Origin of the sequence: Sphingomonas crocodyli (assembly GCF_004005865.1) — a bacterium.
GTDB classification, from domain to species: Bacteria; Pseudomonadota; Alphaproteobacteria; order Sphingomonadales; family Sphingomonadaceae; genus Rhizorhabdus; species Rhizorhabdus crocodyli.
This window is the reverse complement of the sequence record NZ_SACN01000001.1, coordinates 671,517-729,187: the sequence shown is the minus strand read 5'-3', so window position 1 is coordinate 729,187 and position 57,671 is coordinate 671,517. Positions and strand designations below refer to the sequence as shown.

36 protein-coding genes (1 of these 36 only partly in view) are annotated in these 57,671 nt (G+C 59.3%); 16 read left to right on the top strand and 20 right to left on the bottom strand.

Going from position 1 to position 57,671, the window contains the following annotated elements:
• Positions 1–147: 147 nt before the first annotated feature.
• Complete coding sequence (locus tag EOD43_RS03515) at positions 148–6,042, top strand: DUF3320 domain-containing protein (protein WP_164857072.1); 5,895 nt, start codon at positions 148–150, stop codon at positions 6,040–6,042.
• 233 nt (positions 6,043–6,275) lie between these two features.
• Here EOD43_RS03515 and EOD43_RS03510 read toward each other — a convergent pair whose 3' ends face one another.
• Entirely contained in the window at positions 6,276–6,902 is a 627-nt protein-coding gene (locus tag EOD43_RS03510; protein ID WP_127741135.1) for a TetR/AcrR family transcriptional regulator, read from the bottom strand.
• Positions 6,903–6,979: 77 nt separating this feature from the next.
• Here EOD43_RS03510 and EOD43_RS03505 point away from each other — a divergent pair, with 77 nt between their 5' ends.
• Positions 6,980–7,894, top strand: coding sequence for an SDR family oxidoreductase (locus EOD43_RS03505; RefSeq protein WP_240653063.1), 915 nt, complete (start codon positions 6,980–6,982; stop codon positions 7,892–7,894).
• Between the two features lie 22 nt (positions 7,895–7,916).
• Positions 7,917–8,288, top strand: coding sequence for a hypothetical protein (locus tag EOD43_RS03500; RefSeq protein ID WP_127741133.1), 372 nt, complete (start codon positions 7,917–7,919; stop codon positions 8,286–8,288).
• A 330-nt stretch (positions 8,289–8,618) separates the two neighbouring features.
• Here the strand turns inward: EOD43_RS03500 and EOD43_RS03495 are convergent, their stop codons facing one another.
• The 9 genes from EOD43_RS03495 to EOD43_RS23520 all read right to left on the bottom strand — a co-directional run bounded on the left by EOD43_RS03495 (position 8,619) and on the right by EOD43_RS23520 (position 21,031).
• Positions 8,619–8,831, bottom strand: a complete 213-nt coding sequence (locus EOD43_RS03495; RefSeq protein ID WP_164857071.1) for a hypothetical protein — start codon at positions 8,829–8,831, stop codon at positions 8,619–8,621.
• Between the two features lie 165 nt (positions 8,832–8,996).
• Complete coding sequence (locus tag EOD43_RS03490) at positions 8,997–9,779, bottom strand: aspartate/glutamate racemase family protein (RefSeq protein ID WP_127741129.1); 783 nt, start codon at positions 9,777–9,779, stop codon at positions 8,997–8,999.
• 56 nt (positions 9,780–9,835) lie between these two features.
• Positions 9,836–10,927: a DUF917 domain-containing protein gene (locus tag EOD43_RS03485; protein ID WP_127741127.1), complete on the bottom strand. Its 1,092-nt coding sequence runs from the start codon at positions 10,925–10,927 to the stop codon at positions 9,836–9,838.
• A gap of 39 nt (positions 10,928–10,966) precedes the next feature.
• The gene (locus EOD43_RS03480) at positions 10,967–11,836 is read right to left on the bottom strand and encodes an aspartate/glutamate racemase family protein (protein ID WP_127741125.1); all 870 of its coding nucleotides are present in this window, start codon (positions 11,834–11,836) and stop codon (positions 10,967–10,969) included.
• A gap of 51 nt (positions 11,837–11,887) precedes the next feature.
• Positions 11,888–13,186 carry a cytosine permease gene (locus tag EOD43_RS03475; RefSeq protein WP_127741123.1) on the bottom strand — a complete coding sequence of 433 codons (1,299 nt, stop codon included), beginning with the start codon at positions 13,184–13,186 and terminating at the stop codon, positions 11,888–11,890.
• Positions 13,187–13,281: 95 nt separating this feature from the next.
• Complete coding sequence (locus EOD43_RS03470; protein WP_127741121.1) at positions 13,282–15,423, bottom strand: TonB-dependent receptor; 2,142 nt, start codon at positions 15,421–15,423, stop codon at positions 13,282–13,284.
• Between the two features lie 65 nt (positions 15,424–15,488).
• A complete protein-coding gene (locus EOD43_RS03465; protein WP_127741119.1) occupies positions 15,489–17,081 on the bottom strand; it encodes a hydantoinase/oxoprolinase N-terminal domain-containing protein in 1,593 nt (530 codons plus the stop codon).
• 265 nt (positions 17,082–17,346) lie between these two features.
• A complete protein-coding gene (locus EOD43_RS03460; RefSeq protein WP_127741117.1) occupies positions 17,347–20,112 on the bottom strand; it encodes a helix-turn-helix transcriptional regulator in 2,766 nt (921 codons plus the stop codon).
• A 751-nt stretch (positions 20,113–20,863) separates the two neighbouring features.
• The gene (locus EOD43_RS23520; RefSeq protein ID WP_164857070.1) at positions 20,864–21,031 is read right to left on the bottom strand and encodes a hypothetical protein; all 168 of its coding nucleotides are present in this window, start codon (positions 21,029–21,031) and stop codon (positions 20,864–20,866) included.
• Between the two features lie 340 nt (positions 21,032–21,371).
• On the opposite strand from EOD43_RS23520, the gene EOD43_RS03450 reads away from it, so the two are divergent.
• From EOD43_RS03450 to EOD43_RS03440, 3 genes are all read left to right on the top strand, one after another.
• Positions 21,372–22,292: a M14 family metallopeptidase gene (locus EOD43_RS03450; RefSeq protein WP_127741115.1), complete on the top strand. Its 921-nt coding sequence runs from the start codon at positions 21,372–21,374 to the stop codon at positions 22,290–22,292.
• Between the two features lie 779 nt (positions 22,293–23,071).
• Positions 23,072–23,344 (top strand): hypothetical protein, encoded by a 273-nt coding sequence (locus EOD43_RS03445; protein WP_127741113.1) that lies wholly within the window; start codon positions 23,072–23,074, stop codon positions 23,342–23,344.
• Positions 23,345–23,367: 23 nt separating this feature from the next.
• Complete coding sequence (locus tag EOD43_RS03440; protein WP_164857069.1) at positions 23,368–24,951, top strand: hypothetical protein; 1,584 nt, start codon at positions 23,368–23,370, stop codon at positions 24,949–24,951.
• A gap of 33 nt (positions 24,952–24,984) precedes the next feature.
• On the opposite strand, the gene EOD43_RS03435 is transcribed toward EOD43_RS03440, so the two are convergent.
• The 3 genes from EOD43_RS03435 to EOD43_RS03425 are packed head-to-tail and all read right to left on the bottom strand — an operon-like array spanning position 24,985 to position 27,579.
• Positions 24,985–25,539 carry a peptidylprolyl isomerase gene (locus tag EOD43_RS03435; protein ID WP_127741109.1) on the bottom strand — a complete coding sequence of 185 codons (555 nt, stop codon included), beginning with the start codon at positions 25,537–25,539 and terminating at the stop codon, positions 24,985–24,987.
• Complete coding sequence (locus EOD43_RS03430) at positions 25,539–26,963, bottom strand: spinster family MFS transporter (RefSeq protein WP_206363484.1); 1,425 nt, start codon at positions 26,961–26,963, stop codon at positions 25,539–25,541. The genes EOD43_RS03435 and EOD43_RS03430 overlap by 1 nt, the downstream gene beginning before the upstream one ends.
• Positions 26,956–27,579 (bottom strand): helix-turn-helix domain-containing protein, encoded by a 624-nt coding sequence (locus EOD43_RS03425; protein ID WP_127741107.1) that lies wholly within the window; start codon positions 27,577–27,579, stop codon positions 26,956–26,958. The genes EOD43_RS03430 and EOD43_RS03425 overlap by 8 nt, the downstream gene beginning before the upstream one ends.
• Before the next feature lie 196 nt (positions 27,580–27,775).
• On the opposite strand from EOD43_RS03425, the gene EOD43_RS03420 reads away from it, so the two are divergent.
• From EOD43_RS03420 to EOD43_RS03375, 10 genes are all read left to right on the top strand, one after another.
• The gene (locus tag EOD43_RS03420) at positions 27,776–28,522 is read left to right on the top strand and encodes an aspartate/glutamate racemase family protein (protein ID WP_240653062.1); all 747 of its coding nucleotides are present in this window, start codon (positions 27,776–27,778) and stop codon (positions 28,520–28,522) included.
• A 57-nt stretch (positions 28,523–28,579) separates the two neighbouring features.
• The gene (locus EOD43_RS03415) at positions 28,580–30,820 is read left to right on the top strand and encodes a TonB-dependent receptor (protein ID WP_127741105.1); all 2,241 of its coding nucleotides are present in this window, start codon (positions 28,580–28,582) and stop codon (positions 30,818–30,820) included.
• Positions 30,821–31,009: 189 nt separating this feature from the next.
• Positions 31,010–33,091, top strand: a complete 2,082-nt coding sequence (locus EOD43_RS03410; protein ID WP_127741103.1) for a hydantoinase/oxoprolinase family protein — start codon at positions 31,010–31,012, stop codon at positions 33,089–33,091.
• A gap of 3 nt (positions 33,092–33,094) precedes the next feature.
• Positions 33,095–34,768: a hydantoinase B/oxoprolinase family protein gene (locus EOD43_RS03405; RefSeq protein ID WP_127741101.1), complete on the top strand. Its 1,674-nt coding sequence runs from the start codon at positions 33,095–33,097 to the stop codon at positions 34,766–34,768.
• Positions 34,769–34,926: 158 nt separating this feature from the next.
• A complete protein-coding gene (locus tag EOD43_RS03400) occupies positions 34,927–35,808 on the top strand; it encodes a DMT family transporter (RefSeq protein ID WP_240653061.1) in 882 nt (293 codons plus the stop codon).
• A gap of 106 nt (positions 35,809–35,914) precedes the next feature.
• Positions 35,915–37,102, top strand: coding sequence for a M24 family metallopeptidase (locus tag EOD43_RS03395; protein ID WP_127741099.1), 1,188 nt, complete (start codon positions 35,915–35,917; stop codon positions 37,100–37,102).
• A gap of 102 nt (positions 37,103–37,204) precedes the next feature.
• A complete protein-coding gene (locus tag EOD43_RS03390) occupies positions 37,205–37,657 on the top strand; it encodes an Lrp/AsnC family transcriptional regulator (protein WP_127741097.1) in 453 nt (150 codons plus the stop codon).
• A gap of 183 nt (positions 37,658–37,840) precedes the next feature.
• Entirely contained in the window at positions 37,841–41,479 is a 3,639-nt protein-coding gene (putA, locus tag EOD43_RS03385; protein WP_127744599.1) for a trifunctional transcriptional regulator/proline dehydrogenase/L-glutamate gamma-semialdehyde dehydrogenase, read from the top strand.
• 263 nt (positions 41,480–41,742) lie between these two features.
• The gene (locus tag EOD43_RS03380; RefSeq protein ID WP_127741095.1) at positions 41,743–42,960 is read left to right on the top strand and encodes a DUF3422 family protein; all 1,218 of its coding nucleotides are present in this window, start codon (positions 41,743–41,745) and stop codon (positions 42,958–42,960) included.
• A 58-nt stretch (positions 42,961–43,018) separates the two neighbouring features.
• A complete protein-coding gene (locus EOD43_RS03375; RefSeq protein WP_127741093.1) occupies positions 43,019–47,701 on the top strand; it encodes an NAD-glutamate dehydrogenase domain-containing protein in 4,683 nt (1,560 codons plus the stop codon).
• 371 nt (positions 47,702–48,072) lie between these two features.
• Here EOD43_RS03375 and EOD43_RS03370 read toward each other — a convergent pair whose 3' ends face one another.
• The 7 genes from EOD43_RS03370 to EOD43_RS03340 form a co-directional block, all read right to left on the bottom strand.
• Positions 48,073–49,185 (bottom strand): alpha/beta hydrolase family protein, encoded by a 1,113-nt coding sequence (locus tag EOD43_RS03370; RefSeq protein WP_127741091.1) that lies wholly within the window; start codon positions 49,183–49,185, stop codon positions 48,073–48,075.
• 74 nt (positions 49,186–49,259) lie between these two features.
• A complete protein-coding gene (locus EOD43_RS03365) occupies positions 49,260–49,949 on the bottom strand; it encodes a fumarylacetoacetate hydrolase family protein (RefSeq protein ID WP_127741089.1) in 690 nt (229 codons plus the stop codon).
• Positions 49,950–49,994: 45 nt separating this feature from the next.
• Positions 49,995–51,026, bottom strand: coding sequence for a quinone oxidoreductase family protein (locus tag EOD43_RS03360; RefSeq protein WP_127741087.1), 1,032 nt, complete (start codon positions 51,024–51,026; stop codon positions 49,995–49,997).
• Positions 51,027–51,028: 2 nt separating this feature from the next.
• The gene (locus tag EOD43_RS03355) at positions 51,029–52,966 is read right to left on the bottom strand and encodes a pyrroloquinoline quinone-dependent dehydrogenase (RefSeq protein ID WP_164857068.1); all 1,938 of its coding nucleotides are present in this window, start codon (positions 52,964–52,966) and stop codon (positions 51,029–51,031) included.
• A gap of 112 nt (positions 52,967–53,078) precedes the next feature.
• Positions 53,079–55,340: a TonB-dependent receptor gene (locus EOD43_RS03350; RefSeq protein ID WP_127741083.1), complete on the bottom strand. Its 2,262-nt coding sequence runs from the start codon at positions 55,338–55,340 to the stop codon at positions 53,079–53,081.
• A 57-nt stretch (positions 55,341–55,397) separates the two neighbouring features.
• The gene (locus EOD43_RS03345) at positions 55,398–55,778 is read right to left on the bottom strand and encodes a hypothetical protein (protein ID WP_127741081.1); all 381 of its coding nucleotides are present in this window, start codon (positions 55,776–55,778) and stop codon (positions 55,398–55,400) included.
• A 294-nt stretch (positions 55,779–56,072) separates the two neighbouring features.
• On the bottom strand, positions 56,073–57,671 hold the 3' portion of the coding sequence (locus EOD43_RS03340; protein ID WP_127741079.1) for a thiamine pyrophosphate-binding protein. Its footprint extends 27 nt past the window's final position; only the last 1,599 of its 1,626 coding nucleotides appear in the window; its start codon lies beyond the right edge, outside the window; it ends in the stop codon at positions 56,073–56,075.

Genomic DNA, 57,671 nt, shown 5'->3' with positions numbered 1-57,671 from the left:
CCGGCGAACGGCGACTATGAGGGCGTTAGAAGCCTAGCATTAGCTATCAGCTTCATACCGAGACGTGATCTCACCGTTCCGGATGCTATCAAATATTGAACGACAAAGACCGTTGAGTCATCTCTTGCCTCAAGAGGGGCTTTTAACATGACTTGGCAAATCAATTGCGCGATCGCTGCAAAGATCGGCTTTGCTACCCATCAGAACGCTATTCCCGTCATTCGCGAGCTGAGCGTGATCGCCCTCGTCGGCAGCGGGGCACACGATCTGACCCTGTCGTTGGTCGCGGATCCGCCCTTCGTGCAGAGCAAGAGCTGGCGGATGGATGCGTTGCTACCTGGCGACGAGGTGCACGTTGCTGATCGCGACGTCGCGCTGAATGCGACCCTGCTGCACGAGCTGACCGAGAGTATGGTCGGATCGCTGACTCTCAACTTGACCGATGCGTCCGGCGGCATCCTCGCCGAGCATCTGCACCCGGTGGAGCTCTTGGCTCACAACCAGTGGGGTGGCATCGGTTCGATGGCCGAATTGCTGCCGGCCTTCGTGATGCCGAACGATCCGGCGGTGGATCGGGTGCTGAAAGGCGCGTCGGACGTTCTGCGCCGGGCGGGCAAGCCAGATGCGATCGATGGCTATGGATCGGGCCAGCGGGAGCGCGTGTGGGAACTCGTGTCCGCGATCTGGTCGGCTGTTGCGGGGCTGCGCATCACTTATGCGCTGCCGCCGGCAAGCTTCGAGCGGACAGGGCAGAAGGTCCGCACCCCGTCGCAGATCCTCGACGGTCGGTTGGCGACATGTCTCGACACCACATTGCTGTTCTCAGCCGCGTTGGAACAGGCCAACCTCAATCCGCTGCTGATCCTGACCGAAGGTCATGCCTTTATCGGCGTTTGGCTCCAGCCGGTCGAGTTCGCCACGCTGGTGACCGATGAGGCGGCGGCGCTGCGCCGTCGGTTTGATCTGGACGATCTGGTCGTGTTCGAAACGACTTTGGCGACGCAGAGTTCGCCGGCGGGGTTCGGGCAGGCAATGGCGACCGCACGGCGGCAAATCGCCGAAGAGGCCGATGCGCAGTTCGAGATGGCGATCGACGTCCGCCGCGCCCGTATGCAGAAGATCCGACCGCTCGGCGTTGCCGCGACCGGGCGCACCGCCGGTCCTGACATGCCCGAGGTCGCCGAGGGGCTGGAGGCGGCTCCGGCGCTGCCGGCTTTTGATGTCGAGGTGGTGGAAGACGTGCCAACAGCAGCGGGGCGGATCCTGCAGTGGCAGCGCAAACTGTTAAACCTGACGACCAGCAACAGTCTGCTCAATCTGCGGGACGGCAAGACCGTCATCAGGCTGCTGTGCCCCGATCCTGGCGCGCTGGAAGACCTGCTCGCCGGCGGTCGCAAGGTGCGGATCGTACCAATGCCCGATCTCGATGTCGGCGGGCGCGACGAGAAACTCTACCAGCAGCAGACCCAGACAAGCCTGCGCGAAGAGGTGGCGGTGCAGGCGATGAACCGGGGCGAGGCGCTGTCGCTGCTGCCCAAGGACAAGCTCGATGCGTCGCTGATCGAACTGTACCGCAAGGCGCGTACCGATCTGGAGGAAGGGGGAGCCAACACGCTCTATCTCGCGCTGGGCTTTCTCAAATGGAAGAAGTCCGCGTCGGAGGAGAAGACGTATCGCGCGCCTCTGATCCTGTTGCCGGTACGGCTGGAGCGCAAGAGTGCGCTGTCCGGTGTGACGATGATCGCGCATGAGGACGAGCCGCGCTTCAACCTGACCCTGCTCGAACTGCTGCGACAGGATTTCGAACTGACCATTCCTGGTTTGGACGGTGAATTGCCGCAGGATCATAGCGGGGTCGACGTCGCTGGGGTGTGGCGCACGGTGCGCACCGCCGTTCGCGATATTGTGGGTTTCGAGGTGGTGCCCGAAGTTGCGCTGGGCACCTTCTCCTTTGCAAAATATCTGATGTGGAAGGATTTGGTCGACCGCGCCGACCGGCTAAAGGAAAGCCCGCTGGTACGGCACTTGATCGATCGGGATGGATCAGTGCAGGTCGATAAGGGCGGTTTCCCCCGCGCCGAGGAAATGGACACCCGGATCGATCCTGCCAGCCTGTTCACGCCGCTGCCGGCGGACAGTTCGCAGCTGGCAGCGGTTGTCGCCTCTGCGGAGCAGCGTGACTTTGTGCTCGACGGTCCGCCGGGAACGGGCAAGTCGCAGACGATCGCGAACATGATTGCGCATAATCTCGCACTCGGGCGGCGCGTACTGTTCGTGGCGGAGAAGCGCGCGGCGCTGGAGGTCGTGCAGCGGCGATTGGCCGACAAGGGCCTCGCACCTTTCTGTCTCGAACTTCATTCGGCCAAGGCGACCAAGACTGCAGTCCTCAAACAACTCGATAGCGCCTGGACGGCGCGTGACACGCTGACCCAGGAGGAATGGGATCGCGAGGCTAACGAGACACATCGTCTGCGTGATGAATTGAACGATGTGGTGGCGTTGCTCCATCGCCGCGACGCCAATGGCTGGACAATCCATAATGCGATCGGACGCACCGTGCGCGATGCCGACGAAGCGACCCCACAGTTCACTTTTCCGGCCGCCACCTGCCATTCGGCCGATCATATGGCGCAATTTCGAGACATCGCCCGGCGGATGGGAATTGCGCGCAAGACGGTTGCCGATCTGCCCGCTGAGCTGGACGGGATCGCGCGGACCGACTGGTCGAACGGGTGGCAGGAGGCAATCGTCGCCAGCGCGGGCGAAGTCCCCGATGCGATCGACGCCGTGGTAGACGCGCGTGAGGCGGTCGCAACCGCGGGTAGGCTCCCGCTACCCGGACAGGATCGCACACAGCTGGGAGCGTTGCTTGGCTTCGTTGATCTGTGCCTGTCGATGCATGGCCATGATCTGCGCTTTGCCTTCGCTCCCGATATGACCGATCGGGTGATGGCCGTGCGTGACGCGCTGGCATTGATCGCGCGCTATAGGCTGGAAGAAGCCACGTTAAGCGCACCTTATGCGCCCGAAGCCGCGCGCCGTCTTGATATCGAGGCGATGCGCGCGGATTGGAAAGTCGCGTCGGGCAAGTTCTGGTTCCTGGCCACTCTGGCGCAGCGCAAGGTGGCGCGGGCGCTTATGCAGGCGGGTGGTGCATCGGCTATGGTCGACCCGCAAGCCGATCTGCCTCGGCTTGCGGCGATGCGCGATCTGCTGGCGCAGATTGACGGGCTGGCGAACCAGGCATCGGGGTTGCCGGGATGGGCCGGGCTTGCAAGCGATGGCGACCGGATCGAACAGGCGATCGGACGCGCCGACCGATTGCGCGCGGCGATTGCGGCCGAAGCGGATGGCCCCGACATGCTGGTGACGCTGCGTGGTGCGACCGCGACGCTTGTGGTCGACGCCAATGAGATGCTGGCAAACGATGGTGCGGTGGCGGGCGCTATCGAACGGCTGCGGCGTGCGCTCGACCGTTTCGACGCAGTGATTGGTCGTTTCGAGACGCTGTCTGGCGCGAAACTGGGAAGCGATTTTGCCGAACTCCGTCTGCGCGCCAGCGCGGTGGTGGCGCATGGCCGTCGACTTCGGGATTGGGCGCATTGGCGCGGTGTACGTGACGAGGCGATGCAGGCACATCTTGCCCCGCTGGTTGCGGCGCTCGAGCGCGGGGCGATTGCTCCCGAAGCATCGTTGCCCGTGTTCGAGACCGCTTATGCCCGCTGGTTCGCCTTCACCCGGATCGACCAGGAGCCGATGCTGACCCACTTCATGGTGGGCGAGCAGGAGGATCGGATCGCGCGCTTCCGCGCGCTCGACGACCGAATGGGCCTGTTGTCTTCGCGTTATGTCCGCGCGCGGCTGTGCGGGTTGATCCCGGACAAGAATGCGGTCGGCAAAAAAGACGGTTACGGCACGCTCAAGCACCAGCTTCAGTTGCAGCGCCCGAGCATGCCGATCCGCAAGCTCGCGGCGGAAATGGGCGATGCATTCACCCGACTTGCGCCGTGTATGTTGATGAGCCCACTGTCGATCGCGCAATATCTTCCCCCCGATCAGGCGTTATTCGATCTCGTCATCTTCGACGAAGCGTCACAGATCACGCCATGGGACGCGATTGGGGCGATGGCGCGCGGCAAACAGGTCGTCATCGCCGGCGATCCGCGACAGATGCCGCCTAGCAACGATTTCGGGCGCGGATCAGGCACTGCCACGATCGACGACGATACCGTGCCCGACATGGAGAGCATCCTCGACGAATGCCTTGCTGCCGGTGTGCCGCAGCACAGCCTCGACTGGCATTATCGCAGCCGGCACGAAAGCCTGATCACCTTTTCCAACACGCGCTATTACGACAGCAAGCTCGTCACCTTCCCGCCCCCAGAAACCCGTCCTAGTGCTGTCACCTGGCAACGTGTTCCGGGCGTCTATACCAGCGGAATCAAGACCAACCCGATCGAGGCGCAAGCGATCGTCGACGGAGCCGTGCGGCGGCTGCGCGATCCGGGCTTCGTGGATGAAAAGGGCAATCCGCTGACGCTCGGCATTATCACGATGAATGCCGAGCAGATGAAGCTGGTCGAGGATCTGCTTGACAAGGCGCAGCGTGCGCATCCTGAAATCGTGCCGCATTTCGATCAGGAGAACCGGACCGAGCCGGTTTGCGTGCGCAACCTAGAAACGGTGCAGGGCGACGAACGCGACGTCATCCTGCTCGGCGTGAATTTCGGGCCGACCGAACCCGGCGGCAAGACAATGTCGATGTCCTTTGGCAAGCTGAACAATTCGGGCGGTTGGCGGCGCCTAAACGTCGCGGCGACACGGGCACGTCGCGAGATGAGGATCTTCACCTCGTTCGAACCGGGCATGATCGATCTTACCCGCACGGCATCCGAAGGCGTGCGCGACCTCAAGGCGTTCATCGAATTTGCTGAACGCGGGCCGCGCGCGCTCGCCGAAGCGAACAAGGGTTCGTTGGGCGGTGCGGATTCGCCGTTCGAAGAGGCCGTCGCGGCGGCACTTCGTCGTCGCGGCTGGACGATCGTGCCACAGGTCGGCGTGTCGAAGTTCCGCATCGACCTGGGCGTCGTACATCCGGATCGGCCGGGCGACTATCTGGTCGGCGTCGAATGCGATGGCGCCTCTTATCACAGCGCGGCGACCGCGCGGGATCGCGACAAGGTGCGTGCCGCGATCCTCGAAGGGCTCGGCTGGACCCTGCTTCGCATCTGGTCGACCGACTGGTGGATCGACAAGGAGCGAGCGACCGATCGGCTGCACGAGCAGATTGAGGCCCTGTTAGCGGCGGATCGCGCGGCCGTCGCCGATCGTGAAGCTGCGATGGAAGACGCTGCTGCGTTGGGATCGCCGGCGCCTGATGTCGATCCGATCGCCCCGCCCGTTGTCGAACAAAACTGGCCCGTGCCGGAGGCTGAGGCCGTCGCCGACACGATTGATATCGTGCGCCACGAACCGCCGTCACGCGCTTTCGCTTATGCGCGTTTCGTCGAATCCGAGCAGGCAGCATCTCCAACATCCGGAGAGAGAGACCTCTACCGTGCCACCGATTTTGCAGCGCTAGCGCCGATGATCGATCCAGACAGTTTTTACGAACCGTCCTACGACGCGGTACTGATCTCGCTCGTCCGGCATGTGTTGGTATCGGAGGCGCCGATCGCGGAGACGTTGATGGTGCAGCGGATCGCGCGGGCGCATGGGTTTCAACGCGCAGGCCGGATCATCCGGGATCGCGTGATGACGATCGTCGACAAGTTACATTTCGTTGAGCAGGAAGAGCGCGGTGACCGGTTCATCTGGACCGATGTAGACGCGCGGAATCTCTGGGATCGGGTGCGCATTCCCGCGAGCGCAGAGGACGTCAGACAGATCGAGGATATCGCTCTTGCCGAACTGCGCGCCGCTCGCACGGGTGGCGATGCCGTGGAACTCTCTCGCAATCTTGGTGTGCGGCGGCTGTCAAGCAGCGCAAGGGCGCGGATCGAATTAGCTTGGAAAAGCGAACTGCCTGAAGGCGAGGGATGATCAAGGAAACCTTATGACCGCTTTCGGGAAATAGTTCTGGGCTTCCGAACGACCGAGTTTAGGGCGCTTTGCCGCTAGAAGGCTCCCCAACTCATAGTCGACCGCTCCGGCTGCAAACGACAAGCTCTTCAAAGATGGCTCTATGGACCGCAGGCAGGTTGGAGCGGAATGACGCCGAGGCCATCGAGCTATCGTCTCGCAAGCTATGACGCTTCAGGAAAGCTCGCGCGCAATTAAGCTGTTCGACCGTTAGTCCCCGCCTCTAACAGCTCGTCGCTCAGCGCATCGAACGCGGTTTCCATAAGCTCGATCAGCGTGCGCCGTTCGCCTTCGACGCCAAGCGCCTCCGTGGCGAGGCGGATCGCGCCAATCGCGAGCATGGCGATAAGCCGAAGCGCCATCTCACGCGCGGGGTTGGGCCATCGCTCCCGCAGCGCGTCGAACAGCGTGCGTTCATGCTCGACATAGCTCGCTTGTTTGCGCGCCTGCACGGCCGGACTTGACCGCATAAGCCGGTCGATCGCGACCATGTCGTCGGCGGGCACCTCGACGCAGGCCGCGATCACCGCGGTGCGGATGGCGTCGATCGGCGAGACGCGATCGCCCGCTCGCCGGACCCGAACCGCTATCATCTCGCCCATGCCCTGCTGGAGGGAAAGGAGGATGTCGTCCTTCGACTTGAAGTAGTGAAAGAAGGTGCGGCGCGAGATGCCCGCCTTCGCCGCGATCTCATCCAACGTCGTCGCGTCGATGCCCTTGTCTATGAACAGGCTGATGCCAGCATCGGTGATCTTTCGCAGCGTCTCCTGCCGCTTCCGCTCGCGAAGTCCTGGCGACGGCGCGGCAACCTTCTCAATCATTTCTCGTCACTTCACGCTTGATTATTGCACTGAGTGCAAGTTAATATCTGCACCCAGTGCAAATAGCAGGATTGGTGATGATGCGGAAGTGGACAACCAGCCACATGCCTAGTCAGGCCGGGCGAGCGGCGGTGGTGACCGGTACGGGCGGACTCGGCTTCGAGGTGGCGCTGGCGCTGAGCCGTGCCGGCGCCGAGGTTGTGATCGCCGGCCGCGATCCGCGCAAAGGTGCGGAGGCGGTTTCCCGCATCGAATCGTGCGTGCCGGCCGCGAAGGCTCGCTTCGAGGTACTGGACCTCGCCTCGCTCAACTCGATCGCGCTCTTCATCGAGCGACTGCGGGCCGACCGGCAGCGGGTCGACCTGCTCGTCAACAATGCGGGCGTGATGGTGCCGCCCAAGCGCCGCGAGACGGAGGACGGGTTCGAGTTGCAGTTCGGCACCAATCATCTCGGGCATTTTGCTCTCACCGGGCAGTTGATGCCGTTGCTGCGCGCGTCGACCGGTGCCCGCGTGGTGTCCGTGTCGAGCGTCGCGGCGCGATCGGGATCGGTCGACTGGAACGAGTGGAACGCGAGTGCCGGCTATACGGCAATGCCGGTCTATGCCCGATCCAAGATCGCGTGTCTTATGTTCGCCTTCGAGCTTGAGCGGCGCAGCGTGGCGGCGGGCTGGAACATCACCAGCATCGCCGCACATCCAGGGGTCTCACGCACCGAGCTCCTTCACAAAGGGCCGGGACGTGGCAGCGTGCAGAGCCGCGTGCGGTCGCTGCTGCCGTTCCTCTTCCAGCCCGCGGCGCAGGGTGCGCTTCCGTTGCTATTTGCAGCGGCGGCGCCCGAGGCGCGCGCGGGGGGCTATTACGGCCCCGACCGGCTTGGCGAGACGCGCGGCTACCCTGCGGAGGCCCAGATCCCCCCACAAGCGCTGGACCGCGCGGCTGGCGAGCGCCTGTGGGCATTGTCGGAAAACGCGACGGGTGTGCGGTTCTAACCGGTCTAGCAAGGAGCCAATCATGACCAAGTATCTGACCCTTGCCGCATTCGGTTGGCTGACGCTCACCGGCACGCTGCATTTCGCGGTCGATGTCGTGAGCCACCACCTGCGCGGCAAGCACGTGCCGGGGCCGCAGACCACGCTTTACTACGGACTACACTCCGCCTTCGCGCTCGGGCAGGTACTGTTTGGGATGATGTGCCTATGGACGGTGCGGCGACACCCCGACATGTTGCGCGACCCGGCCATTGTGATGTTTTCGGTGGCAGGTGCCGGTGCGTGGCTCGCGCTAACCGTGCTCGTGATGGACTATTGGGAGCCAAAGCTGAACGCGGGCATCTTCGCCGTGTTGCTGGCCGTCGCGATCGCGGCGGAGCACGTACGGGCCTGATCGCGACCGAACTCGCCGGTGGCGTCGCAATGCTGGCAGGCCAGGAGGCAACGGCAAGCCGTCCCGACGTGACCGCAATCCTGCGGGCGCAAGGACGCAGCGTATTTTCTCCGCGACCGAGCAGTCGTCCGAGGTTGATTGCCCGGCGCTATAATCGAACGGCGGATTTCAGGAACGCACCCGATCTCGCGGAACGGCCGATTACAAGGCGCAAAGCAGCTGGATCGCGCAATCAGATCGGATGCCTCCGATCAGAGCCCACGCTCGAAGCGATAACGGGAATGAAAGTTGTGAAGGGGCCCGCTGGCAAGGCGCCCTAGAAGCCGCCGATCAGATACCGCCAGGCGTCTCATTAAGGAAATGATCGACTGGAGCATCCCAGAAGATCGACAACGCGATAGCCATGTCGAGGTCGAGGGGCCGGCTTCCACAGATCACTGCTGTCCAACGCTCAACCGGTATTTTGGTGAGATGTGCAAACTCTCCCATCGTCGGCCAGCCAAGGGCGGGAGCGAACCAGTCCGATCGACGCAGCAGCTTCATTTCATGCAACGTACTGCGATGGTGTTGAAGCTCCGTGGGTTCCGCAATGAATTGGGACCGATCGTGTTTGGTCACGTTGATTGCACCGCCAAGACGCCAGAGACTCTACAGCCTCCCAAGGAGACGCTCCTACGCGCCGCCTCTCCCATCACTTTCGTCGCTTGATCACCTGGCGCTGACACCGGGTATTGGGCTCCCGTCTTTGAACGGATAACCCGTGCGCGGCCGAATGGGCGGGGCTGGGTAAGCCTTCTTGCTATGCGAAAGCCCAAGGTCGAGTAGGCTGGCTGCGTAGGCAACCGTCGTTCGGATGGGATTGATCACGGGGATGGACAGTCCGTGCTGCTCCAGCGCTTGTCCGACAATAACCTCGCACCCAAAAAACGCCGTGCACCCTATCAACAAAACATCGGCGCGATCATTCTGGGCCGCGATCAGCGATTCCTCGATGATCCGCTCATGCAGCCTATGTTGCCCTGTCGGCCCAGTAACCTCGACAACGTCGAGATCGACCGCGCGCACCGACGCCAGGTGATCGAGAACACCATAAGTTGCGGCAGCGCGTTCGATCCGGGCGCGATTGCGGTTCTTGATACCGATATAGCTAAATCGATGTCCTAGCATGGTCGCGACATGCATGCAGGTTTCACGCGGGCCGAAGACAGGAATGTCCAAAAGCTCACGCGCGGCTCGCAATCCGGGGTCACTCATACAATCGATCACGACTGCATCGACCCCTTCGTCCCGCGCCTCCTGCGCCCGAGCGACGATATAAGGTGCCGCTAAAGCTTCGTCATATTCGCATTCCACGGACGGCGGACCAAAGGCGATGCCGGTCCGCGATATTTCGAGTTCGCCAGGGTGCTGTAGGGATTCCAGATCCACCATTCGCTCAGAAACATCCTGGGTGACAGGAGTTATCAGGCGGATTCTTTTGAGCTTCGGCATTGGCGATCACCTCGTTCCAAAGTCGATCATGCTGGGCGATTTCGCCACAGGACGTGTCAGAAGTTCTCGATGGGCACGTATTCTTCGTCGATGCCGAAGGCGGCCGGGCCAAACAGCCGGAGAGCCTGCGGCGTTCGCAACTGATCGGGCGCGCTCATGGCGACAACTTTGACACGCTGGCCATATTTCAAGGACTGCGTCGGAATGGGTTCGCCCGTCTCACGGTCGATGATGCAAATGAGATCAGGTACCATCGCCACGAGCCTGCCGCCGATGCGCGCCGCCAGATTTTCGTTCTGGAAAATGACGGTGCAGTCGAGTTCGGAGCGAGATAGATCCGTGAGATGGCAGGTGCCGACCGAAAACCCTCGAGTGGTCTCGCGCACCAAATCTACGATCTTGCCGTCAAAGAGCACTCTCGCATTCTTATAAAGCCCGCCCTTGTTCAGGCATTCTACGAGGCTCTGGGAAACGTCCTTCCCGGCGCGGCCTTCACGGATGGCCACCCCGATTTCATAGGCCGCGGTCAGCGTGCTTCGCACGGCGCTCTGCTTTGCCTGGCGCCCCGACATCGGAAAGCAGCCGACAAAGACGCGCAAGCCCATGCTGATTGCGAGAGCCCGGGTCATCGCCTCGGCCTTTTTGTCGCTGTCGGCGGAGACGATCGCGAAATTGCCATGCTCGTCGACCACGGACAATGGAGTGGCCCGGATACCGTTGGCGCTGAACGTATTCATCTGCAGCTCGGGAAACGCCCGCCCCATACCGTCTGCATTGATGAGCGGAAGTCCCCGCATGGCCGCCAGCAAAATCGGGATCATCGAATTGCTGCCACCGATTTCGGCAGGCATGATCGCGGAGGCCTTGACGCCGAGATGATGTTCGAGCGTCGCCAGCGCCAACTCCACCTCGCCACCGCCGATCAGCTTTTCGATCTGAACCGTCGGCGCTCCGAAACCCGCAATCGACATGACAACGGCATCGTCTGCCAAATCCTCGACGTCGATCACGTCGGGTGCACCATATTGGGCGATCGCCTCACGCGCGATCAGATGGCCGATATAGGGATCACCGCCTCCGCCTGTGCCCAAAAATGCTGCGCCTCGCGCGAGATCCGCGAGAATTTCCGTTCTAATCTGAAACGTCATTATTGATGAACCTTGTGGACTATATTTTGCGCAGCACGATCAATGCTGATGGTAGCGGGTCGGCATAAGGTAGCCGCTGCGCGCTTTGATCGGCGGCGGCGGATATGTCGCGAGGCTGTGAGTGAGGCCGACATCAAGGAGGCTGCGAGCCATGCCAATTGCCGAGGGCAAAGGATCGATGATCGGAATGCCGCTCTGGCCGTGCTGCTCGAGAAATTGGGTGATATACTCTGACGCGCCGAAGAAGGCCGTGCAGCCGAGCACGATCAGGTCGGCTGCGTCCTGTTCCACCGCCGCCAAACATTCCCGCGCCAGCATGTCGTAGATGACATGGGCGTCATGACCCGAGTGCACGCCTGAAATCTCAATAGCGCGAATTGAGCAACATTGTCCGGCAACACCATAAGTCGTCATATGATGATCAAGGATGGGTCGCAGGCGATCAGCGATCGTCACAATGCTGAAGCGGTGCCCTAAGGTCGCCGCGATGTGCAACGCAGCTTCGCCAGCACCGATTACGGGAATGCGCACAGCTTCGCGTGCCGCATGCAGTGCAGGATCACCGACGCAGTCGATGATTACGGCGCTGCAACCCTCGTCCTCGGCCTCCATCGCTGCCCCGATGATATAAGGGGTGGAGAGAAGATCATCGAACTCGCTCTCAATCGATGATGCTCCGTAGCGGAGCCGGGTTTGGCTCAATCGAACTCGATCCAGATCCAGCACGTCATCAATTGTGTCGGCGGTCAGGTCTCCTGCCGCGATGAGCGCATCGATATTGTCTTCTGTGACCCGAACTCCTGCAATCACCGATTCCGGTTTGATGCTGCAAAAGATCCGCTTCAGCGGGAGCAGCTTGTGCGACATGTCTGTCGTATGGACTGTCAGGAGGCGAATATGGTGGGCCATGATAGCTCCGCTAAAGATACTTGAGAGTTGAACATCCCATCGTGGCGCGGCTCACGTCGCCAGACGGCTGCGCCCCTGGGTGCAAAAATGCAGAGCAGCATAAAGTGCTGCTGCAACGATGATTGAGTCGCATGACGGAATGCTGGTCAGGGTCAGGACAGAATTGCTGCTGCTCAATCCCGCGATCGCGATGCCCCCACCCCATGCACAGAAGGCCGGAATGCCGATCTTCGGATTGCTTGCCAGCACAGCGATGTCGAGCCTCCGGCCGCGCAGCTGATAGTCCGTCACATAAATGCCGGCGATCGGCGGAATGGTGATGCCCAGAACAAGCAGGAACGGGACGAAATGCTGCGTAAGCCCGAGAGTTGCGCTCGCTATCCCCAGTGCACCGACGCCCAGTACGACAAAGCGGAAGCGAAACCGCGGTAGCAATGTCGAGAAGAATAACGACGACGAATAGAGATTGGCCACATTGGTGGTCCACGCTTTGAACACGAGAAATGCGAGCGTGATTCCACCAAGCCCAAGCGCCAGCATGAGCACCATGATGTTACGCTCTCCCGTCGCGACGCTTGCGACTGCCACCATGACAAACATCAAAGGCAGGCACAGCCCGTAGGTGAAAACGGCAGCGCCGCGGCCGTGATTGGCCGAACGCGCAAAGCGCGCAATGTCAGGGAAGATAATGGTTCCAACCGAGGCGCCCCCCACCACGGCCGATATGCTGACGCCAATCGACGTTTGCCCGGTGCCGCGATAGGCGAGCAGAGTTGCCAGCGAATGGTCACGTATCGCGAGCCAGGTTATGACGAGGAGCAGGATAAGCAGTAATGGGACTGCTAAATCGGCCAGGCGCGATATCGCTTTGAAGCCAAACATCGTGGTGCCGACCATGAGCAGCCCGCCGATCACGGTGCCCACCTTCTCAGGAATGTGAATCGTGAGAATGCTCGTGGCCATCTGAGCGAGCGTGCTGCCGAAAATCTCTGCAGTCACAGCGAACCACCCAATGAGCGTGATACCGAGAATGAGATTGATGACGCGAGCGCCTACGCGCCCGAACGGAAATTGGGTGATGACCGATGTTGCCAGATGCGTTTGTGCAGCAACCGTGGCCGTCAGCATTGCAATGATCGCCAGGATCGCAGCGCCACCGAAGAAGGCGATCATGCCATTCCGAAGGCCCATGCTGTGGCCGATCTGAGCGCCGATTAGAAAACCCGGAAGCGCTAGCACGACTCCGATCTTGATCAGCGCGATCGTCCACCAGCTGATGCGATTGTTGATAGGAACTGGCGCATTGGTGAATTCGGTCGATGACAGTGCGAGGTCTGGCACATGGCCCATAATGGTGATCCTAAAGCACGACCCTCGCGGCCGTCAGCAACTCGGGTTTCTGTGAGCAGCCATCCCCTCGCGATGAGAAGATGGCTGCCACGCAGTTAGAAATTATAGCTAGCTTCGACGCCGTAGCTCCTAGGCGAGTTCGGTGTCCGCAAGCGGTTACCGGTTTCTGAGACACGGGTTGCGCGCCGCGTGTCGGTCAGATTTTTGCCCCACAGCGCCAGCGTCCAATTGGCTGTGCGCAGTGCGATCCGACCATTGACGTAATCGCCCGTCCTGGTCTTCAGCGTGTTCTGGAGGTCAAAGTAGAAGCCCCCCTGACGGCGGAAGTCCCCGTTGAACACCAGGTCCATGTCGTCCGAGATCGGCGCGGTGTAGTTTGCGCCCAGATTGAACGTGAAGTTCGAGACCAACGGCGAATGGTTGCCGACCGCGCCGGACACGTCGCCAAGCGCCGGATCGAGCGCCGCCACTTCGCGAACATCAGTATCGGACAGACCCAGCGCAGCGGTAATGCTCAGCTGCCGCGTCGGACGCGCCTGCACTTCAAGTTCGAATCCGTTGATGTTGGTCTTGGGAATGTTGACCGCACCGCGACGGAAAGCCGTGGGCGTCGCGATCACGAAAGACAGCTGCTGGTTGCGGTAATCGATATAGAATGCGCTGGCATTCACGAACAACATGTTGTCGAGAAAGCTGCCTTTGAAACCAAGCTCGTAATTTCGACTGGTTTCGTTCTTGAATTGGGTCGTCTGCGTGAATCCACCCGAGCGAAACCCGGTCGAGTAGGTAGCATAGGTCATGAACCCATCTGCCCACTTGTACGACAATTGAGCCTTGGGCTGGAGCGAATGAAATTTCGCCTTGGCGAGGGTGTTCACGGTGGCAAGCGTGTTCTGATTATTCTGGCGATCTTCGTCGTAGCGAAGACCGACCAGCGCAGTGAGCTTCTCCGTCAGGTCGTAGGTCGCCTGCCCGAATAGCGCCCAAGCATGCCGGTTAGTGACGTTGTTCTGGTTGAGCACCGAACCACTCGGCACGCCGCCCTGGGGGCGGGTCACATTTTCGGCGCCAACGATCAGACGCTGGCGATCCTGGCGATCTTGATAAAAGCCGCCGGCGATCCACTGAAACGGCGCCTTACCGTTCGACGTCAGGCGGATCTCCTGATTGAACACGTCAGAATCGAAGCGCAGGTCCTGCGCAACTACCGCAGCGGGAGTGTAATCGCCGTCACCAAAGTCGTGCTGACGCACTTCAGCATAGCCGGTGATCGACGCCAGGCTGACCGGGCCAAAATCATAGTCGATTTTAAGCGAACCATCCCGGAATATCGTCTTTTCGGTACCCACCAGATCGCCGCGGAAACCGGGATTTTTCACATCGTCGATCAACGACGCATTGATTTGCCCAGCCGCGTTAAGCGGCACGATATCTAAGAAGCAGCAAGACCCGTCACCATCGGTGTAAGAGCCGCGCAGGCTGACTTTGAGCGCGTCGCCGCGATATTCGAGCTGACCACGAACGTTGGCCTGCTTGTCAGGATTAATCCGGTCGCCAGGCTTGTAGACCTGATAGGCCGGCACCGCGCGGCCATCGGCGGCGCTGCGGATCAGACCGTCAGTGTGGCGATAGAAGCCCGAGACGCGGGCGTAGAGCGCGTCTTTAACGAGCGGAGCGGAAACGGCACCGGCGATGCGGTAGGAATTGGCATTCCCGTAGGTGCCTTTGATCATGCCTTCGAGCTCGTCGCCCGGCGCCTTGGTCGTGACGACAATAGCACCGGCAATTGCACCCTGACCGTAGAGAGTACCCTGCGGACCACGAAGGACTTCGATCTGCTGGATATCCATCAGATCCTGGTTGATGAAATCGTTCGATCCCAGCTGCACACCGTCAACGATGAAGGCGACCGGCGGCAACGCGCCCTGTGCGCTCGAAATACCGCGCATCGTGAGGAAGGTTTCGTTGCTGCGGAAAGTCTCGCGCACGATGAGATTGGGCGTCAGGTCAACGAATCCGCGAAGATTCGTGATATTAGCATTCTCGATCTTGTCTGCGGTGAACACCGTGACCTGCTCAGGCACCTTTTGCAGGTTTTCCGAACGCTTGCGGGCCGTGACGATGATTTCGCCAGCGGTGGCATCCTGCGCCCAGGCAGCGCTAGGCAAGAGAAGTGGCACGGCACCCGCCGCAAGCATGGTTCGCGTCAGCAACCGTCGAATGCTTTTCCTTGTCATATTCAAATCCCCCTTTTGATACTTCCCTGCTGATTTTTTCAATATTTGGTGGGTCGTTCCGGCACCTATGGCCGCGCGGCTTGTAGGTCGGCGGTCAGACGCAATCGGCCGGCGGCATTGACGCGCAGCCTCACAGCGCCGCCCGGCACGTAGGCGAGCGGCACTTCATCAATGTCGAGGATCTCAACGCTGTCAGGATCGGCGCCCGCCGCGATCGCGGACTTTACCGCGTCCTGCTTGGCCAGAGCGATTGCTGCATCGCGGCCCGTGACAGCGTAGGAATATACGCCTTCGGATTCGCCACCGATCTGTGCGATCGACGCTCCGACGGCATTGGCTACCGCCGCGTGATCTGGAACGATCAACCGCGATATGCCCGCTAGCTCTTGCGACACGAGGATCGAACCCCCGCCGACGAGTACGAGTGGCACTGGCTCAGCGCTCGTTTTCATGCGGTCGATGCCCTCGGCAATCCGACCGTGCATGAGCGCCACTGCATCGCGCACGACATCAGCGGAAAGACCCACCACGCGTGACCGGTCGCCTATGTCAGCATAGCCCGCGGCGACTGCGATGTCGGTCGCTGTCAGCGTGTCGCCGCCGAATATCAGCGCCTTTTCCGTGATCCGGTACCCCACAGACTGGGGACCGATTTGCAGCGGCTCTTTGCCATCTGCTCGGATTATGCTGCCGCCACCCAGAGCAAGTGCCAAGATGTCGGGCATGCGGAAATTGGTCCGGACACCGCCAATGTCGGACGTCATCGAGGATTCGCGAGGAAAGCCTCCGGTCAGAACGCCGAGATCGGTGGTCGTTCCCCCAATATCAGCGACGAGGGCGTCCTGTTCGCCAGACAGGTAGACCGCGCCACGCATGCTGTTCGTAGGGCCCGAGGCGAAGGTTAGAACGGGATATTTTTCGACATGCGCGGCACTCATCAGCGTGCCGTCATTCTGGCTAATATAGAATGGTGCGTTGATCTTGAGCTTGATCAGCGCATCGCGAAAAGCCTGAACCACGCGCTTAGCGAGGTCCGCCAGGCTTGCGTTCATGATCGCAGCATTTTCGCGCTCAAGCAGCCCGAGACGGCCGATCTTGTGCGACAATGTCACGGCCGCATCGGGTATCTCGTTCCTGACGATCTCTTCGGCTCGCAGCTCCATGTCGCCATTGACGGGCGAGAACATCGAAGTGATGGCGACCGAGCGCAGTCCCGCAGCCTTGAAATTGCGCGCAGCATTAGCGATCGCGCGCTCATCAAGGGCGCTGTTCGACGTTCCGTCATATTGGTAGCCGCCTGGCACCATCGCCACATGGCCGCCGACGGCGGCTTTGATGTCCGCAGGCCAGTCGAGTAGTGGCGGCAAACCCTTAGTGGCCGGCAGCGCAGTGCGGATGATCCCGACCCGTTGGAGATGGGTCCGTTCGACGAAGGCATTGGTGAACTGCGTCGTGCCGATCATGACGCATTGCACTGCCGAGACATCTTCCCCGGCCTGTGCAAGAATAGTCTCGATAGCGCGAATAATGCCGTCACTGACATTATACGATGTCGCCGCCTTATAAGTAGCCCTTACGACGCGCCTTTGCATAAGAACAGCGTCAGTATTGGTGCCACCAACATCTATTCCGATCCGAAGGCCGGATTGCCAATTCATAAAAAAATTTGCCCCGCACGAGATTCATGACCAGATTGCTGGTCACACCATCAAGTATCGGAGTGTTTCAGCTTATGAAGTTGCCGACAATTGGTGTCGCCGAGTGGGGGAGCTAGTTTTGATGGGTGAGGCGACTAGCGGATGTCTTTGACCGCGCCCCACTCGTATGAGTGGGGAATCCGCACCAAGCGCAGGACTGACGTCGGCGATGCCCTCCGCCACACGACACCTGCCGTGCGCTGTTGGTTCGATATCGTGAGCGAGCTTATAGCGCCTTTCGTTGCGCTTCTCTGACGGCTTCGGTCCGTGAGGTGACCTGAAATTTCCTGAAGATGCTCTTCAGATGGTATTTGACCGTATTCTCAGTGAGGCTGAGGTTTCGTGCGATGACCTTATCCTGATAGCCCTCTTTGAGCTGCTGTAGGACGTCAAGCTCACGGACGGTCAGCTTACCCGCGTTGGACGATGGCATACCCTCAAGCTCTTTGAGCAAGGCTTTCCCATAGACCATGCTCGCTTTGTAGGCCTTCTTCGCCGGAGCGTGCGCAACAAAGTCTTGGAGGAGATCGGCAAGCAAGCCATGTTCCTCGTGGAAGATGCGAACATAGCCGGTCTCGCGACAATGTTCGAGAATGTCTGCCAGTAGCGCAAAGGCAGCCGATGGTTCGTCAAGCTGCTGCAGGGCGCGCGCTTGAAGCGCCCCAATCCGAATGTAAGAGCGGATATTCTTAGATCGAAGGAAATGGCTCGTAGCGTCCGCGAGCTCGTTTCTTACCGCCTGCGCCTCGCCCGCGCGCAATGCAAAAGCGGCGCGCGCGAGGTAGATGATTTCCTGTTCCCGCCAGGTCGTGGCGTCCTCCGACGCTTTTCGTTTGTCCAGGCACAGCTCTCCCAGCGCTTCGAAATGCCCTCTCGCTCGATCCATTAAGTCGGCACGCGCAAGGAACAGCAGATCGGCAGCGTGCAAGAAGATTGAAAGCCCAGAAACACCGCGATTCTCGGCATCCTGCCGAACCTTCGATACAATTTCGAGTGCCCCCTCAACGCCCTTATCATCAAAGGTGAGTGAGGCTGCTGTCAGGCAGGCGGCTGCATAGATTTCCATCCAAGCTTCAGTCGTGTTTAGTCGACCAAGCACGTTTGCCATATGGCGGCGCGCTACCGTCAGCTGATTACGCTCATAATGATGCTCGGCCAGCAGCGGATCGATCAGCAGGGACTTGCTGCGATCGGATGCGAAATATTGCAGCACAACCGCTCTCGCGTCGAGATAATGCCCAGTCGCTTCCGGTCTGCCTTGCGCGAAGGCAATTACCCCAAGGTGCAGATGGAGGAAGATGACGCCATGCCATACCCGCTCATGGCTGTAATGCTGCAGTGCCTCGCGCGCATAAACATGCGCCGTGTCAAAGCGACCTCGCTGGTGATGTGAGAGCGCGAGGAACGTCTTGACGTGGCCAGCATAGAACTCGCTTTCCCGATAGACCTCCCCCACCAGCCGCTCATAATTTTCAAGATAGACGTCCGTCGCCGCTCGGCAGTCATTCACCAACAGAGTGGATTCGACCATCAGGCCATCGCGCTTCAAAGCCGCCGGATCTACGCCTGGCCGGTCATGGGCGAAGTTGTCGCTCTTTTCTCGAGTACGCTGGAACAGCACTCGCGCATCAGCAACCCGGCCTTCTTTCGCGAGTACGAGAGCCCGCAGGAGCGCCAGACGCGGACAACGATCGAGCAGCTCTTGGGAGAGCATGTGGCTTATCGACTTGGTGATTGTAAGGCCGTGGCGTAGCCAGATCTGAACCCCGCCTGCACTCTCGATTACCTGTGCCTCAAGCTCCAAATCGCCCGATTGGTCGGCCTGCCGGATCGCCGGCAAAAGTCGGTCGGTTCTCGCATAAAGCCATGTGGCTTTCTCGTGCAGCTCCTGCTTGCGGGCAGGCGCCCGCTCCGCAAGATTTCGCAAAAGATACTCCTTCACGATGGGGTGAAGGCGATAGGTGCGGTCACGATCCTCATGCGGCAGCAAAAAGGGTCGAAGTGGTTCGCAAGTCACGACCGCTTGCCAGTCGATGTCGTCACCGCAGACATCACGCAGATCTTCTTCGGAGAAATGCTGCAAGACCGCAGCCTCCATCAGCAGCGTGTGCACCGACGGAGGGAAAGAGCCCACAATCTGGTCTGAAACATACTCGACGATGTCATCCGTCAGCCCCGACATCGCGGCGATATCGCCAGCGCGGCGCGGGTCTTGCTGGATCCAGCTACGCAGCAATTGAAGTGCAACGGGCCAACCTTGCGTCAACTCTTCAACTTGCAGGATTTCAGCCCTGCTCAGCTGGCCTCGGAATACTTCCTCGATCTCAGGGAGGGTGAAGCGCAACTGCGCCGGCCCTACTTTTTGCAGCCGGCCTTGTGCCGCCAGCTGCGGCGCGCCGAAGCGCACGTGGCCCCGCGCGGCTATCATCAAGTGGAAATTGTCGGGCGCCAGACGGATCAGCGGAGCTATGACTGCCTCGACCACGGCTTCATCGAGAGCTTCGAAATCATCGAGCACGAGGAAGATTTCAGTCGCGGTCTCGGCGACGATATTGAGCAACATCCCAAGCACGGCCTTTGGCTGCTGGTGAGGCAGCGCTTCGACTAATTGCGTGAGAGCATCGGTGGTCGGGAGACCGCCCTTGCTAAGGGCAAATATGATATAAGACAGCAGAATCGATGGATTATTGTCATCTTCATCGAGGAACAGCCAACCAATGATATTGTGCTGAGCTATGAGCCGGTCTCGCCATTGGCTGAGCAAAGTGCTTTTGCCGTAGCCGCCCGGCGCCTCTAGCAGCGTGACGGTTTTCGAGGCTGAAGCCGTCTGCAAGATACCCAAACCTTGCCTCGATATGAGGAAGGTTGGCTGACTGACTGGCGCGGTCTTTGATGCGATGAGCCAACTGGCAAATGTCAGCGGATTCGACGCACTGGTCCGCACCTCGTTGGCTGAAGAAGCTAATCCATTCTCGTTTAGGCTGTTATCCAAATCTACGCCTCAACCTTCGAGTGCTGATCGGCTTTTGTTGAAAGAGATCGGTTGATTGAGAGTGTAGTGGACGCCGAAACGCTCGACAACGGGCTGAGACATAAGCTCGTTTGGATCTTTGCACTCCTGGGCTCGGCGCGATCATGGGCGCCGAACAGGTGGTGTGCCTCGATGAGATAGAAGCCTACGGTTCGGGCGGATCGCAAGGGCTCTCGCAATCTCTTTGTCGGAGTATCCGCGTTCGACACGAAGACGCAGACACGCGGCCGAGGGCGTTGTTACGGTGAACGCGGCACCGGTCTGGCAGCCCTGACCATTCGCTTCGCAGCCTCGAAGGCGAAGAACCTTTATGCGTGATGTGGCCGGTACTTTCAGCGACCGGCCACACTCATTGAGCGAGATGTTTCGGCATACTCAGTCGAGATCGAAACGGACACCTTGAGCGAGCGGCAATACGCGCCTGTAATTAACGGCATTTGTTTGCCGACGCATATAGGCCTTCCAGCTATCGGTGCCGCTTTCCCGGCCACCGCCTGTCTCCTTTCGCCACCGAAGGCGCCTCCGATCTCGGCACCGAACGTACCCATATTCACGTTCGCGATGCCGCAGTGCGAACCCTCGGCAGATAGGAACCGCTCGACCTCGCGCATCCCGCCGCTCAAATAGATCGCACTGCTTGAGCTATGCGGGATTGCCGCGTTGGGCCTTCCGGTGGTGCTTCGAACGCCAAGATTGAGTGGCCTACTCTTCGTCATAAGACGTCGTGAAACATCAGATAGGCCGCTCCGAAGAATGCGGCCACCGCTACGGGAAGAATGACGAAGGCCGAATAATAGGACCACCACTCCAGCACGCGCGCTACATGTCGGTTCGACACCAGCCTGGCTTTGAGGCTGTCCTCATTATGCGTGTACGACATTGCACATGCCCTCCATCCCGAGCGCTAACGCCCATCCCCTAAGCCCGTCACTCCACATGCGTCGTTCTTCCGCATGTCGCTAGGGGGCTAACAAGATAGCTTAGCGGGTCTCGCGCCACATCCCGCGACCATTCACCGGTAGGCGCGTTGCCGAGTTATCGGCCAGCGTAAAGCGCGGCTTGTCGCGTCGACGTATCGATCAGGTCGACAGGGGTTCATTCGGGCACCTATGCGAGCAGATGGTGTGATAACGCCCGTCGAGCAAAGTGCGTATGGCGTGACGTAGCTTAGCAGCCTCACAAGCTGCCACGGCAGCCCACAACGCAGCGTTGAGATGGTTATGACTGACAGTATCCCCTATCCCATTGGCACGGCCGGCCAGCCCTGGGGCGCATCTGAGCGGGACCAATGGCGCGCGCGCCAAACCCGCCAGCGCCGCTATGACCAAGATGTTGTTCCGCGCATCGACGCGCTCGCCGCCCGTTACGACAAGGTCACTTATGGCCAGCTCGATTACGCTGGTGAGGCCTATGATCTGCTTGCGCTACGCAATCGTCACTTCGATCCGACGCTCCCCACCGCGCTCATTACGGGGGGCGTGCACGGCTATGAGACGAGCGGCGTGATGGGAGCTCTGGCTTTCCTCGAGCGCGAAGCTGCCGCTTATGCGGAGCGGATCAATCTGCTGGTGGCGCCCTGCGTTAGCCCTTGGGCCTATGAGAGGATCCATCGCTGGAACTATGATGCGATCGACCCCAACCGGAATTTTCGGATCGACGGACCGGCGCGTGAAGCGGTTGCGCTGATGGAGCTCGTCCAATCGACTGGGGGCTCCTTCCTCGTCCATGTCGACCTCCATGAGACGACCGACAGCGATGAGAGCGAGTTTCGGCCAGCGCTCGCCGCGCGCGATGGCAAAGCTTATGAGCCGGGTGAGATCCCCGACGGTTTCTACATCGTCGACGACAGCGAAAACCCCCAGCCGGCGTTTAGTCAGGCGGTCATCGCCGCCGTCGAACGTGTTACCCATATTGCGCCGGCTGATGCACAGGGAGAGATCATTGGTTCACCGGTCGTGGCACCCGGTGTGATCGAATATTCTCTAGCCAAGCTTGGCTTATGCGCTTCGATCACTGGAGCGCGCTATACGACAACGACCGAAGTCTATCCCGACAGCCCGCGTACCACGCCATCCGAGTGTGTCGATGCACAGGTTGCTGCCGTCTGCGCCGCACTCGATTACGCGCTAGAGCACGGCTGATGGAACTCGCGAACAGACGCCCGTTCCTGCGCCTTCATAGCTGATATGGCCACCAAAGGCTGCCGGCCAACCTGTAAGAGTTGATCGATATTGCGGACGACAGTCGCAGGTAACGTCGCCATCGACCTCTTTCGACTGCGCGCCGTACTCGATGGGTTGTTTGGGAACGTGCACGGCAATCGGGATGCCGGCGCTCGTTGCACGCGAATACGGTGGCCGATCTGAGGACATTCTCCGGAACATCGACTGCTGCACATGATGTGGATGAAAGCTTCGGGTGAATGCGCTCTGGATGCGCGGTACTTGCAAGCAAGTCGTTTTCCATTTTTCGGCGAGCGATCCTGAGATCGCTGCGCGACCTAACCTTTTTTAGCGCGTTAACTTCTGAGAGATCTAATAAGATTAGCGTCCAACTTGATCAGCGCGATTTATCGCGAAGGTCGTGAAGGGGCGCCTCGTCAAGCATTCGTAGTAACCAAAAGAATTTTCGATGCATTTTTCGGTTGCAATGCTTCGCAACATTGATTCTACTCCACTTCAGAAAGGGGATACTAAATGTGGTATGGCGTATCGCGATCACGCCACATATTGTGCCCCTCTAGCACTCTCGGTGTCAGTGCCTATCTTCCCCGTGCGGCCGGCTTGTCTTCGGCCGCCCGGGAACCGGGCACGGCATGTCTGGTTTCTGCGTGATTGAACTTGTTTTTTGCTCAGTCCCCGTTAAGGGGACCGGCGCGCCAGGACCGATCGTGCGCGCACGATCGGTAGGATAGGAACGGATGGCACTGTTGAACCTTTTGGGCTTCGTCGTCTCGGGCTCCGTCGCGGTTCTAATCGTGGCGGTGTTGCGGCGCGTCTGGCGCGAAGGGCCGGGTGAGATCCGTCGCCTGCGTCGTCTCGACTATGGCGTGCGCGCCATGATCGATGGCGACGTCGCAGCTGGCGACAAGGGACCCAATATTGAGGTCCAGGCGGGCGCCGCGATTCTTAATCGCGCTGGCCGTGCCTACAAGGTCCGCGAGACGCATGCGATAACCGAAGAGGTCGCTTGATCCGGCCCTGACAGTAACGCCTCGTGAGCATGTTCGATTTCCCGGCGAGCGGTGACCCTCCTTGGGCACACATGCCACATTCTTATGCCGGGTGGGTGCCGACTATCTCAGGCCACCTGTCCTTCAGCCTGATTGGATCGCGTGAACTCGGCCTCGACGGCTGCCGGTCATTTAATCGCCAAACCAGTGACGGGGCTCGGCGCGTGGTTGCGGTGCTTCAGCGCCGCGCGGCGCAAGACAGCATCATCACGCGCCGGATCCTCAAATATTTCCGGCCGGAGATCGAGCAGGACTTCCTCCTGATCGGATGCAGCGGCCAAGCCATCACGCCTTACTTCCGGGGCGACACGCTCAAATCCTCGACCGATGGACAGGGCGTGCTTGCAGGTCTCCTCGTTGTCATCCCTCACGACGCTGAGAAGAACAATGAGAACGCCCGCAACAAGCTTCTCGACGATATTCGGGCGGTTCTTGACGATGAGACGCACGCGGCCGAGTCAGTTCCCGACAGGCTCGTTAACCTCCTCGATCAAGCTAAGATCGCCACCCACACTGTCGGCTCGTACCGGATGTCGTTCGCGCTCTTCAGGACAGGCGAATTCCGTCTTTGGTTCGACATGCCACAATTTCTGCAGAGCAACGTTTACGCCCAAGCGGTCGAGCAAGGGATCATGGAGGCGGAAACTGCGCGCATCCTACCGTCGCAAAGCTATTTCTTCGTCAAGGACGTTGCCCACCTCCATTATCATCACGAACCTCATTCGGACCAGCTGCTCCCGCTTGTCCAGCTAAAGGCGCCGAGCAGCTTAACGTCGGTCGATACCAATGAGCACGATTGGCGCCGCGATACGCTTTGGGGACTCGCACGGGTTGTTGCCCAGTTCCGCCGACAGGGGCGGATTAACGATTACAAAAAGGCGCTCGGTATCCTCGCTTATGCCGATGCGTTCCAATCAACCCTAGCCCGCGTCCGCCGCCAGCCAAAGTTGGAGACCGGGTTTGACGAGAAGACCAACCTGTCGACCTACGACTTCGCGCATCTGCGCGCGTCGGTTGAGGCGATGGAAGGTCTCGCCGAATGGCGGCGGTCGGGTGGCCTCCAAGCATATGCGATCCTAGCGGGTGTTTTCTTCTCCGGCGCGACCTTGTGGACGGCGGCTGTGCAAATCCGCCCAATCATCTGCCCAGTCGCGGGAACCGATGCGCCAACAGGCCAGCGCATGTGCTTGCCTTATGCAAATGACAGTGCGGTAGACCTGTCTTTGTGGGTTGCGCAGCATCCAGGTCTCTTTGTCAGCTCGGTGTTCTTCTTGGGCGTGACACTATTCACGCTGATCTTCTGGGATCCGGCGCTTATCCCGGGCCGCAAGCTCTTCCTTTCACTGCTGTCGCGGATCACCAAAGCGATCGGTGTCAGCGTAGCCCGCCGGGTCCAGAAGTCCGCCCGGCGCGGTGCGGATTATGCTGGTTGGATCGCAGCACTTGCGACGCTCAGCGCCGGCCTCGCCGGCAGCGCGACCTTCGCCTTGTGGACGCTCGGCGCGCTCCCGACTGTTCGAGATTGGATACTCGGCGGCCTTTCTTGGGTTTGGCACCTAGTCGTCTGAGCTCCGCTTGCGCGAGCGCGACCATTGATACGGCTAATTTGGGAACGGCACTCCGTCATCCGCCACTGCCGCCGACAATATTGGCACAGGCTTCCTAATGAACGCATCCGACTCTGCGCGCGCCCAGATCGACCGGACGATATCCATGCCTCGCACGACGCGACCGAAAGCTGCGAAGCCTTCACCATCCGGATTACGAGGCCCGCCATGATCGAGGACGGGCTGGTCACCAACACAGATGAAGAATGCGCCAGCCGCTGTCCCGGGAGCATATCTCGCCATCGAAATGGTACCGTCCCGATGCCGAAGGCCTGTCTTCCACGTGGGCTCGTGGATGATCGGCGGCAAAGGCGCCTTTACGGTTTCCCGAAAGCCACCCTGAACGACATCGATAGGAACAGCGCGACCACCTTGGTTGCAGGGCGCCACGATCCGGTAGAATTCCGTCCCATCGAGAAGTCCCGATTCCACATAGGTTAGGAAGTTCGCAGCGGTGACGGGCGCTGCGGCGAGATTAACGGCAACTCTGATGGACCCTACTGCAGTTACGATTTCAACCTGGCGGATTTCGTCGATGGTCATCGACATCAATCGCCCTCCCGCTTCCAACGGTCAGCGAGCTTAAGGCTCTCAACATACGGACGGATGCCGACGAGCAAAACGATGGTCGCGATCACTGCGGCAGCACCGCCCACGATCGCCATCGAGTGACCAAGGGCCTTTTCATCCTTGAACACGTAATCCGTCACCAACGCGACCAGCAGCGGGCCGCAACCGATGCCGAGCAGGTTGTTGAAGAACTGATACATAGCCGAGACCTGCCCTCGCATTTGGTTCGGGGTGATCTGCTGGAGGGCCGAAACTGCGAGACCAAAAGGGATGCCGCCGAAGAACAGCGCCGGCGCCATGAGCCCCAGCATAAGACGGCTGTCGGTGACGATGGGCATCAGCACGGTGGGAACGATTGCGAGCGCAGAGCCTACGGCCGCCACGATGAAGCAGGCGCCTCGAAAACCACGCTTCTGGAGATTATCTGAGATCCAACCTCCGGCAACGACCCCAAAGCCGCCAAAAATGCCGATCATGAGACCGTAGACAGCGCCGGCTTCGCCGACGCTCCATCCGTGCACGCGGATCAGAAATGTCGGTGTCCAAAGGGCCATGCCGTTGATCAGGAGGCACAGAAGGCCAAAGCCCAAGAAATGGGCGGAATATGTCTTCCAATGTAGCCTGAGATAGCCGCCGAGTTCTGAAACGGGGACGGACTTAACGGCCGCCCCGTCAAGGCGCAGCGTTCCTCGCCGGCGAGGCTCACGGACGGTCCAAATTAACGGCGCTAGGATAAGGCCTGGCAGACCAACGGCGAGAAACGCGATGCGCCAGCCCTCGAGCGGACCGGCCAACGGCACGTCCCAAAAGGGCGCACTCTCGAGCACCGCGACGAGCCCGCCGCCGATCAGATATGCGAGCGACATGCCAAGGTAGCTTCCCAGCACATAAACGCTGAGAGCTCGCGATCGCTTATCGGGCGCGAAATAGTCCGTGATGATTGAATAAGCCGCAGGCGACAGCGCTGCTTCACCTACGCCGACACCGACGCGCGCAAGGAAAAGCTGCCAAAAGGATCTGGCAAACCCCGAAATTGCGGTCATCACGCTCCACACGAGAATCCCGATGGAGACGATACCGATACGGTGATGGCGGTCGGTAAGGCGGCCGAAAGGCAATCCGAGAAATGTGTAGAAAAGCGCGAAGGCAAAGCCGTGCAGCAAGCTCACCTCGGTGTCGCTAATCTGCAGGTCTTGCCGGATCGGACCGACGAGCAGGGTCAGCACGGTGCGATCGATATAAGAAAAGATATAGAGCCCAGTGAGCATCGCCACGGCGAACCAAGCCCGCCCTGCGGATGGATAGCTCACAGGATCGCTGCGGATCGGATCGGCGTTGAGCGCGTGATGGGATGAAGGGTTTTCCGGTTTTGGCGCCGGATGCCGCACCACCGCCTCATCCATTGGTCGGGAACAGAACGACCGAGCCGACCCAAAGCAATTTCGCTTCTTCGGCACTTGGATTGTTCAGCATGAGAGCGCTCGTCAGTTGATAGTGCATGCTATCCCCTTCCGAGAGACTGAAAGACGCTCCACGATATTCTCCCGAGATGCGTCCGTTCAGGACGTATAGGAAGCCTTCGCCGAGATGGCCTTCGCCGATATTCGCAGATGACGACACATATCCTGGCTGCAGAATGAATATGAACGGCTCAATCTTCTGTTCAGGAAAAGAATTACTCAGACGGATATATGTCGTTGGCGAATCAACATCGATATATTCTGGATCACGCGCGCGACGGATCAGCTTCTCTTCCTGCGTCGCTTCGACAAAATAGTTCACATTAACGCCGAGCGCTTCGGAAATCTGTAGAAGCGATATGATCGATGGCGCCGTCTTCCCGCGCTCAACTTGAGATATGAACGCGACGGACAGGCCTGAGCGCTCCGCCAAATCCTTGAGCGTGAGCTTGAGCTCCTTCCTCCTGACGCGAACAGCCGGCCCGATGTTGATTCGGTCCTTCCGGCGCGGCCCGCGACCGGGCTCTGAGGCCGATTCTTTCTTCCCTGCAGCGTCCATTCCGGCCCTCTTTTGCCTTCTATAGCATAATTTCTAGCATCAATAATCCCGCGGCATACGCCACTTATTGCGCAAATGCCACAGTGAGCGACACATCCTTGTTGCAGGATCCTAGAAAGTTTGTAATAGCATAATTTCTGCCATAATGAAGCGATCGGGTGTTTACTCCTGCGGCATCCCATCAGGGAGAGAGAAGTTGGTCACTGTCCATCTCATCGTTCCGACCACCACCAAGTTCGAGTTTGCGGCCGGCCTGAGCCACCTCGAAGGCCCGGATCTCAAGCTGACCCAGTCTCACCTGACGAGGGGCCCGGCATCGATCGAATGCGAATATGACGAACTCTTCGCTGGCCCCGAAGTCGTTGCCGAGGCGATTCGGGCGCAAAATGCCGGCGCCGACGCAATTGTGATCGTGTGCATGGGCGACCCTGCCCTTCAGGCGACGCGCGAAGCTGTCTCGGTACCGGTCCTCGGCATTGGCGAGACCGCTATGCATTACGCCGCGATGCTCGGGCACAAGTTCAGCATCTTGTGCACACTCGACCGTCGCGTCGGCAATTACGAGACAAAGGCTCGCCATTTTGGCCTTGAGAGCAAGCTGGCCTCTGTCCGCCCAGTCAACATTCCCGTGCTGGATATTGGTGGCGATCATAGTTCAGCGCTCGATCGCCTGATCGATACCGCGAAAGCAGCAATCACCGAGGATGGCGCCGACGTCATCGTGCTGGGCTGCGGCTGCTTCCAGGACATGGACCGCATCATGGAAGAGCGCCTCCGAGAGCTCGGCCTGGCGGTGCCCGTGATCGACTCGCCGCCGCTGACGGTCCTGAGTGCAGCAGCTCTCGCGCGCACTCGCTTGACGCACAGCAAGCGCGCCTACCCCACGCCGCCCGCAAAGGATCGGCCTGGCTACGAAATTCCGACGCTCAAAGAGCGCGGGTAACCGAGCGCGGCACGCCGCGCTCCGCAGGAAGAGCGAAACCTAAAAGGGGGCTATCACATGAAGCATTTGAGGACGTTATTGACGATTGGAACCGCGCTTGGGTCGAGCATCTTTGCTCTCCAGGGCGCACATGCGCAGGCGGTGAATGAGACTTCATCGTCCGCGGTAGAAGCGAGCGAAATCGTCGTCACCGCGCGCGGCCGCACTGAGGCCCTGCAGAACGTTCCGATCTCGGTCTCCAGCTTTAGTGAAAAGACCATCAAGGACGCCGGCATTGAGCGCCCCGCCGACTTCATCGGACTTACGCCCAACATCTCCATTGCGGAATCGCAGCAGCCTGGCGTTAGCTTCATCACCGTCCGCGGTATCTCGCAGGTTCGCAACGGCGAATCTCCGGTCGCCGTCGTGGTCGATGGGGTTCTTCAGACGGTGAGCAATCAGTTCAATTCTGAACTGTTTGACCTGCAGCAGATCGAAGTGCTCAAGGGTCCGCAAGGCGCGCTTTACGGCCGCAATGCGATCGGCGGCGCGATCGTCATCACGACACGCGAACCCTCCAATGAGTTCTTCGGCAGCGGCACGATCGGCATTGGCAACGGTGGCCAGCATAAGGCTCAGGCTGGCGTCAGCGGCCCCCTCATCCAAGACAAGCTCTTCGGCAGCATTTCGGGCTCCTTCAAGGACCGCGAAGGCTATCTGAAGAACATTTTTCTCAACAAAAAGGTCGATTTTCTGCGTGACACGGCGGTCCGTAGCCGCCTGATCTACGCAGCATCCGACGACCTCAAGTTCGATTATCGTATCTCGTATAATCGCACCTTCTCGGGCGCGCTCTACTTTACGCGCAACAACGTAGTCGCTGCGACTGGTGCCTATCAGTTCTACCCGTCCGTGCGCTCGACGTCATCGCGCCCGGGTTCGCCGGACGATTATGGCCCTCCCCTCAACTCAAACGTCGATGGCACCGCACTGCGCAAGCTGTTCTCGACCTCGCTCAAGATCGATTACGAAACTCCGATCGGCACCCTGACCTCGACCTCGTCCTACGACTGGGTCAACGAGCTCACGCTCGCCGATGCGAGCCCGTATACCAGCGCTGCGCAAACAACGCAGACAAGCGGCTTCAGCTGGCATGCCAAAAGCACCGAGCTGCGGCTGACGTCGAGCAGCGAACAACCGCTACGCTATATTGTCGGCGCCTATTATCTCGACCTGGACCGTGAATCGAACCGCGCCAATGGCATCGACACTGGTCCGGGCATTGTGCTGCCGGGCTATAATCCCGCCGGCACGGTCAATCCCTCGACCAGCAACACCGCCGATGACAATCATCAAAAGTCTTATGCGGTCTTTGGTCAGCTGAACTACGATCTTACCGACCAGCTCGAGCTCTCGGGCGCGCTGCGCTACGATCATGATAAGCGCAACTCGCTCAACACCGGCAAGGTCAAGGATGCGGCATCGCTTCCCGCCTATAACCCCGTCGGCACGCCTGGCACATTCCGCAAAGCAACCTTCGATGCTTGGCAGCCTAAGGCGACGCTGCGTTACAAGATCGATACCGGTAGCTCTGTTTATGCGAGCTACTCGAAGGGATTCCGCAGCGGCGGCTTCAACCAGGATGGCGTTCGGGCCGTTGCGCTGCGTCTCAACCCTGCTTCGCTTGTGACCGACGACTATAAGAAGGAAATCTCGACGTCGTACGAGGCTGGTTGGAAGGCCCAGTTCCTCAATCGTGCCGTCACGATTAATGGCGCCGCTTTCTACACCCGCTTCCGGGACTCGCAATATTTCGTCTTCATTCCCGAGGCGAGCGCGCAGATCATCACCAACATCGACAAGGCCACGATGAAGGGCTTCGAAGTCGACTTCAACGTCCGCCCGGTCAAGGGATGGGATATCTACGGCAATGCCGGCTACACCGATGCCACCATCAAGAAATATGGTGCTTCGCCAGCCTCGGTGGGCCGGACGATGCCCTACGTCCCCAAATTTGGTTACAATCTCGGGACCCAATATGCGTTTCCGATCACGGAAAACCGCAACCTGACGGCGCGTGTAGACATGCACCATAAGGGCCGGCAATTCTGGGAAACGCTCAATACGGCTGGTGCCCGTTCTGCCTTCAACCTGTACGATGCCCGGCTGTCATTCGGTGCTGCGGACGGGAAGTGGCAGGTGACCGCTTGGACGAAGAATGCCTTCGATAAGAAGTATAATTCGGAGTTCGTCGCGGGCGGCTTTGCCTATCCCGCTGAGCCTCGGACTTTCGGGGCCGATGTGGACTTCCGCTTCTAGTTTGAGCGCATAGGGATGGTCGGTCGGCATGACACAAGGTGTCGGCCGACCAGCCCGAGACATCGGACTATTTGATTGATCGAAGCCGCGCGAGCTACGCTGCCGCCCGGCCCATTTGATCCAGCGCATCCGTAAGGCTCGCCTTCGGACGCTTCATTTTCCGTCGTGAGACAAAGCGGAGTAAGTCAATTGCGTGCGGCAACCGACGTCGGTGGGACATTTACGGATCTCGTTTATTATGAGGTCGACCAAGCGACCGGCCAGTCTGGCCAGGTTCGCATAGCCAAAGTCGATACTACGCCACCCAATTTTGAAGAGGGTGTCGTCGGTTCGCTCGCTAAAGCAGGCATTTCGCCAGCAAGTCTCGAGTTTTTCGCGCATGGCGCGACCGTCGTCATCAACGCCCTTACCGAGCGCAAGGGTGTTAAAACGGCCCTGATCACCACAGCGGGCTTTCGTGACGTCCTAGAGATCGCCCGAGGCAACCGCCCCGATCTGTTCAACTTTGCTTTTCACAAGCCCGAACCGTTTGTGGAGCGCCATCTGCGCGCCGGTCTTAACGAGCGCACCAACTATAAAGGTCAGGTCGAGCATCCGGTCGATCTCTCGCCGCTCCCTGATCTGATCGCGTCCTTCAAGCGCGAGGGCGTCGAGGCGATCGCGATCGTCTTCCTGCATTCCTACATCAATCCCGAGAATGAGAAGCTCGCCGCCGCTCGAATTCGGGAGTTGTGGCCAGACGTTTCGATCCTCGCTTCGCATGCTGTCAGCCGCGAATGGCGTGAATATGAGCGGACAAGCACAACAGTGCTTTCGGCCTATGTCCACCCGATCGCAGAGCGCTACATCGGCACGCTAGAAGCCAAGCTCGCAGATCAAGGTTTTAACGGCAAACCGTTCATGATGCAGTCGAATGGCGGCATCACCACGGCCAAGGCCGCCAAGGCGAACCCCATCACGATGGTCGAGTCCGGCCCCGCCAGCGGCATCTTTGCGGCCGCCTATGTGGGAGATGCCATCGGCTACGACAATTTGATCGTCCTCGATATTGGCGGGACCACCGCGAAATGCACTCTGATCGAGGAGGGGCAGGTCAAGGTCACGACCGAATATTATATCGAGCGTGACGGCAAAAACCCGGGCTATCCGATCCAGACACCTGTCTCCGACATCGTTGAGATCGGCAATGGCGGCGGCTCGATCGCTTGGGTTGATGTTGGCGGTAAACTCCATGTCGGCCCGCACTCAGCCGCCGCGCGTCCGGGCCCCGCAGCTTATGGCCGCGGTGGAACCAATGCGACGACGACAGACGCCAATTTGGTGCTCGGTCGCATTGATCCAACCAGCTTTGTTGGCGGTGAGCGCGAACCCGACTGGACCTCAGTGGAGACGGCCTTCGCACCGCTCCAGTCGGCGCTCGGCATGAGCCGAGAAGAGGTCGCACGAGGGATCATCCGGATCGCTAACGCTAACATGACCCGCGCTCTACGCTTGGTCTCAACCAACAAGGGACATGACCCTCGCGATTTCTCTTTAATGGCCTTTGGCGGCGGCGGTGCAATGCATGCGGTGGCGCTCGCCGAAGAGCTCAAAGTCCCGCACGTCATCATCCCCGTCAATTCGTCGGTATTCTCCGCATGGGGCATGTTGCTGACCGACCTTCGGCGAGATTATTTGCGCACGCGCATGGTGCCATTGGTACCGGGTTCGACCGCACTCATCGGCGACGTTTTCGGTGAACTCGAAGCCGAGGCGTTGAGAGATTATTCGGATGAGGACGCCCCGCGCCGCCGAGAGGATATCACTTTCGAATATCTGGTCGACATGCGCTATGCGGGCCAACAGCATACTGTGAAAGTCCCCTGTGTCGGCGCAGGCGCGGGCACTCTGGATCTCGAAGCAACGGCGGCTGCCTTTCATGCAGCGCATGAGAAGCGCTTCACCTATCGCCTCGACACGGCCATCGAGTTGGTGAACTTCCACCTCGTCGCCAAACTGGTCGTTCCCAAACCGCCGCTATCGACCAAGCCGCAGACGGGTCGTTCGCTCGCCGATACGATCAAGGGCGAACGCCAAGTCGACTATGACGTCCACGGCATCCACATGGCGACGATCTACGATGGTCTATTGCTAGAACCCGGCATGGAGTTTCACGGCCCGGCCGTGATCCAAGAGCCGTCGGTCACCTGCGTGATCCCACCCCGCCATCGCGTCACTATCGACAAGTTCGGCAATTATCACATCCACCTGTCTTTTGGTGGGGAGGCCTGATCCATGACCACCAACGTCTTTACGCTTGAGATCATCAAGGACTCGCTTGTCGCCGTAGGCGAGGAGATGTTCCAGGCGATGCTGCGCACCAGCATGAGCCCGATCATCTACGAAGGGACTGACTTTGCCGTCGGCGCCACCGATGCCCGCGGCAATCTGCTGGCACAGGGTAATGGCGTCGCTGCTTTCCTTGCAGCCCTCGATACCGCTGTTGTGTCGGCGCTGGGCCGTTACGACCTCAACGACATCAAGCCGGGCGACGTGTTCATCACCAACACACCCTATGAAGGGGGTGGTACACATCTGTCCGATGTCGCGATCCTGATCCCGGTCTTTCACGATGCAAAGCTCATCGCCTGGACCGTCAATAAGGCCCACTGGACGGAAGTCGGCGGTGCACAAGCGGGCAGCGTCTCCAGCAGCTCCACTGAAATCTTTCAGGAGGGCCTGCGCTTCACCTTCATCAGGCTCTACGACGAGGGACGGATCAATCAGGCGGTAGTCCAGATTATCCGTGACAATGTGCGCCTGCCCGATTCCACGATCGGCGATATGCACGCAGGCGTCGCTGCCGCTCGCGTTGGCGAGAAGCGCATTTTGGAGCTGGTTGCCAAATATGGCGCGCCGATGGTGCTGCAAGCGATGGATGAGCTGCTCGACTATGGCGAGAAGATGACCCGCGCTGCGCTGGCGACCATTCCCAGCGGCGTTTACGAAGCCGAAGACATCGTCGAGGATGATGGCCTGGGCAACGGTCCCTTCGTTGTGAAGGTGAAGGTCACAATCTCTCAGGACCGACTGATCGCTGACTTTACAGGCTCCGCCCCGCAAGCTCCCGGCCCGGTTAACACCACTTATGCTGGACTGCTTACCGGCTCGCGCTGCCTCTTCAAGGCGATCACGGATCCCGGCATTCCCGCCAATGGTGGATGCTTTCGCATGCTGGAGGTGATTTGCCCTCCGGGCACCGTGCTGACCGCGCAGGAACCGGCGCCAGTGTCCATGAACTTCCAGGCTCGCAACGCGGCGGTCGACGTGTTTTGGAAGGCGCTTGCACCAATCCTGCCGCAACGCTTGCCCGCCGGCCATCAGCAGTCCGTATGTGCGACGTTCATCTCGGGCAAGCATCCTGACACCGGCGAGTTGTTCGTGATTGGCGAGCCGCTGGTTGGCGGTTGGGGGGCATGCCACGATAGCGACGGCGATGCCGGTCAGTTTTGCAGTTCGAATGGCGAAACCTACAATATCCCATGTGAGCTATTCGAAGCTCGCTACGGCTTGCAGGTCGCTCAATATGCCTTCCATGATCAAGATGGCGGGGCTGGTCGCTATCGAGGCGGCAAGGGCGTTGTCCTCGATTATCGTGTCACCGCCGACCGGGCTTTTCTGACATATGCGGCCGCGCGCACATCGTCGCGTCCCTGGGCGCTATTGGGCGGCCAGGAAGGATCGAACAATTACGCTGAAGTTCGTCGCCACGACGGTAGCGTTGAGCGATATGGCATGTGCACGGCCGTGGCAGTCGAGCGCGATGAGGTCATTCGCATCTATACTGCAACAGGTGGTGGCTATGGCGACCCGAAGCTGCGCCCACGTGAGCTCGTTGAACGCGATATCAAGAACGGGTTTGTGACCACCGAACAAGCGATCGCGCATTATGGCTATCAGGCAGGATAGGGCAGGCATCGCGATACAAGATGCACAGCCTCAGCGACCAACCCGACGGCGTCGATCTGATGAAACCTCCAGCCGCAGATACAAGCCTTCCTCCCGCGGCTGGACAAACGGCACCTGAACGGCCCCTTCAGTCAATGGATGGCCGATCATGGAGCTTATTGGCCGCACTCTCCGTCATGTGGGGTGCGGCCTTTTTTTTCACCGCGGTGCAACTCCAATCATTGCCGCCGCTCACGATCGTTATGCTGCGCGTTGGGCTTGCAGCATTGCTTCTATTGGGATGGGCAGCAGCCGTCCGTGTCGAGCTCCCCCGCCCGAACGCATGGCCCATTTTTCTGGGGCTGGGCTTACTCAATAATGTGCTGCCGTTCGCACTGCTTGCGGTCGCACAAAAGTCTATTTCCAGCGGCCTCGCTGGTATCCTCAACGCAACGACGCCCCTATGGGGTGTGCTTGTCGCCCATTTCCTCACAACTGACGAACGCGCGACGCCGGCTAAGATCATTGGCACCATATTCGGCGCGGCAGGCGTGGCAGCGATGGCCGGCTATGATGCTATGGCAGGTCTGGGCAACGATCTTCTCGCCCAACTTGCCTGCCTTATCGCCGCATTATGTTATGCTTTGGCCGCCATTTGGTCCCGCCGTTTCGTCGGCAAAAGTCTGACGCCGCTCGCCGTCGCAACGGCACAATTTTGTGGCGCAGCGGTCGTGATGATCCCGATCGCTCTTTGGGTTGATCGACCGTGGATGCTCCCAACGCCGGGCTCGAAGGTGTGGGCTGCGATGTTGGCTGCCGTCATCGTGTCGACGGTGTTGGCATATATCGTCTACTTTAAATTGATCGCGCGCATCGGTGCTAGCAAAGCCTTGCTCGTCACCTTTACCGTCCCGATCGTCGCCATCTTCCTCGGCGTCACACTGCTGGGCGAGGCCCTCCTTCCCAAGCACCTCATCGGCATGCTCTTGATCGGCCTAGGCCTGGCAGCGATCGACGGCCGGCTTTGGCGGATCGTCGTACAACGCCGCTCGCACCTATGAAGCCAACCAGCGCGACAAAGATCGCCGCCGGCCTTCCAGCGCGTCGACCAGGTTGCGGTGCATGGGCCTACGGGCCCGCTCATTCTCATCATAAGGGACCACATTCATGATCGGCGGATCGAACGCGCAAGAGCAGCTTGCAGAGCTTGGACCGTGGTCGGATCCGGCTCCGGCGATCACGGCTCTGGAGCGGGAGACGCGGGTCGAACTCGCCAGGCGGTTAACACGCAGCGCCGGGGCTCAAGCTCTCCTGGTCGTCGCCGGTCCCAGCTTGAACTATTTTCTGGGGATCAGCTGGAAGCTCACCGAGCGGTTGGTCGCGCTGATCATCACGCAAAGCGACCGACCCATTCTCATCGCTCCGCAGTTCGAAGAAGGCTCGCTCGCGGCAATGACAGCCCTCGATGTCGAAACCCTTTTTTGGGAAGAGGATGAGTCTCCCTACGATTTGGTTGCCTCAGTGCTCAGCCGTGTAGGCGCCTCGGCCATCGCACTCGACCCTGCCATGCCGTTCAAGATGGTCGATCAGTTGGCGCTCGCCGCTCCCTCAGTCGCCCATATCGAAGGGTCGGACATCGTCGACGGCTGCCGCATGAATAAGTCCACAGCCGAATTGGCCCTCATGCGGCAAGCCAAGCAAATGACGCTTGAAGTCCAGCGGCGCGTTGCCCGCATTTTGAGGCCCGGAATATCGTCGAGTGAGGTGATCGCGTTTATCGATGCGGGCCATCGTGCGCTCGGCGCTGCTGGATCAACCTTTTGCAGCGTCCAGTTCGGACGGGCCTCAGCTTTCCCCCACGGCCTGCCTGGGCCGACCCATTTGAACGAAGGTGATATCGTTCTCATCGATACGGGATGTGCGATCCAAGGCTATAATTCCGATATTACGCGGACCTACGTCTTCGGCACGCCCAACCAGCAACAGCGTGATCTGTGGATGGTGGAAGCAGAAGCACAACAGGCCGCTTTCGATGTCGTGCAGCCTGGCGTGCTATGCCAAGAGGTCGATGCCGCAGCACGGCGGGTCCTTGAGCGCGCGGGCCTCGGCCCAAATTATAGACTTCCAGGTTTGCCCCATCGAACAGGGCATGGGATCGGCCTGGCTGTCCACGAAGCGCCTTATCTCGTTAAGGGCGATCGCACGCCTCTCATGCCGGGCATGTGCTTTTCAAACGAGCCGACCATCATCGTCCCAGACAAGTTTGGCATTCGCCTGGAAGACCATTTCTTCGTAACGGATAGCGGCGCGGAGTGGTTTACTGAGCGCTCAACCTCTATCGATTGCCCCTTCTAGAACATCGGATCAGTGATGCTGCCATCCTCTGCGCTTGACGATGCATTGCCCGAACTCGGTGGATCACGTCGCGTCTTGGGAGTGGCAGATCGACCAGGTGGCATGCCTGAGCTAGACGAGTTCGATCGAAAAATCCTGAAGGTCCTCCGTAAGGACGGCCGCATCACCTTCACCGATCTCGCGCAACACGTCGGACTTTCAAAAACGCCCTGCCAGCAGCGCGTGAAGCGCTTGTGCGAGAGCGGCGTGATCGTTGCCTTTCGAGCCATTGTCGACCCGCAAAAGATCGGCCTCGATCATGTTGCGTTCGTCGAGGTGAAGCTTTCGGATACGCGGGAGGCAGCGTTGAACGAGTTCAACGTGGCGGTTCGCAGGATCGCTGAAGTTGAAGAATGCCACATGATCGCGAGCAGTTTCGACTATCTCTTGAAAGTCCGAACCGCCGACATTCGCAAATACCGCACAGTGCTAGGCGAGCGCATTTCGGCCTTGCCTTACGTCGCGAGTACATCGACCTACGTAGCGATGGAAACGGTCCGGGAATCCGCACGGTAGAAAGAATGATCGTCAAATCTGGCGCGTTCACGGCGCTTTGCAAACGCCTGCACGGCGATTGTTCTAAACAGGCCGATCAACTCGGCAAAATCGTCTGCTGAAGCGCCCCAAATAAGTCGATCTTCCTGCCAGATCGACGTTTGAGGTCTGAACGCTCTGAGGGCCTTGTCTATCGTGGCGCTCATGATGACCAGGCCGCCATTTGCTGCATTCGCCCCTCCCGTCAGTGCGCCCAGCGCTTTGCGTGCGGCTATAACCGCTGCATATCGTCGAGCTGAACCCGAATGCCTCGTACCTTTACTCGAACAAGCGACACTCGACCCTGATGTGGTGCGAGAGGCTCAGCGGACAGCAAGAGCCCTCATCTCAACACTAAGAGGCAAGCGTACTGGCGGCGGTGTCGAGGGCCTGGTCCAGGAATTCTCGCTTTCGAGCCAAGAGGGCGTCGCGTTGATGTGCCTTGCAGAGGCACTGCTGCGAATCCCCGATCGCGCGACCCGCGATGCTCTTATTCGCGATAAGGTCTCTGGGGGAGACTGGGCATCCCACCTCGGGGGTGACCGCTCTCTCTTCGTCAATGCTGCAGCCTGGGGGCTCTGCGTGACGGGAAAGCTCTTGGATAGCGTCAGTGAGCGTGGCCTAGCGGCCACATTGAAGCGCCTCATCGCGCGGACAGGCGAACCTGTCATTCGGCGCGCGATGGATCTCGCGATGCGGATGATGGGCGAGCAATTCGTCAAAGGGGAAACGATCGAGGCCGCTCTGCGGCGTGCACGCAGCGCCGAGGCCAAGGGCTTCTCCCATAGCTACGACATGCTCGGCGAAGCAGCGACCACGGCTGCAGATGCTGCGCGGTATTTTGATGATTATGAGAGCGCCATTCACGCCATCGGCGAGGCATCAGCGGGCCGCGGCGTTTACGCGGGCCCCGGAATATCGATTAAGCTGTCAGCTCTACATCCCCGATATTCTCGCTCGCAGTCTGACCGGGTGATGCGCGAGCTACTGCCGCGCGTGAAGAAGCTTGCCGAAATTGCCCGCCTCTATGACATCGGCTTCAACATTGACGCGGAAGAGGCAGATCGCCTCGAACTATCGCTGGATCTGCTCGAGAGCCTAGCAGCGGATCCAAATCTTGCCGGCTGGGACGGCTTGGGTTTTGTCGTGCAGGCCTATGGGAAACGTTGCCCATTCGTGATCGATTGGATCATCGACCTTGCGCGTAGAAGCGGGCGTCGGATCATGGTCCGCCTGGTCAAAGGGGCCTATTGGGACGCTGAGATCAAGCGAGCGCAGGTCGATGGTTTGGTCGACTTCCCCGTCTATACGCGCAAGGTTCATACCGACGTTGCTTATATCGCCTGCGCCAGAAAACTCCTGGCCGCCGAAAGGGAAGTCTTCCCCCAATTTGCGACGCATAATGCGCAAACACTCGCGACCATTTATCATATGGCAGGCCCCGCTTTCGAAATCGGGCGGTACGAGTTCCAGTGCCTTCATGGCATGGGCGAGCCCCTTTATGACGAGGTCGTCGGGGCGGGCCATCTGGGGCGTCCATGCCGCATCTATGCCCCTGTCGGCACCCACGAGACGCTGCTTGCCTATCTCGTGCGGCGGCTGCTCGAGAACGGGGCAAACTCTTCGTTCGTTAATCGCATTGGTGATCCAGATGTTGCGATCGATGATTTGATCGCTGATCCAGTCATGCTGGTGCGCAGCACGCAGCACGCTGGACGCAAGCATGATCAGATCGCTCTGCCGGCCGATATCTATCCCGACAGACGCAATTCTGCCGGGATCGACCTGAGTGACGAGACGGCGCTTGCAGTGCTCTCACAGGCCTTGTTTGCTACCGCCACGAAGCGATGGCAGGCTGCTCCCACCTTCACATCATCTGAAAAATCACAGCGCGAATATGACATCGCCAATCCAGCCGATAGGTCGGATGTAGTAGGAACAGTTGTGTTCGCGCTCGATAGCGACGTCCACGAGGCGCAGCATCGAGCGGTTGTTGCGGCGGCTACATGGCGCAACGTCCCGATCGCGGATCGCGCAGCAATTCTTGAACGAGCCGCCGATACACTCCAGGCGCAAATGGCCATCTTCATTGGCCTGGCCATCCGCGAGGCGGGGAAGTCGGCAGCCAATGCGATAGCGGAGGTTCGAGAGGCAATCGACTTCCTGCGTTATTACGCAAGCCAGGCACGCCGAGTCCTTGGTGAGCGATCAGAGCCCCTTGGCCCTGTTGTCTGTATCAGCCCGTGGAACTTCCCGCTTGCGATCTTCGTGGGCCAGATCGCGGCAGCCTTGGCCGCAGGCAACTCGGTGCTGGCAAAGCCTGCGGAAGAGACGCCTCTCATCGCGGCTGAAGCCGTGCGCCTGCTTCATGCCTGCGGTGTCCCAGCCGAGGTGCTTCAGTTGCTGCCGGGCGACGGTTCGATTGGCGCAGCCTTGGTTGGCGCGCCTCAAACGGCTGGTGTGATGTTTACAGGCTCGACTGAGGTTGCGCGCCTGATCCAGGCGCAGCTCGCCACGAGGCTTTCATCTTCCGGCAAACCCATTCCGCTGATCGCGGAAACGGGCGGTCAAAATGCGATGATCGTCGATAGCTCGGCTTTGGCGGAACAGGTCGTCCTCGACGTAATCGCATCCGCCTTTGATAGCGCCGGCCAAAGATGTTCGGCTCTGCGCATATTGTGCCTTCAAGAGGAGGTGGCAGACCGAACCCTCGAAATGCTGAAGGGGGCATTGGCTGAACTGCGTATTGGCCGGCCGGATGCGCTCGCCATCGATATTGGGCCCGTTATCTCCAGCGAAGCGCAAACGAGGCTCGAACACCATATCGACGCCTTGGGTCAACGAGGCCGCAAGGTCGAGCAATTCGCCCTTCCAGAAGAGGCCTCGCTTGGCCATTTTGTCGCCCCAACGATCATCGAATTGGAGAGCATTGCTGACCTCCAAGAGGAGGTTTTTGGCCCCGTTCTTCATGTCGTTCGGTTCAAGCGCGACACGTTGGCGGACCTCATCGATGCCATCAATGCGACCGGCTACGGCCTCACTTTCGGCCTGCACACCCGGCTCGACGAGACCGTCGAATTCGTGACCAGTCGGGTGCGGGCTGGCAATCTTTACGTCAATCGCAATGTCATTGGTGCGATTGTCGGGGTTCAACCCTTTGGTGGACGCGGCCTTTCTGGCACCGGCCCCAAGGCTGGCGGGCCGCTATATCTGAGCCGGTTGGTCCAATCTCCATCCATGCAGCACGCGCATGGACATGATGCTGTCGATCCAGCTTTGTCGGCATTTTCGATATGGCTGACCGATAAAGGCTTAGATGCCGACGCCGCCAAGGCCCGCGACTATGCTTTGGCCTCGCGCCTTCGGCAAAGAAGTGAACTTCCAGGGCCAGTCGGCGAGCGCAACCTCTACGAGCTGCATCCACGTGGGCAGCTCCTTTTGAAGCCGCAGACGCAAGCTGGCCTGTTCCAGCAGATCTCTGCCACCCTAGCTTCCGGCTGCGATGCGATTGTCGAAGGCATGGAGCTGCCCGCTGATCTTCCGACGATTGTGACCCAACGCCTGACCCGGACGCCGCAGCCAGTCTGTGCTGGGGTGCTTGTCGAAGGTTCAAGTGCGCAGGTGCTTGAGGTGGTCCGGTCCGTAACGACCAAATATCGTGAGATTGTTCCCGTGCATGCGGCCTCGTCGGCCGAATGCCGGCAGCCTCGCGCTTATCCCGTCGATCTCCTGCTCGAGGAGGTCTCGATCTCCATCAACACCACAGCGGCCGGCGGCAATGCCAGCCTCATGGCAATTGGCTGAGCGCTCAAAGACACGCGCCTCTCGCCGCACGCGCTCACCAACAAGAGGACCAATGAAGATGGATAGGAAATCGCAGGATGCCGCGCCCACGATCAAGGGACGGGAGGACGCCCCGACGGCCGTGCGGTCGGCTGGTTCCGCCAAGGATCGTGTGACGGTCGGATCAGGAGCGATCGCAGCCGCCCTCCTCTTCACGCAGCGGCGCTGAGAGACGGATCCAGGCCTGAACGCGACATGCTCCCTTGTGCGGCTCTCCAACAGCTATGATGTCCTTGCTCTGCCATCCAGACAGATCACGCGCTCTGGCGGAGCTGCATGCCCGGCCTTTTTCAGCCGTCGAAACACCGCATCGGGTTCTTCATTTCGCATTCCAGACCAGTGCGAGCCAAGCGGACCGCGATCGTGATCGGATCGAACAACTCGCTGGCGGATCCCAGCCGGCCGGCTGGCTGGGGGACAGACGGCATTTAGCACTGGGCGCACAAAAGCTGCTGTGGGAACGGCACGGCGAGTTCATCAGCTACACCATAGCCGTACCCTTGGAGCAAAAGGCTTGCTGGCCCGATCACCTCGCGGCACCGGGGCCTCTCCTGGTTGCCGTCGATCTTCGGCTTGTTCCAGAGGGCTTGCGCCCAGCGGCGATGGTCCAAGCCTCAATAGCAGACGGCCAAGCTCTGATCGCAACTGACTTTGCAGAGAATGCGGACGGCTTCGTCGATATCGCCATCGTCAATCGCAGCATGTCGCCTGAGGTCGCCGGCGCCACCGTACAACGCGTGCTCGAGATCGAGACCTATCGCTGTTTTGCCCTGCTCGGGCTTCCGGTCGCGGAACAAGCTGCCCTGGTCATGGGCATGATCGAGCACGACCTGCCGAGTGTCATGGAGAAAATGGACGCGGCTTCCAACCTCGAGGACAATCAGGAACTGCTCGATCGGCTGACGTCGATGACACTCGATCTGGAGCGCAGCAGCGCCTCAACGCACTTCCGGTTCGGCGCGACGAAAGCCTATGCGGAGTTGGTGCGGCTCAGACTCGGCGCTCTTTTGGAGCGTCCTGATCTTGGAGGGCCAGGCCTCGCTTCGTTCTTTTCAAGGCGCTTCGAACCCGCCATCCGCACATGTGCCACCATCTCTCACCGAGAAGCTATTCTCGCGCGCAAGCTAACGCGAGCTGCCCAGCTTCTGCGCACCCGTGTTGAGATCACGCTTGAGAGCCAAAATCGCGATCTTCTCGAGACGATGGGAGATCGTGTCCGTCTCCAGCTTCGGCTCCAGCAGACTGTCGAAGGCTTATCCGTCGCTGCAATCGCTTATTATGTGACGAGCCTCTTCCACTTGCTGGTCACAGGCCTCCAGCCCGTTCGACAGATGATCGAACCTGAACTTCTGACGAGCCTTGCAACGCTGCCGATCATCGCCGTGGTCGCTTTGGCAGTACGCCATATCCGGCGGCACCACATCCAAGCGGAGCAGCGGTGATCACCGCTTTTACCTCACGCTTTCGCCCCGCCTTCCCTCCTTCATTGCGAGTTTGAGCATGAACGCCCCCAATGAGCGACCCGCGCCTAAGACAGAGCTTTTGCGCGCGATCGACGACCAGCTGACAATTGGCGCTCTTCCCGGAGAGCTTGAACAATTTGACGATCAGGCCCGCCGTTCAGCCGTAGCCTTTGCCTTCGCCGCCGCTCTGGACCGCTCAGCTTCACGACCTGCTGTAAATCTAGAAGTCATGCCGTCGGCGGGGTCCAACCGGCTGATGCGTCTCGTGATCGTCAATGACGACATGCCTTTTCTCGTCGATTCTGTCGCAGCGTTGATGGCGGACCGTGGAATTGCCATCCACAGACTTCTCCATCCCATCGTTGCTGCGCGCCGAGACGAGGCAGGAAGGCTGCAGCATGTAGAGCCCGCACGCCTTGCCGAACGGCATCGGGAATCGATCATCTACATGGAATTGGACCGGGTTGGCGCCAGAGATCGGCAGGCATTGCTAGAGGAGATTGAAACTGTACTCAGCGCAGTCCGCGCTGCCGTTGAAGCATATCCAATGCTCCAAGAGGCCCTGCGATCCAGCGCCTCTACATTGGCCGAGAGTGAGGGGGCTGAACTTCTCCGATGGCTTCTGGAAAGCCGCATGACCCTTTTGGCCTTCTGTCAGACCGATCGAATGGGGGCAGTGGACGCCACTATTGGCCTGAATGTTTCAGACAAGCCGTTGCTGAGCGCTGCGACCTACCAGTTAGCAGTCCAATGGTTCGAGGCAGGGCATTCAGCGCCTCTCCTCCTTAAAGCGGAGCGCCTCTCGCTGGTGCATCGCCGAGCCCCGTTCGATCTGATCATTGTTCCTCGCACACAAGGGGACGCCATAATCGGTCTTAACGTCCATGCCGGACTTTGGGCATCCGACGCGCTTGCGACCCGGCCGGACAACGTGCCTGTGCTCAGGAAGCAGATCGACGCACTAGCGCAAGAATTTGGCTTCGATCCGTTCGCCCATGCGGGCAAAGCACTCATCCACGCGATGCGGCGATTGCCTCACGATTTGTTGATCAGCTTTCCTGCTGCGTCTCTGCGGGCGATCGCGCTGACGGCCATGTCCCTGATCGATCGACCACGCCCAAAGGTCGTTCTGATCCAGGAGACTCTCGGCCGGCATCTTTTTGCCTTTGTGTGGCTCGCTCGGTCCGACCTTACAACAAGCCGTCGCGAAGCTATCGGCCAATTGATTGCCGACGAGGCGCATGGACACATGATTACCTGGACCGTGGACATCGGTGATGGCGATCTGTCGCTCATTCGCTTCACCATCGCTCTTGGGAAGCAGGGACGACTTCCTGCGACCGATATCGTTGAGCAGCGTATCCGAAATATGGTGCGCGGATGGCGGCCCGCTGTCGAGGCGGCGCTTAGCGAATATATTACAGCCGGCCGCGCCGCTGCGCTTGCAATGGACTATGCGGATGCATTTCCACCCGACTACCAAACCCGATCTGACGCCCACGACGCCGCCGGTGACATCTTAGCTTTTGCCGATTTGGGTGACGATACTGACCGGGCCGTCCGACTGCTGCCAACAACTGGAGACCTGCCCGATCGGTTACGTCTAAAAATCTATCGCGCAGGTGGCCTTGTCCGCTTGTCAGACATCGTTCCAGTTCTGGAGAATTTCGGCTTCACCGTCTTGGAGGAGGTCCCCACGTCGCTTGCGGGCGCGAAAGGCAACATCCACGAATTCCTGATTGAAACACCCGCGCGCTGTGACGAGATCATCCTTGAACGGGCGCCTATCGTCGAAGCGGCGATAACCGCGGTCCTGTCAGGGCAAGCCGAAAACGACGCTTTCAATAACCTCATCGTGCGCTTGGGCATGGCACCGCGCGCGATCGTCCTCTTGCGCGCGTGGTTCAGATATTTGCGGCAGACTGGCATGCCCTATGGCCTAGCGACATGCGCGGAGGCACTCGCTCGCGCACCAATGGTCACCCACGGGCTCATTGCTCTGTTTGATGCACGGCTCGACCCCCGTCACTATTCACGCCAACACGCTGATGCAGCGCGCGCGACGATCAACGATGGCCTGGTGGCAGTACATGCCATCGACGACGATCGGATCTTGCGTCGTATGCGTGACGTGATCGAGGCGATCCTGCGCACGAACGCCTTTGCTGCAACGGGCAACGAGGCGCTCGCATTCAAGCTCGACAGTGAGAAGATCCCAGGCCTACCGGCTCCTCGGCCGTGGCGGGAGGTGTGGGTCTATAGCCCACGCGTCGAAGGGATCCATTTGCGAGGAGGGCCTATTGCTCGCGGCGGCCTGCGTTGGTCAGATCGCCGTGACGACTTCCGGACAGAAGTTCTCGGACTGCTCAAGGCCCAGATCGTCAAGAACGCCGTCATCGTACCGACAGGGGCCAAAGGAGGCTTCTACCCCAAAAACCTGCCAGCGCCCGACGATCGATCTGCTTGGATCGCGGAAGGTACAGAAAGCTATCGTGTCTTCATTCGTGCGCTCCTGTCGTTGACCGACAACGTTGTTGATGGCGCGATCATCCATCCTCAAGACATTGTCAGACACGATATCGACGATCCCTATTTCGTCGTCGCAGCCGATAAGGGCACAGCGACCTTTTCCGATATCGCGAACGCTATCGCTATCGAGCAAGGCTTCTGGCTAGGGGACGCGTTCGCATCCGGCGGCTCCAACGGCTATGATCATAAAGCGATGGGCATCACAGCGCGCGGAGCTTGGGTCTCTGTGCAGCGCCATTTCGCCGAGATGGGGGTCGACGTTCAAAATGACCCTGTCACGGTTGCCGGCTGTGGGGACATGTCGGGTGACGTGTTTGGCAATGGAATGCTTCTGAGCCGCTCGATCCGCCTCATTGCAGCGTTCGACCATCGACACATCTTCATTGATCCGTCCCCCGATCCCGCCACCAGTTGGACAGAGCGTGAGCGGCTATTCTCGCTGCCGACCAGCAGTTGGGAGAGCTATAATCCTTCGCTGATCTCGACGGGCGGAGGCGTCTATCCCAGATCGCAAAAGGCGATCGCGCTGTCGCCCGAAGCCGCCGACGCCCTCGGGCTCACCGCAGGTACATATGACCCTGCGACCCTGATCAAAGCGATCCTCAAAGCCCCTGTGGATCTCTTATGGTTCGGCGGCATTGGCACGTACATCAAAGCGGTTGAAGAGCCACATTTGGCGGCTCGGGACACCGCCAATGACGCCAACCGTGTGGACGCCAGGGAGTTACGGGCAAAGGTCATCGGCGAAGGGGCTAATCTGTCGATCACACAAGCCGGCCGGATTGAATTCGGGCTACTCGGTGGACGCTCGAACACGGACTTTATCGACAATTCCGCCGGCGTCGATTGCTCAGACAATGAGGTCAACATCAAGATCGCATTGAATGCCGAAGTCCTATCGCAACGGCTCACACCAGATAGTCGCAATGCTCTGCTGGCAGCGATGACCGACGATGTCGCCAGTCTCGTGCTGGAAGATAATCGGCTGCAAGCACTCGCTCTATCGGTCGCTACATTAGGAGGCCCAGATCAAACGGCTTCTCACGTCGCTGTGATATGCCAATTGGAGGAGCAGCATGGGCTCGACCGAAACGTCGAAGGGCTTTCCAGCGACGAACTCTTTGCCCGCAGGGCAAAAGAAGGGCGAGGCCTCACCCGTCCAGAACTCGCCATCGTCATGTCACATGCAAAGCTCGCGTTGCAGAGAGCCATCGAGATCTCGCCTCTTGCCAGCGATCCCGCTCTTTCACCCCTCGTCAGCCGCGCTTTTCCACGCGCGATGCAGCAGATTCACGCCGACGCGATCACCCAACATCAGCTCCGCCGGGAGATCCTGGCAACGAAGATCGCCAATCTCGTCGTCAATCGCCTTGGCTTGGTAGCGCCATTCGAGCTCGCCGAAGAGGAAGGGGTGAGCCTGGCAAGAGTTGCTGGCGCCTATTTAGCGTGCGACCTGATCTTTGGGCTTTCAGATATCTTCGCAGCGATCGAAGCAGAGCCAGTTGCTGAAACAACGCGCCTTGAACTGCTCGATATCACAGCGCGCATATCCCGTCGGCATATCGCCAACATTCTACGCAGCGCCGCTCATTCCGCGCTGCCAGGCGCAATGGCCGCCGCACTTTCGACGGGTGTCGAGCGCCTCGATAAGCATGATCTTGTCGATGAACTTCCATCGAATGCAGCTATTGACCTGCGCCAGCGTCTAGACGCGCTGAGCGCCACCAATTCCATCGTCCAGCAGATCATGCGTCTAGATCGCTTGTCTGAGGCGGCTGTGATCGCAACCGTGGCGCAAAGCCGCGGCTGGGATGTGCTCGATGTTGAACGCGCTCATGACCGCCTCGGTGATGTTCTGGGTCTTTCCTGGGCAATGGCCGCGACATCGCGCCTCGATCAGACAGATTTCTGGGAGCGCTTGCAGGCGCGTGCCATTGCGCGAGATTGCCAGCAGCTTCGCACGAACTTTCTGATGCGGTCCCCGCCGGATACGGCTCCGACCGACTTTGATTCATGGGTTGAGCAACACCAAGCCGCCCTCGAACGGTTTCAGAAGCTCTCGCTTCGGATAAGAGCTGCAGTGACAGTCAGTCCAGCGATGCTCGCTGAACTCGTCAACCAAGCGCGCACACTCCTTGCACGTGAGCGTTTGAGCGTTCGAGATAATGAGGATGTCCGCTTAGGGCTTTAGCTATCGCCCGTATCGCAGTCCGGCTCTCGCTTCGGGCTTTGACCCAAAATGGATGTTCCAAGGACATATGGCTTCGTACCCGCGTTTGGTCGTGATCCACCGGAGCACCCCATGCGGAAGGTTAGTGTCCAATATTATCTCGCTCGGGCGAAGCGGGAGCGTGAACTAGCCGCCCACGCTACCATGTGGATGGTCCCACATCACACCGCGACAGCTGAGCGCTACGAGCTTTGGGCAAAGCGACTGACGGGCCGCGGCGAGTAAAGTCGCCATTGAGTTGCGACATGATCAGACAGACCGCCGTACCATTTATGATCAGCACACCTGACGTATGCGACAGGCAATATTACGCCCCGTTTGATTGGCACCTATCAATGCGGCCGCTTCTTCTTACTAGGTTCAGCCGGGACGTATTGGCGTATCCAATCGATTATCCAATCGGCGATTTGATCACTGTTCCGATCAACCATCAGCATATGGCTGTTGCCACGCACGCTCTTGTCGGGTGGGTATAATATATGCGCACTTCCCCCGGCCGCATTGACTCGCCCGGCAAGTGCTACGCAGTCGTCAAAGGCGTTTCGCCAGCTCGCTCCGAACATCCACGGCATATCCAGATGATCGCCAAAAACGATCAGCAAGGGCACTTTGGTGAGCCGAGCAATCTCACCATCGCTGTAGGAAATCAGGCTTTTGTCCTCGAACGATACCCGCTTGCAGGATGGCTCGATCATCACCGCGCCACGTATGCCAGCTGCATCTAGCAGCGCGGCTTCGATGGGGTACTGCCCCGATTCTGAGTGACCGATGAGAACCGCTCCGCGCAAATCAGCGGCTAACCGAGCGAGGACCGAATAGTTTTCTGGCTGCTGCGGCTTTCCCACAGAGGGCGTGATCTGGCGCGAAAATGCTTCGATCGCCCCAATGGGGAATTGCGTATCGGCATAAGGCACACCAGGCCGTGGCCCTAAACGAAACGTTGTCCAGGCATCGTCAACACTCGTGCGCCTGATATTGGGCAACGCAGAGGGCAGCAAATTGCGAGTGCGAACTTGTTCGATTGCGGAGAGGTCGGGCGCAGATCGTCCACGCCCCACCTGATCGGCCACGAAAACCGCAAAGCCCCTACGAGCGAAATACTCTTCCCAGCCCATGCCTCCGTCAGGCTTTGTCTGGTAGATTTTGCCGGTAAAGCCGCCGCCGTGAACCATCACGACTGGCACAGACTTAGCGCTACCGCGCGGACGCATATATTCGACATACATCTGATTGACGACGATCAGCTTGCCTCGCGCGTCGGTGATCGTCTGGCCCCCGACTATGAAACTGCCGACATCTTCAAGGACGAGGGAGGACTTCGGCCGGACAATCGCATCTAAGCTTTGGCTAAAGCCGCTGGTCAGCGGCGTCACCAAGCCGACGACGATCGTCAGGCCGACACCCCATGCGCGTGCCGTCGCGCCACGAAGGCTGTGGTCAGCCACCTTGTAGGGCGATCTCTCGACACGCGGCCGCGCCGAAAAATGGTCTAACCCCAATCGTCATTTGCCTGACCGCCTCATTCCTTCGGGCCGATGGTCAGCGTGAGCGGATTTAAATCATCGCTGCGCACAGTGATGGTGTCACCTGGTGCGACAGGCCCCACGCCTGAGGGCGTGCCCGTGTAAATCAGATCGCCCGGTTCAAGATGATAAAGGCGCGAGAGATCAGCGATCAGTTCGGGTACGCTCCATATCAGATCGTCAAAGGAAGCATCCTGTCGAACGATCCCATTCTGCTGAAGCGATATCCTCTGGCCCTGTACCAAGGTTGCCCCACGGCTGATCTCAGCAATCACCGCCGCCTGTTCAAAATCCTTGCCGACATCCCAGGGATAGCCTTTGTCACGCGCAGCATATTGCAGGTCGCGCCGCGTCAGATCGATCCCGCACGCCAACCCAAATACAAGGTCCCACGCCTTGTCGGCATCGACCCTGAAGCCCGACTTGCCGATTGCAACGACGAGCTCGGCTTCAAAATGACAGTTGGTGGTTCCCGGTGGATAAGCGATCGTCGAGCCCGACGGACAAATCGACCAGCATGATTTGGTGAACCAGATCGGCGCTTCGCGATCGACCTGCGCACCCATTTCCCTAGCGTGCGCTTCGTAATTCCGCCCCACACAGAAAATCCGTCGAACCGGATAATGCACTTGTTCGCCAGCAATCGGAACGACCGGTGACGTCGGCAATGAGAAAGCGAGATCCACTAGAATCCTTTCGAGAGGCGGGAGTGACTATGCCGACCGACGCTGTCACGGCGCTAGAGCGAGTTTGCCACGAACCTTGCCTGCATCCAGCAACCGGTTTGCTTCGACAACCGCCTCGAGAGGCAGAACAAGATCAACGCCCTTCAAAGGCTGATGCTCGAGCCATTCCATCATGGCCAGCGTCGCATCTGCGAACATTGGTGTTGCGAGATAATCGTCCGCTGAAAAGGTCTTAAGCGAAATCGTTTTGCCCAATCGGAACGCCTCGAAAGGTATTTTTCCGGCGACATATCCATAAGCGTGCAATTCCCCGAAGGGCGCGAGCACATCGAAATCGCGGTTGAGTGTGTCACCGCCAACGCCGTTGAAGCTAAAAGATATGCCTGCCCCATTAGTGATGCGCTGGCATTCTGAGACATAGTCCTGATGCGAGGCTATAATTACGTGGTTGGCCCCTACCGTTCGACAATAGTCCGCTTCCGCATCGGATATGCAGGTAGCGATCACCTCACAATCATGCGCTCGCGCCAATTGGCTCATCATCGAACCCATACCGCCGCTCGCGCCATGTATGAGAACTGTGGAGCCGCGCGGTACTCGGCTCGAACCATGAAATAGGAGATGGGCCAGGCGGAAGTTGATTAGGTAAGGAAGAGCATCCGCATAGCTCGTTACCGCCGGCAAACGAATGATGTCGTCCGGCGGGAAGGATCGTCCATCGTCGAGAATGGTCGGCTTGGTTGATATGACGGCGTAATCCGCCCAGCACCGACCGGTCAGCACGAGCGCCATGATCCGGTCGCTGGGGGCATAACTCGTAACCTGATCACCTACCGCTACGATCTCGCCAGCGACTTCCCGTCCCGGATAAAAGGGCAGTCGCGTCGGCTTAAAATAGGTTCCGCGACGCGCCTCCATATCGCCGTAGATCATTCCGGCGAGCGCAGTTCGGACCAACAACTCTCCCGGACCGGGAGAAGGGATGTCCTCCTCCACAATCCGGAGATTCTCTGGCGGGCCGATTTCGTCGAGCCGGACAATCCGCATCGCGCGGCCGGCCCGATAGAGATCAGCCACGGTTACTTCTTTTGCGGCAGCGCATATGCGACCACGGAATCGCCACGCTTGTTGAACAATTGCCCATTGCCGCCGGCAACGATGACGACAAACTGCCGGCCATTTGCGGAGTAAGTAATCGGTGTGGTCTGCGCTTCGGCCGGAAGCACTTCGTTCCACAGCTCCTCACCTGTCGCCAGAGAGAAAGCCCGGAAGCGCTGGTCGAACGTCGCCGCAATGAAGATGACACCGCTCTGCGTGATCACCGGGGCCCCGACACTCGGCACACCCCACGAGTTCAAATTGATCTTGGGCTTGAAGGGTACGAATTTCTCAATCGAACCGAGCGGGACATCCCATAGGATTTTGCCCGTCGACATATCCATTGCGGTAAGCGCACCCCAGGGTGGTGGCGTACAAGGCACGCCATCAGACCCGACCAACTGCTGCTTCTCGATCGCATAAGGTGTGCCCGCCATCACGGTCGCCCCGTTGATGCCGATCCCCTTTTTCTTGGTCGGATCCATCGTGGACTGCTTGAGCAGTCGGAGCACGCCAAAAACCCGGTTCGTGTTGACCACCATGATGCGGCGACCTGGATCATAAGCAGGCCCAGGCCACTCGACGCCGCCAACCCACCAGGGGACGATCGTTCCTTGCTCGGAAGGCGGAATATAGAGCCCGCCGTGCCGATACTTTTTGATCATGTCGCGGCAAGCGGACTTGGCCCAGGGTGTAACGCCCCAAGCATCATCTTCACTGATGGTGAGCTTGCGCAGAGGCCGGGGCCACTGCGGAATAGGCTGGGTCGGAGCATACCATTCGCCCGGAATATCTCCTTTGGGGAATGGCTTCTCATCGACCTTGGCGACGGGCTTTCCGGTCAAACGGTTGAGAACGAAAATCAAGCCTTGCTTGGTGTTCTGGATGAGAACCGGAACGATCTTGCCCTGTACGGGAAGATCCGCAAGCAGCGGCTGTGGTGCGACATCATAATCCCAAATGTCATGATGGACCGTCTGATAGTCCCACACACGCTCGCCTGTTGAAGCTCGCAGAGCAACCACAGACTCAGTATATTTGTTGTCGCCAGGGCGACCCACCCCGTAGTGATCGAGCGACGGGCTCGTCGTAGGGATGAAAACCAGATCATTCTTGGGATCAGCCGTCAAGAAACCCCAGGCATTGCCACTGCCGTTGACCTTCGCGCTGTCGTTAAGCCAGGTCGCATAAGCGGGATCTTTGGGATCGCGCGGGACCATGTCCCATTCCCATTTCGGCTTACCGGTGCGCACGTCATAGGCGCGGATTTTTCCGCTAGGCGAATCCTGCCGACGATTATCTTCAACCGCAGAACCCAAAATGACCGTGTCACTCACAATCACGGGCGGCATGAAGAAGCTCAGCTCATGCTTAGTGACGAGCGGCTTTTCGGGCAGCAAGGCCACCGTCCCAGCCTTACCGAACGACTGACACAGCTTACCGTCTTTCAAATCAATCGCGATCAATCGGCGATCCGTGGTGTTCATTAACACACGCTCAGCGCATGCGGACCCCGCCGGCGCAACCGGATCGCGCCAATAGCCGACGCCGCGACAAGCGAGGCGGTCATGCTCGTCCATCGCTAGATCGACCTTGGGTTCAAAGGCCCAATTTTCTTTGCCAGTCGCTGGATTGACGCTGATTACGCGGTTGAATGGCGTACATACCAGGAGGTGATTGCCCACCTTGATCGGAATGTCGGAATCCTTGGTGCGCTTGAACGCCTCGTCACCACGCCGCGTCATCTCGCCAGTATGATATGTCCATGCGACTTCAAGCTTATCGACGTTGGCCGGGGTTATTTGGCCAAGAGGCGAATAGCGGGTTGCATGGGTATCACCGCTATGAACTGCCCAATCCTGATCTTTTTGCGGCATCGCCCCGGGTGTGAAATCACCTGAACAGGCAGCGAGACTCATGGCAACAGTCACCATGAAGCCCAATGTCAATGAGCGGCACCGAGTGATCATATCATATCTACCCAAGGCAAAGTTAGGCGGCACCACCTTTCGATGGCGCCGCCTCAAGACATCAGAAGTTCTTCGACACACGCAAGCCGAATGTCCGCGGACGTGGCGCAATTGCGCGAAAACCGTCGGCACTGACTTCGATCGAGATTTGCGCCGCTTTATTGGTGAGGTTGGTCACCAGCAGCGAAACATCGAGCCCGTTATCGTTCTTCACGCCAAATACGAGATCAGCGAGGAAATAGTCCGGCAGCCGGTAGAAGTTGCTCGTGCCAGGGTTGAAGTTCGTCGCCGAACCGCTGCGATAATTTCCGTTGGCGCTGGCATAACCCTTCCAACCTTCGTTGAGCTCGGCTTCGTAGCGAAGCTGACCCACCGCCGACCATTTGGCCACAAAGGGCGTCCGGTCGCCGTCGAAGCCACGATTGGCAGCATTGGCAGCAGCAATGGGCTGATCTTGGGTCAGATGAGAGTCGGTGTAGGACGCGCCAAAGGTAGCCGTGAAGCCGTTCCGCAAGTTGAAGCGCAGCTGTGCCTCTGCGCCATTTACGACGCTCTTGCCCGCATTGACGATGTAGGTGAATGCGCCGGTCGGCGAGAAGGCCGTAACCTGCATCCCGTTCCATCGGATTTGGTAGCCAGCGACATCATAATTCAGGATCCCGTCGGCCAAGCTGCCTTTGACGCCGACCTCGTAGTTCCACAGCGAGTCCGAATTGAATCCGTCGGGAATCGTGACGCCGAATTGCGCCGCGGTTGAAGCATTGTTCAGGCCGCCGATACGGAAGCCGGACGCGGCACGCGCATAAAGGGTCAATTCGCGCGACGGCTCATAGGCAATCGAGAAGTTATAGCTTGGCTTCGATTGGCTGTCCGACGAATTGACTGCCACGGTTGGCACCGTCTGCACGGTCGACAGATCGGCAGGATTCCGGCGCAATCTCTGAAGCGTACGCTCGAGATTTTTGAGGCTTGCATGGTAATAACGCGCGCCAGCCGTCAACGTCAGCCCAGGCACGATTTTCCAGTCAGCCTGTCCGAAAATCGCCCACTGTTCGATCGGATTATCCACATCGCGGGCGCTAATGATGAGCCCACCTAGACCGGCCTTGTCGCACTCCGCCTTGCTGCTGCAGGCGGGGAGCGCATTGAGTGGGGTCTGGGTAGTGTTCGTTTCGTAGGTATTCTCATCCTTCTCATAGAAGCCGCCAGCGACGAGCTGAAACGGCCCTTCAAACTTGGATGCGAAACGCAACTCGTTCGACCAAATCGAGCGATTTTGGTGACGCGGACCGGAGTAATTTCCGGCGATCCCGAGGCCCGCTGCCGTCGGCGTCGTGTCGACAAACTCATCGACGGCGCGGTAAAAATAAGACGAGGTCGCGATGATATTACCAACGCCCAGATCGAAGTCCGCCACACCGCTAACGAGGTTTGCGTACTCGTCGTGGGGTTCGCGGGTCCTCGTCGAGTTCTTATATTCACCGTCGGTGATCTTGAAGCGCTGGGCGCCATCGACCGTAATGTCCTGGTGGAGGCCGGTGAGCAGGAAGCTGAAATTCTCAGTCGGCTTGAACAGCAGCGAAGCGCGTACGCCGCGGGTCTCGGCATCATTGATGTTGGATTTGCCCGAGGTGATGTTGTCGATATAGCCGCCGCCGCGCGAATACCAGCCAACCACGCGGGCCGCGACCTTATCGTCGACGATCGGCAGATTGATATAGCCGTTCATCTCATAAAGAGCGTTCGTGCCGCTGCCGTCGGAAAAGGCTCCGGTCAAGTTACCACTGGCGCCGTTAAAATTGGGCCGGCGAGGGATGATCCGGACAGCACCAGCCATCGACCCAGCACCAAACAGCGTCCCTTGCGGCCCTTTCAGGACTTCAATGCGCTCGATGTCGTAAGCACCAAGATCAGGTGCGCGGCCGTTGACGGGATTCTCACGGTTATAGCCCGTGATCACCGCCTCATCGAAATAGAGCGCCACCGTTGCAGCACCCGTCGAACGAATACCACGCACAATGATGTTATTGTCGCCAACGCCGTTGGTGGTCAATTGAAGCGCCGGGTCGAGCTTCGCGAAATCGCGCAGCGTCGACGCGTTGAACTGCTTGATGAGATCACCACTCACCACCGAGACCGCGGCGGGCACATCCTGCAGAGCCTGATCACGCTTGGTCGCCGTGACGACAATCTCCGACACATCGGTCGACGACGCCTGCGGCGCCGTCGCAGACTGCGCATTGGCCGCAGCAGGGCAGATCACGTTTGCTGAGGCCACAAGCATCGCGCCGGAAAGAAGACTGACCTTATTCGAAATCCCCATGACTAACTCCCTGGTCTATTTTATTTGAAAGCCCGATTTAAATCCGGGTATCGATTATTATTTTCGGAATACTCCGGAGATAATGATTACGCTGAACACGACAAAACCTGTTGGAACCATGAGCGCACCCACGGTGACCGGAATATTGGTGATGCCGAGGATGACGAGCGGCAGACCGCCCAGCATGAGGAAGCTCCCCACCTGCAACAGCACGAACTGCAGCAGCGCGAGCTTATGATCCCTTGCCCAAGGGAAAATGTGCAGCACGATCCCTACGACCGCGAGAGATAGCCAACCCACCGAATCCAGATGACCGTGGAAGGGAATAGGCCGCTTCCAATGCGTCAGATGCATGTAGAGCCCGAGCCCCATGCCAGCGACGGCATAGAGGCTAGCTGCGGCGATATAGTAGATTGGCAACTTGTCTCTGAAGTTCATGATGCTGCCCCCTGAACGAGACCACGGCAGATCCCCTGCGCGCTCTCAGACATCTTCAGCTGAGCGCGGACTTGCCCTCCGCCCCAGCCAGCGAGCCAGGCCCGCATTGTTTGCACACTGTATGCAGCACACAATAGTCAGGCAAGTAAATTTTATTGAGAAGAAAATGGCAGTATTCTGCCGATATTTTCGCTTCTTGGCGGAAGCTGAGGCCGGCGTGATCTGACGCGATCACGCTCGGCCAGCCATGTTTCGAACTTTGCGCCTTGGAAGAAGCGGAGCTCTTTTTCGGTGCTACGCCTTGTCCTTCTTGAGAACCAAAGCATCATATTCGAGACTGTTAACGATCGCTTCGACTATGACCGGCCCGTTGGCCTGAAATGCTTCCGCCAACGCCGTACGCAAACCAGCCTCGTCGGACACGGTTTTCACCGGCACGCCGAAGAGGTCGGGACCTCCGATCGCTCCGGTATCACGCACCGGCGTGCCATAGATGGGATTGCCCTTCTTCTGCTGTTTGATGCGAATGAGGGCGAGATCGTTGTCGGTAAGGACGATGATGACGATCGGGATATTGTAGCGGACGGCCGTAGCTAGCTCGCCTACAGTCATCAAAAATCCGCCGTCACCAACAACGGCACATACCGGGACATCGGGACGGGTCAGTTTCGCCGCGATCGCCGCTGGAATGCCGAACCCCATCGTTGACCAGCCGTTGGTCATCAATTGCGCACGTGGCTCCGGCGTATCCCACTTTTGCCCGATCAGGTGCGTATGAGCACCAACATCGCAAGCCATAATGCCCTCTGGCGGGAGTGCTTCGCGCAACAACGTCAGCACCTTGGTCGGACCAAGTTGCTCATAGTTGGGAGACATGAGGTCAACCATGAGGCTACGGCGATCGGCAATCGCCTGGAAATCCCACTCCTTCTTGGCCATCGAGCCGCTCAGCAGATGGTTGAGCGACAAGGCAATGTCACCAGTTACATCCACCACTTCGGGATAAGCTGTTCGGTCGATGTCGACGGGTTCAACGTCGAGGTTCACCAGAGGAACTGAGGGCATCCAACCTTCGAGATTGAACTCGACGGGATCATAACCGACCGCGACAACGAGATCAGCATCGCGGTGGGTCTCACCCACGATATTGCTCAAAGCGTGAAAGACGATGCCCACATAGCAGCGGTGCGTTTCAGCTAGCATCCCTTTTGCCATCGGGGTCAGGACGACCGGGATATCGAACTTCTCGGCTAGCGCGATCACGGAATCCCGCACGCCCGCTTCTACAGCCCCTAGTCCAACGGCGAGAATAGGACGCTTGGCCTTGGCAAGCTGCGCAAGAGCTTGCTCAAGCGAGGCTCGATCCGGAGCCGCTGGCTTCAGCCGTTCGGCAGCCGGGGCATCGCCCCCGGTAGAAATCTCAGCCGACAAGCCGACGGGCAGGCCGACATGAACGGGACCGGGGCGGCCAGACATTGCGATTGTGCCTGCGTCGTTCAAAATAGCGCGAACGCCATCCGCTCGCAGGCGTGTTGTCTTCTTCGTAATCGGAGCGAACAGGGCTTGGTGATCAATCCCCATCTGCGTGACCCTGCCGCGCATTGGCTCTGTCATTTCATCGGTAAGGGCTATCATCGGCGAGCGATCGAGCAGCGCTTCGCCGACGCCGGTGGCAAGGTTAGTCGCACCGGGACCGAACGTCCCAAAACATACACCAGGTGCTCCGCTCAAGCGCCCGCAGACCTCAGCCATCATGCCTGCGCCGCCCTCATGCGTCGCCAGGATGAACTCGATGCCGTCGGTGACCCGAAGGGCCTCCATATAATCGACCCATCCGCCACTTGGCACTCCGAAGACATGACGAACGCCCATATCACGCAGCGTCTCGACCAC

Bases quoted from the DNA above. Each gene is read 5' to 3' on its own strand.
- EOD43_RS03355 (WP_164857068.1), bottom strand. From the start codon at position 52,966: ATGAGTCTCGCTGCCTGTTCAGGTGATTTCACACCCGGGGCGATGCCG.
- EOD43_RS03480 (WP_127741125.1), bottom strand. From the start codon at position 11,836: ATGGCCCACCATATTCGCCTCCTGACAGTCCATACGACAGACATGTCG.
- EOD43_RS03415 (WP_127741105.1), top strand. From the start codon at position 28,580: ATGAAGCATTTGAGGACGTTATTGACGATTGGAACCGCGCTTGGGTCG.
- EOD43_RS03500 (WP_127741133.1), top strand. From the start codon at position 7,917: ATGACCAAGTATCTGACCCTTGCCGCATTCGGTTGGCTGACGCTCACC.
- EOD43_RS03405 (WP_127741101.1), top strand. From the start codon at position 33,095: ATGACCACCAACGTCTTTACGCTTGAGATCATCAAGGACTCGCTTGTC.
- EOD43_RS03450 (WP_127741115.1), top strand. From the start codon at position 21,372: ATGACTGACAGTATCCCCTATCCCATTGGCACGGCCGGCCAGCCCTGG.
- EOD43_RS03495 (WP_164857071.1), bottom strand. From the start codon at position 8,831: ATGAAGCTGCTGCGTCGATCGGACTGGTTCGCTCCCGCCCTTGGCTGG.
- EOD43_RS03375 (WP_127741093.1), top strand. From the start codon at position 43,019: ATGAACGCCCCCAATGAGCGACCCGCGCCTAAGACAGAGCTTTTGCGC.
- EOD43_RS03505 (WP_240653063.1), top strand. From the start codon at position 6,980: ATGATGCGGAAGTGGACAACCAGCCACATGCCTAGTCAGGCCGGGCGA.
- EOD43_RS03390 (WP_127741097.1), top strand. From the start codon at position 37,205: ATGCCTGAGCTAGACGAGTTCGATCGAAAAATCCTGAAGGTCCTCCGT.
- EOD43_RS03515 (WP_164857072.1), top strand. From the start codon at position 148: ATGACTTGGCAAATCAATTGCGCGATCGCTGCAAAGATCGGCTTTGCT.
- EOD43_RS03510 (WP_127741135.1), bottom strand. From the start codon at position 6,902: ATGATTGAGAAGGTTGCCGCGCCGTCGCCAGGACTTCGCGAGCGGAAG.
- EOD43_RS03470 (WP_127741121.1), bottom strand. From the start codon at position 15,423: ATGACAAGGAAAAGCATTCGACGGTTGCTGACGCGAACCATGCTTGCG.
- EOD43_RS03475 (WP_127741123.1), bottom strand. From the start codon at position 13,186: ATGGGCCATGTGCCAGACCTCGCACTGTCATCGACCGAATTCACCAAT.
- EOD43_RS03425 (WP_127741107.1), bottom strand. From the start codon at position 27,579: ATGGACGCTGCAGGGAAGAAAGAATCGGCCTCAGAGCCCGGTCGCGGG.
- EOD43_RS03380 (WP_127741095.1), top strand. From the start codon at position 41,743: ATGATGTCCTTGCTCTGCCATCCAGACAGATCACGCGCTCTGGCGGAG.
- EOD43_RS03395 (WP_127741099.1), top strand. From the start codon at position 35,915: ATGATCGGCGGATCGAACGCGCAAGAGCAGCTTGCAGAGCTTGGACCG.
- EOD43_RS03435 (WP_127741109.1), bottom strand. From the start codon at position 25,539: ATGTCGATGACCATCGACGAAATCCGCCAGGTTGAAATCGTAACTGCA.
- EOD43_RS03445 (WP_127741113.1), top strand. From the start codon at position 23,072: ATGGCACTGTTGAACCTTTTGGGCTTCGTCGTCTCGGGCTCCGTCGCG.
- EOD43_RS03430 (WP_206363484.1), bottom strand. From the start codon at position 26,963: ATGGATGAGGCGGTGGTGCGGCATCCGGCGCCAAAACCGGAAAACCCT.
- putA (WP_127744599.1), top strand. From the start codon at position 37,841: ATGATGACCAGGCCGCCATTTGCTGCATTCGCCCCTCCCGTCAGTGCG.
- EOD43_RS03345 (WP_127741081.1), bottom strand. From the start codon at position 55,778: ATGAACTTCAGAGACAAGTTGCCAATCTACTATATCGCCGCAGCTAGC.
- EOD43_RS03490 (WP_127741129.1), bottom strand. From the start codon at position 9,779: ATGCCGAAGCTCAAAAGAATCCGCCTGATAACTCCTGTCACCCAGGAT.
- EOD43_RS03485 (WP_127741127.1), bottom strand. From the start codon at position 10,927: ATGACGTTTCAGATTAGAACGGAAATTCTCGCGGATCTCGCGCGAGGC.
- EOD43_RS23520 (WP_164857070.1), bottom strand. From the start codon at position 21,031: ATGTCGTACACGCATAATGAGGACAGCCTCAAAGCCAGGCTGGTGTCG.
- EOD43_RS03465 (WP_127741119.1), bottom strand. From the start codon at position 17,081: ATGAATTGGCAATCCGGCCTTCGGATCGGAATAGATGTTGGTGGCACC.
- EOD43_RS03350 (WP_127741083.1), bottom strand. From the start codon at position 55,340: ATGGGGATTTCGAATAAGGTCAGTCTTCTTTCCGGCGCGATGCTTGTG.